This window comes from Micromonospora sp. CPCC 205561, assembly GCF_036906775.1.
Taxonomy (GTDB): domain Bacteria; phylum Actinomycetota; class Actinomycetes; order Mycobacteriales; family Micromonosporaceae; genus Micromonospora.
On the sequence record NZ_JBAKHV010000008.1, the window covers coordinates 1 to 55,492 of the forward strand.

Genomic DNA, 55,492 nt, shown 5'->3' on the forward strand with positions numbered 1-55,492 from the left:
GCCTGCCGGGGCGTCGCCGGAGCCGGGCCGGCGACGCCGGCGGCCCCCGGGGCGGCGGCGGGCGGCGCGGCGGCGCCCAGCACCGTCCCCGCCGTGGCCACCGTGCCCAACCCCAACGCGGTCCTGCGGTTCAGCCGGATAGTCAATCGTCTCTCCCGTCGTGGCGCTGCGGAGCCTTCTCCGGCCCACCACCCTAGGCGAGAGGATCGACGTCGGTGGTCCCGCGAGGAGGTCACCGCAGCCGGCGCCGCACGGCCGCGACGACCGGGCCGGGGAGCTCGCCGACGGCCCGCGCCACCCTGCCGAGGTCGGGCACCCAGCCGCCGCGTACCGCCGTGCTGGCCGGGTCGGGGGCGAACACCACGCCGTCGTGCGGCGCGACGGCGCGGCCGGTCAGCGCGGCCAGCCGCATCAGCGGCCCGACGAGGGCGTCGTAGACGCCCGGCAGCACGGTGAAGCCGACGCGCATGACCAGGTTCACCCGGCCGACCGACACCTCGCGGCGGGGCCGCTCGGCGCAGTCCACGATGGCCCGCGCCACCCGCTGCGGCGTGGTGACCGGTGGCGGCGGCCGGCCGGTTCGGCCGAGGTAGTTCGCGGCCCGCTGGTAGACCGGGGTGTCCACGCTGCCCGGATTCACGATGCAGACGTGCACGCCGGGCGTCTCCCGGGCCTCCTGCTGCAACGTGCGGACCAGCCCCTGCAACCCCCACTTGCTCGCCACGTAGCCGCTCAGGTAGGGCGCCGTGATGTGCCCCAGCACCGAGCCGGCGAAGATGAGGGTCCCGGCGCCGTCGGCCCGGAAGCGACGCAGCGCGACCCGGGCCACCGCGGCGGCGGCGAGCAGGTCGGTGCGGAGCACCTGGTCGAAGACCCGCTCCGGAATCTCCTCGAACCGGCCGTACACCATCACCGCCGCCGTGTGCACCCAGACGTCGATGCCGCCGAACCGGTCCCGGGCCGCCTCGGCGAGCGCGGCCGGGGCGCCCTCGGCGGTGACGTCGGTGGGCACGTCCAGCACCTCGGCGCCGGCGGCCCGGCACTCGTCGGCGATCGCGGCGAGGGGGCCGGCGGAGCGGGCGGCGAGGACGAGACGGTCGCCGCGCTCCGCGAAGGCGCGGGCCGCCGCCCGGCCGATCCCGCTGCTCGCGCCGGTCACGACCACCGTCCGGGTCACGGCGCGAGCACGACCTTGACGCAGCCGTCCTCCTTCTTCTGGAACATCTCGTACGCCTGCGGCGCCTGCGCGAGCGGCATCCGGTGGGTACGCAGGTCCTCCACGCCCAGCGGGTCGTCGTCGCCGGCGAGCAGCGGGATGATCTCGTCGGTCCACCGGCGCACGTGGCACTGCCCCATCCGCAGCTGGACGCCCCGGTCGAACATCTCCATCAGCGGCATCGGGTCGACCTCGCCGCCGTACACGCCGGAGATGGAGACGGTGCCGCCGCGCCGCACGGCCTTGAGCGCGGCCTTGAGCACGACCAGCCGGTCGACGCCGACCTTGTCGGTCATCGTCCGGGCGAGCCGGTCGGGCAGCAGCCCGGCGGCGGTCTGGGCGAGCTTCCCGGCGGGGGCGCCGTGGGCCTCCATGCCCACCGCGTCGATGACCGCGTCCGGGCCACGCCCGTCGACGAGGTCGATCAGGGCGGTCGGTACGTCGTCCAGCTCGCTGACGTCGAGCACCTCGACGCCGTGCCGGCGGGCCATCGCCAGCCGCTCCGGAACCAGGTCCAGCCCGATCACCCGGTCGGCGCCGAGGTGTCGGCCGATGCGGGCGCAGAGCTGGCCGACCGGCCCGAGCCCGAAGACGGCGAGGGTGCCGCCGCGCGGGGTGTCGGCGTACCTCACCGCCTGCCAGGCGGTCGGCAGGATGTCGGACAGGTAGAGCCAGCGCTCGTCGGGCCCGGTCTGCGGCACCTTGACGGGGCCGAACTGGGCGTGCGGCACGCGCAGGTACTCGGCCTGCCCGCCGGGCACCGAGCCGTAGAGCGAGGTGTAGCCGAACAGGGCGGCGCCCTTGCCCTCGGCGGTGACCTGGGTGGTCTCGCACTGCGCGTACAGCTGGCGGTCACACATCCAGCAGGAGCCGCAGGAGATGTTGAACGGCACCACCACCCGGTCGCCCGGCTTGAGGCGGGTCACCCCCGGGCCCACCTCCTCGACGACGCCCATCGGCTCGTGGCCGAGGACGTCGCCCGGCTTCAGGAACGGCCCGAGCACCTCGTACAGGTGCAGGTCGGAGCCGCAGATCGCGGTCGAGGTGATCCGGACGATCGCGTCCGTCGGCTCCTCGATCCGCGGATCGGGCACCTCTTCCACCCGTACGTCCCGTTTGCCCTGCCAGGTCAGTGCCTTCATGTCCGGTCGCCCCTCCTCGTCACCGTCCCCGACTGCTACCCGCGCTGGACGGGTTGAACCGGTCCCGGCCGTGGCGACGCCGCGGGCGGCGGCCGGTCGAGAACCCACCCCGGGACCGCCGGGTCCGCCTGCCGTCGACCCGACCCCGACAGGGCAACGGGTTGCCCGACGTCGCCTTTCGAGCTGATGTCGCAGACGACTCACTGCCCGGAGAGCGTGCCCCGGCGGGGTGTCGGGCGCCGGCCGGCGGCGGTACCGCCGCCGGGCGTCCCGGTCCTCGGCGCGCGCCCCGGGCGGGCTGCCCGGTGGTCGACGCCGGTGACGCGCCGATGGCGATGTCGCAGACGACTCAGCTCGAAAGGGCCGCCGGGGGAGTACCCCGGCGGGATCCGGCGGGCCTCCGGTGCGACCCCGCGGCGGGCGCGCGTGGGCGGGTTCGGGGACACAAGGGCCGCCGCACCCGGGACCGGGTGCGGCGGCCCTTTGCGGCTTCTCGCCCGCGAGGTGCCCCGGAGGGTCAGGTTCCGGGGGTGTTGTCGCCCCGCTTCGAGGTGGCCATCAGGTAGTCGCGGTTGAGCCGGCCGATGGTGTTCAGCGGGATGCCCTTGGGGCAGACCACGGTGCACTCGCCGGCGTTGGTGCAGCCGCCGAAGCCGGCCTCGTCGTGCGCGTCGACCATGCCGACCACCCGGGTGTAGCGCTCCGGCTGGCCCTGCGGCAGCAGCGAGAGCTGGGTGACCTTCGCCGCCGTGAAGAGCATGCCGGAGCCGTTCGGGCAGGCGGCCACGCAGGCGCCGCAGGCGATGCACTCCGCCGCCTCGAAGGCGGCCTCCGCGTTGGCCTTGGCGACCGGGGTGGAGTGCGCCTCGGGGGCGCTGCCGGTCGGCGCGGTGATGTAGCCGCCGGCCGCGATGATCTTGTCGAAGGCGCCCCGGTTGACCACCAGGTCCTTGATCACCGGGAAGGCCCGGGCCCGCCACGGTTCGATGTCGATCGTCTCGCCGTCGGAGAACTGCCGCATGTGCAGCTGGCAGGCGGTGGTGCCGCGCTGCGGCCCGTGCGCGTCCCCGTTGATCATCAGGCCGCACATGCCGCAGATGCCCTCGCGGCAGTCGTGGTCGAAGGCCACCGGCTCCTCGCCGGCGAGGATCAGCCGCTCGTTGAGTACGTCGAGCATCTCCAGGAACGACATGTCCGGGGAGACGTCGTCGACCTTGTAGGTCACCATCCGACCCTTGTCCTCGGGGCCGGACTGGCGCCAGATGCGCAGGGTCAGGTTCACTTGTAGCTCCGCTGCGTGGGGTGGACGTATTCGAAGTTCAGGTCTTCCTTGTGCAGCACCGAGGGCTCGCCGGTGGCGGTGAACTCCCAGGCCGCCACGTACGCGAAGCGGTCGTCGTCGCGCTCGGCCTCACCGTCGGGCGTCTGGTGCTCGGCCCGGAAGTGACCGCCGCAGGACTCCTCGCGGTGCAGGGCGTCGATGCACATCAGCTCCGCCAGCTCGAAGAAGTCGGCCACCCGGCCGGCCTTCTCCAGCGACTGGTTGAGCCCCTCGCCGCTGCCCGGCACCCGGACGCGCTGCCAGAACTGCTCGCGCAGCGCGCGGATCTCGTCGATCGCCTTGCGCAGCCCGGCCTCGCTGCGCTCCATGCCGCAGTGCTCCCACATGATCTGGCCCAGCTCACGGTGGAAGGAGTCCACCGTCCGGTCGCCGTCGACGGCCAGCAGCCGCTGGATCCGGTCCTCGACGTCGGCGCGGGCCTGCACGGCCGCCGGGTGCGTGGCGTCGACCTTCTCGAACGGGCCGGCCGCCAGGTAGTGGGCGATGGTGTTCGGCAGCACGAAGTAGCCGTCGGCGAGTCCCTGCATCAGCGCCGAGGCGCCGAGCCGGTTCGCGCCGTGGTCGGAGAAGTTCGCCTCGCCGATCACGAAGAGGCCCGGGATGGAGGACTGGAGGTCGTAGTCGACCCAGAGCCCGCCCATCGTGTAGTGCACGGCGGGGTAGATCCGCATCGGCACCTCGTACGGGTCCTCACCGGTGATCCGCTCGTACATCTCGAAGAGGTTGCCGTACTTGGCCTCGATGGCCTTGCGGCCGAGCCGGTCGATCGCGTCGGCGAAGTCCAGGTAGACGCCGAGCCCGGTCTGGCCGACGCCGCGTCCCTCGTCGCAGACGTTCTTGGCGGCGCGCGACGCGATGTCGCGGGGGACCAGGTTGCCGAAGGAGGGGTAGATCCGCTCCAGGTAGTAGTCGCGCTCGTCCTCGGGGATGTCCTGCGGGCTGCGGGTGTCGCCCTTGGCCCTGGGCACCCAGACCCGGCCGTCGTTGCGCAGCGACTCGCTCATCAGGGTCAGCTTCGACTGGTGGTCGCCGGAGACCGGGATGCAGGTCGGGTGGATCTGCGTGTAGCAGGGGTTGGCGAAGTAGGCGCCCTTGCGGTGGGCCCGCCAGGTGGCGGTGACGTTGCAGCCCTTGGCGTTGGTGGAGAGGTAGAAGACGTTGCCGTAGCCGCCGGAGGCGAGCACGACCGCGTCCGCGAACTCGGTGGTGATCTCGCCGGTGACCATGTCCCGGACCACGATGCCCCGGGCCTTGCCGTCGACGACGATCAGCTCCAGCATCTCGTGCCGGGTGTTCATCTCCACGTTGCCGAGGCCGATCTGCCGCTCCAGCGCCTGGTACGCGCCGAGCAGCAGCTGCTGGCCCGTCTGGCCCCGGGCGTAGAAGGTGCGCTGTACCTGCGCGCCGCCGAAGGAGCGGGTGTCCAGCAGGCCGCCGTACTCCCGGGCGAACGGGACGCCCTGGGCGACACACTGGTCGATGATGTTGACCGAGACCTCGGCCAGCCGGTGCACGTTCGACTCGCGGGAGCGGAAGTCGCCGCCCTTGACGGTGTCGTAGAAGAGCCGGTGCACCGAGTCGCCGTCGTTGCGGTAGTTCTTGGCGGCGTTGATGCCGCCCTGCGCGGCGATGGAGTGCGCCCGGCGCGGGCTGTCCTGGTAGCAGTAGGTCTTGACCCGGTAGCCCTGCTCGCCGAGCGTGGCGGCGGCCGAGCCGCCGGCCAGGCCGGTGCCGACCACGATCACCGTCATCTTGCGGCGGTTGGCGGGGTTGACCAGCTTGGCCTCGAAGCGGCGGCGTTCCCAGCGGGTCTCGATCGGGCCGTCGGGAGCCTTGGTGTCGGCGATCGGGTCGCCCTCGGTGTAGAGATCCATGTCAGGACACCAATCCGGTGAGTACGGCGAACGGGACCACCAGGTAGCCGGCGCAGAGCGCGACCGAGAAGCCCAGGGCCACGGCCCGGGCCCGCCGCTCGCCGCGCGGGCTCTGCTGGCCGAGGCTGCGCAGCGCGCTGAACACGCCGTGCCGCAGGTGGAAGCCGAGGGTGACGACCGCCAGGGTGTAGAAGAGCGTGACGTACCAGCGCTCCGGGGCGAAGTCGGCCACCACGTTGGCGTACGGCCGGCCGGGGTCGCCGACCGGGTTCAGCGTGCCCGTGGTGAGGTCGAGGATGTGGTAGATCACGAAGAGCAGGATGATCACACCACCCCAGCGCATGGTGCGGGCCGCGTAGCTGCCCTTGACCTTCTTGCGGTGCGCGTAGCGCACCGGGCGGGCGGCGCGGGCGCGCACGGCGAGGGTGGTCGCGGCCCAGATGTGGCCGAGCACCGACACCAGCAGCGCGATCCGCAGGATCCACAGGAACCAGGCGCCGGGCAGCAGCGGGGCGCCGATCTCGCGCAGCCAGTGCGCGTAGTGGTCGAACGAGGTCGCCCCCGTGAAGATCTTCAGGTTGCCGAACATGTGCGCGATGAGGAAAAGCACCAGGATGATGCCCGTCACCGCCATGACGGCCTTCAGGCCGACGGTGGAACGGATGGGCGACCGAGTTCTCGTGACTACCACGCGATCGACGCTAAGAGCACTCGGTCCAGTCGTCCAATGCATCGACCTCGCAGTCTTGATAGCCGTAGGCTATGTAGATGCAGCTACATCAGCTGAAGTACTTCGTAGCGGTGGCGGAAGTACGACATTTCACCCAAGCCGCCGACGTCGTAGGCATCACCCAGCCCTCCCTGAGTAAGCAAATTCACGCGCTCGAGGAGGGCCTGGGCGCGCCCCTGTTCGAGCGGGTCAGGGGCAACATCGCCCTCACCGCGGCGGGCGAGGTGCTGCTGCCGCTGGCGAAACGGATCCTCGCCGACGTGGACACCGCGACCCGCGAGGTGCAGGAGCTGGTCGGCCTGCGCCGCGGCCGGGTCCGGCTCGGGGCGACTCCCAGCCTCGCCACCTCGCTGGCGCCGCCGGTGCTGCGCCGGTTCCGCGACGCGCACCCCGCCGTCGACCTGCGGGTGGAGGAGAGCGGCTCGCAGGACCTGGTCCGTGGTCTGCTCCGCGGCGACCTGGACCTGGCTCTGATCATCATGCCGGCGCAGGGCACCGATCCCGGGCTGCGCGCGGACCCCATCCTGCGCGAGAGCCTGGTGGTCGCCTCGGTCGAGGAGCTGCCCGCGGCCCGGGCCACCGGCGAGCTGCACGTCACCGACCTGCGCGACCAGCCGATGGTGATGTTCCGCGAGGGCTACGACCTGCGCGACGCCACCCTGCAGGCCTGCCGGGAGGCCGGCTTCGAGCCGACCATCGCCGTCGACGGCGGTGAGATGGACGCGGTGCTCAGCTTCGTCGAGGCCGGGCTGGGCGTGGCGCTGGTGCCCGGCATCGTGGTGGCCCGCCGTCCGGGCGTACGCGTCACCCGGTTGGCGCCGCCCGGCGTCCGGCGGACCATCGCCGTCGCCCGGCGCCGGGACGTGGTGCCCACCCACGCCGGCCGGGAGCTGCGCCGGATACTGCTCGACTACGTCCGCGACGCCACCGGCCAGGGGGACCTGCCGCCGGGCGTGGAGCCGCTCTGAGGCGGCCGGGCGGAGCACGGGGCGCGAGAGCGGTCTCCGGCCACGCCGCCGACGCGCCGCGGGTGCGCACGACGGAAGACGCCCGGCCCCCACCGGCGGGCCTACGCTGCCCGCATGGCAACGGGCAGCGCCGTGGTGATCGGCGCCAGCATGGGTGGCCTGCTGGCCGCCCGCGCACTCACCGAGGCGTACGACCGGGTGACACTCGTCGACCGCGACCTGCTGCCCGAGCGCGCGGACAGCCGACGCGGCGTGCCGCAGGGGCGGCAGCTGCACGTCCTGCTGACCCGGGGCCGGCAGGCGCTGGAGGCGCTGCTGCCGGGCATCTCGGCCGAGCTGACCGCGTGCGGCGTGCCGACGGTGGACCTGCACGAACAGGTGCACTGGTACAACAACGGCCACCGGATGCGGCGCGCCCCGTCGCCGCTGCTCGCCTTCGGGGTGAGCCGGCCGCTGCTGGAGCAGGTCGTCCGGGACAGGGTGGCCGCGCTGCCGGGGGTGCGGATCGTGTCGGGCTGCGAGGTGGAGGGGCTGACGACCACCCTCGACCGGGGGCGGGTCACCGGCGTACGGCTGCGGCCCCGCGACGGGGAGCCCGGCACCCTCGCGGCCGACCTCGTGGTCGACGCCGGCGGCCGGGGCACCCGCAGCCCGGTCTGGCTGGCCGAGCTGGGCTACCTGCCGGCGCCGGAGGAACGCGTCAAGGTCGGCGTCACCTACCTCACCCGCACCTACCGGCGCGAACCGCACCACCTGGAGGGGCTGCTCGGCGCGCTCACCAACGCCGTGCCCGGCCAGCCCCGCGGCGGCATCGTGGCCGTGCAGGAGCACGGCCGGTTCGCGGTGGCGCTCAGCGGCATGCTCGGCGAGGAGCCGCCGGTCGACGACGAGGGGATGGCGGCCTTCGCCGAGACCCTCGCCGCCCCGCAGATCGCCGACCTGCTGCGTACGGCGCGGCCGGAGAGCCCGCCGGCGACCATGAAGTTCCCGGCCAGCGTGCGGCGTCGCTACGAGCGGCTGCGCCACTTCCCGGCCGGCTACCTGGTGGTCGGGGACGCTGTGTGCAGCTTCAACCCCGTCTACGGGCAGGGGATGACGGTGGCCGCGCTGGAGGCGCTGCTGCTGCGCCGGCTGCTCCGGCGCCCGTCGGGGCGGCTCGCCCGGCGGTTCTTCCGGGGCGCCGCCCGGCTGATCGACGGGCCGTGGTCCATCGCGGTCGGCACCGACCTGCGCTTCCCCGAGGTGCCCGGCCGGCGCTCGCCGCGGGTGCGGCTGGTCAACGCGTACGTCGGGCGGCTGCACGCCGCGGCGACCCGGGACCCGGCGCTGGGCGCGGCCTTCCTGCGGGTGGTGAACCTCGTCGACCCGCCGGCGCGGCTGCTCTCCCCGCCGGTGCTGCTGCGGGTGCTGCGCGGGGCACCGGCGTCGGCGCCCTGACCGGGGCGGGCCCGGCGCGGCGCCGGCCGGGGGCGACCTACCTGCCCTCGGCCTCGTCCATCGCCCGGTAGATCCGCTGCTCCGACACCGGGTACGGGGTGCCCAGCGCCTGGGCGAACACGTTCACCCGCAGCTCCTCGATCATCCAGCGGATCTGCCGCACCGCCGGGGACTGCCGGCGACCCGGTGGCAGCGCGGCGAGCATCTCCTGGTACTCCTTCTGCACCACCGCGACCCGGTCCTGCTGCTGCTTGTCGCGCTGCGGGTTGCCGGTCAGCCGGTCCAGCCGCCGCTCGACGGCGGTGAGGTAGCGCAGCAGGTCGGGCAGGCGGGCGTAGCCGGTCTCGGTGACGAAACCGGCGTGGACCAGGGCGTTGAGCTGGGCCCGGATGTCGGCCAGCGCCGCCACCACCGCCAGGTTCCGCGTGGCGCCGAGTCGCTGCTCGACCGCGTACGCGGCGGCGAGCACCCGGCGGACCCGGTCCATCACCTCGACCACGGTGTCCACCAGCTCGGCGCGGACCCTCTCCCGCAGGGCGGCGAAGCCCTCGGCGTCCCAGGCCGGCCCGCCGGCGTCGCCGACCAGCTTGTCGATCGCCGCCCCGGCCGCGTCGGAGATCAGCTCCTGCACGCCCCCGTGCGGGTTGCGGCTCAGCGCCAGCTTCGCCTCGTTGCTCAGCCGCCCCTGGAGGAACTTCGCCGGCGACGGCACGGTCAGCCGCAGCAGCCGCCGCGTGCCCGCCCAGTGTGCGGCCTCCTGCTCGGCCGGCGAGTCGAGGACCTTCACCCCGACCGTGGCGCCCTCGTCGACCAGGGCCGGGTACGCCGTCACCGCGTAGCCGGAGCGGACCTGCTCGATGGTGCGTGGCAGCGTGCCGATGCTCCACTCGCGCAGCCCCGTGCGGGCCACGTCCGGCGCGGCGGCCGCCACGACCTGGCGTACCTCCGCCCTGAGCTGGCGTTGCAGTGTCGGCAGGTCCTTGCCCTCGGCGACCGGCCTGTTGTCCTCGTCGAGCACCCGGAAGCGGACGCGCAGGTGCGGCGGCAGCTTCTTCGGTTCCCACGCGTCCCGGGGCACGGTCACCCCGGTCATCCGGCGCAGCTGCCGGGTCAAGGCGTCCAGCAGCGGCTCCTCGCCCGCGGGCATCGCGGCGAGCGCCGCGCGGGCGAAGTCCGGCACCGGGACGAAGTTGCGGCGCACCGCCTTGGGCAGCGAACGGATCAGCGCGACGACCAACTCCTCGCGCAGCCCCGGCACCTGCCAGTCGAAGCTCTCGGCCGGCACCTGGTTGAGCAGCGGCAGCGGGATGTCGACGGTCACGCCGTCGGTGGGCGTGCCCGGCTCGAACCGGTACGTCAGCGGCAGGCTCACCCCGTCGGCGGTCCACTCGTCCGGGTAGTCGGCCTCGTCGACCCCGCCCCGCTCGGCGTTGACGAGCAGCTCGCGGGTGAAGGTGAGCAGGTCGGGCCGCTCCCGGCGGGCCTGCTTCCACCAGGCGTCGAAGTGCCGCCCGGAGACCACGTCGGCCGGGATCCGCGCGTCGTAGAAGTCGAAGACGGTCTGGTCGTCGACGAGGATGTCGCGGCGCCGGACCCGGTGCTCCAGCTCCTCGATCTCCGTGAGCAGCCGCCGGTTCTCCGCCCAGAACCGGTGGTGGGTCTGCCAGTCCCCCTCCACGAGGGCGTGCCGGATGAACAGCTCCCGGGAGAGCGCCGGGTCGATCCGGCCGAAGTTGACCTTGCGCGAGGTGACCAGCGGGACGCCGTAGAGGGTCACCTTCTCGTAGGCCATCACGGCCGCCTGCTTCTTCTCCCAGTGCGGCTCGCTGTAGCTGCGCTTGACCAGGTGCGCCGCGAGCGGCTCGACCCACTCGGGCTCCACCCGGCCGGCCACCCGGCCCCAGAGCCGGGAGGTCTCCACCAGCTCGGCCGCCATCACCCAGCGCGGTGGCTTGCGGAACAGCGCCGAGCCGGGGAAGAGCGCGAACTTCGCGCCCCGGGCGCCCAGATACTCGTGCTTCTGCGCGTCCTTGAGCCCGACGTGCGACAGCAGGCCGGCCAGCAGCGACTGGTGCACCTTCGGGGTGTCGATCTCCTCGGGGAGGTCCGCGCCGCCCCGCCGCCGGCCGCCGCCGTCGCCGTCGCCGTCGCGCGCCGGTCGCCCTTCTTCGGGGGTACGCAGCACCTGGCGCAGCTGGCTGACGATGTCCTGCCACTCGCGCACCCGCAGGTAGTTGAGGTACTCGGCCTTGCACATCCGGCGGAACGCGCTGGAGGACAGCTCGCGCTGCTGCTCACGCAGGTGCCGCCACAGGTTGAGCAGCGTCACGAAGTCCGACTCCCGGTCGGTGAACCGGGCGTGCGCCTGGTCGGCCTGGGCCTGCTTCTCGGCGGGCCGCTCCCGGGGATCCTGGATCGACAGCGCGGCGGCGATCACCATCACCTCGGTGGCGCAGCCGTTGCGCTCGCCCTCGACGACCATCCGGGCCAGCCGGGGGTCGACGGGGAGCTGGGCCAGCCGGCGGCCCAGCGGGGTGAGCCGCTTCGCCGGGTCGGCCTCGCCCGGGTCCAGCGCGCCCAGCTCGTGCAGCAGGTTGACGCCGTCGGCGACGTTGCGCCGGTCCGGCGGGTCGATGAACGGGAACGCGGCGATGTCGCCCAGGCCGATCGAGGTCATCTGGAGGATGACCGAGGCGAGGTTGGTGCGCAGGATCTCCGGGTCGGTGAACTCCGGGCGGGACAGGAAGTCCTGCTCGTCGTAGAGGCGGACACAGATGCCGTCCGAGGTGCGCCCGCAGCGCCCCTTGCGCTGGTTGGCCGACGCCTGCGAGACCGGCTCGATCGGCAGCCGCTGCACCTTGAGCCGGCTGCTGTAGCGGGAGACGCGGGCCGTGCCCGGGTCCACCACGTACTTGATGCCGGGCACGGTGAGCGATGTCTCCGCGACGTTGGTGGCGAGCACCACCCGGCGCCCGGCGTGCGGGGCGAAGACCCGGTGCTGCTCGGCGGTGGAGAGCCGCGCGTAGAGCGGCAGGATCTCGGTGCCGCGCAGCGCCGGCTTCTTCTCCACCAGCTTGCCCAGCGCGTCGGCGGTGTCCCGGATCTCCCGCTCGCCGCTGAGGAAGACCAGGACGTCACCGGGGCCCTCGGCGGCGAGTTCCTCGACGGCGTCGCCGATGGCCTGGATCTGGTCCCGGACGTTCTCCTCGTCCTCGCCGTCGTCCTCGCCCTCGGCCACCTCGACCAGCGGCCGGTAGCGCACCTCGACCGGGTACGTCCGCCCGGAGACCTCGACCACCGGCGCCGGTACGCCCTCCGGCTCGTCCTCGGTGGGTGGCCCGGCGAAGTGCCGGGCGAAGCGCTCGGTCTCGATGGTGGCCGAGGTGATGACGACCTTCAGGTCGGGCCGGCGGGGGAGGAGCTGCCGCAGGTAACCGAGGATGAAGTCGATGTTGAGGCTGCGCTCGTGCGCCTCGTCGATGATCAGCGTGTCGTACTGGCGCAGCATCCGGTCGGTCTGCAACTCGGCGAGCAGGATGCCGTCGGTCATCAGCTTGACCAGGCTCCGGTCGCTCACCTGGTCGTTGAAGCGCACCTTGTAGCCGACCACGTCGCCCAGCTCGGTGCCGAGCTCCTCGGCGATCCGGTCCGCCACCGTACGCGCCGCCAGCCGGCGGGGCTGGGTGTGCCCGATCAGCCCGTTGATCCCACGCCCCAGCTCCAGACAGATCTTCGGCAGCTGGGTGGTCTTGCCCGAGCCGGTCTCGCCGGCCACGATCACCACCTGGTGGTCGCGGATCGCGGCGGCGATGTCGTCCTTGCGCTCGCTCACCGGCAGCTGGGCGGGGTAGGTGACCACCGGAACGGCGGCGCGCCGGCGCTCCAGCAGCGCCTCGGCCCGGGCCACGTCGGCGGCGATCTCGTCGAGCGCCGACTCCCGGCGCTGCGGGTCGCGCAGCCTGCGCACCCCGTCGAGCCGCCGTTGCAGGCGGCGCTGGTCGCGGAACATCAGGGGGCGGAGGCGGCGGTGCAGCTCGCGGACGGGATCGGTCGCGGCGGGTGCGGCTGGATTCTGCATGTCGTCGCCAAGGATAGGCAGCCGGCGGCCGGACCGCCCCCGGGTTACCGCCGCCCCGTTCCCGCCCCGCCCCGGTCACGCCCGTCGACGGTCGCGGGCGGGGCGAGCGCGGCGCGGGGTAGCCGGTCTAGAGTTGACCGCCGACCGACCTTGGCCACGGGGGATGGGATGACGATGCGGGACACCGACCGGGCCCTGGTGCAGGCCGCCACGGCGGTCGCCAAGCTGCGCTGCCGCAGCGGGAACCACACGGTCGCCGCCGCCGCGCGGACCACCGACGGCCGGGTCTTCACCGGGGTCAACGTCTACCACTTCACCGGCGGCCCCTGCGCCGAGGTGGTCGCGGTCGGCGCCGCCGCCACCCAGGGCGTCACCGAGCTGGAGACGATCGTCGCGGTGGGCGACCGGGGCCGCGGGGTGATCCCGCCCTGCGGGCGCTGCCGGCAGGTGCTGCGCGACTACTTCCCCACCGTCCGGGTCATCGTCGGGCCGATGGACGCGCTGCGTGTGGTGCACGTCGCCGAGCTGCTGCCGGAGACGTACGTCTGGGCCGAGCACCAGCTCGACGGGCCGGCCGGCCCGGTCCCCGCGCCGCGACCCGCCGACTGACGGCCCGGCCCGCCGGCCCGGTCGTCACCCGACCGACTCCGCGCCCCCACCGGCCGGTCGGTCCGGGGCTTCGGAGCCGGGTTGCCGGTCCTCCGGCGCCGCCGCCTCGGCGGCGCGCCGCCGCCGCAGGCCGACCAGCCCCGCGGCCACGAGCCCGAGCACCACCAGGGCGATCTTGAAGCCGACCTTGCCAAAGGCGAGGTGACCGACGCCGCTGGTGACGACGCCGACCCACCAGCCCGGGTCGAGGAACCGCCCCCGGTCGGCGCGATACTCCCCGTCGCGCAGCCACCAGCCCAATGCCACCAGCCCCAGCGCCACCGCGCCGGTCAGCAGGGCGGCGACGGTGTACCTGCGGCCGCTGCCTCTCCCATCCGCCATGACGCGACGGTAGCGGCCCCGCGCGACCTCGGCTCACCCCGGTGCCGGTCGGCGGCCCGACCGACACCGACGGGCCGCCGTCGGTAGCCGGCAGCGGCCTCCAGGACCGACGGGGCACCGGCACGCTCTCGAACCTGGGCGGCCAGGGCCGTCGCCCGCCCGGGTCCGGCGTCGTCCGCCCTGGTCAGCGCCACTTGGATCGACACCGGCGAGTTAGGCCCGGCCAGGGCGTTCCGCTACGGTAAGGCGACCCTAAGCGCAAACGTGCAGGAGCCTCGTGACCACCCTCGCCACCCGACCGGCGCCGGCCGGCACCCGGCCCCGGGCGCGTGGCGGTCGGCGGCTCACGGTCACCGCCGCCGCCGCGCTGGTGCTGATGCTGGCCGTGCTGGCGAGCTTCGCGCTCGGCAGCCGCGCGCTGGCCGTCGACGAGGTGTGGCGCGCGCTGGTGGCCTCCGACGGTGGCGAGGCCGCCACCATCGTGCGGGAGTTGCGGATGCCGCGTACCGCGCTGGGCCTCACCGTCGGGTTGGCGCTCGCCGTCGCCGGGGTCCTCTTCCAGGCCCTCACCCGCAACCCGCTGGCCGAACCGCGGATCCTCGGCATCAGCGCCGGCGCGTCCTTCGGCGTGGTGCTGGCCATCTCCGTCTTCGGCGTGAGCACGCTCGCCGGGTACGTCTGGTTCGGCATCGGCGGCGCGCTCGGCGCCGGCGTGCTGGTCTTCGCCGTCGCCGCCAAGGCCCGCGAGGGCGCCAGCCCGGTCACCCTCGCGCTGGTCGGCGCGGCCCTCGACGCCAGTCTCGCCTCCGTGGTGTACGCGCTGCTCAGCATGGACGCCCGCACCTTCGAGGAGTACCGCTTCTGGGTGGTCGGCGGGCTGACCGGCCGCGACCTCACGGTGGCCGTCCAGGTGCTGCCGTTCGTGCTGGCCGGGCTGTTCCTGGCCGCGCTGGTCGCCCGGGGCCTGGACGCGCTGGCCCTCGGCGACGACGTGGCCCGGGGCCTCGGGCACCGGATCGGGCTGGTCCGCGTCGGCGGCGGTGTCGCCGCGGTCCTGCTCACCGGGGCGGCCGTCGCCGCCGCCGGCCCCATCGCGTTCGTCGGGCTCGCGGTGCCGCACCTGGCCCGCGCCCTGGTCGGCGCCGACCACCGCTGGACCCTCGTGGTGTCCGCGCTGCTCGGTCCCGCGCTGCTGCTGGGTGCCGACGTCGTCGGCCGGCTCGTCGCGCCACCCGGGGAGGTGCCCGCGGGCATCGTCACCGCCCTGGTCGGCGCCCCGCTGCTGGCCTTCCTGGTGCGCCGCGCGAAGGTCGTGACGGCGTGACCGCCCCCACCGCCCCGGCCGCCGGTCGGCCGGCGGGCCGCCCCCGGGTGGGCGTCACCGCGCTGCCCGGGCGTTCGCTGGTGCGGATCGGTCCGGTCGCCGTGCAGGTCCGCCGCCGCTCGGTGCTGGTCGCCGCCGCACTGGTCGTGCTGCTGCTCGCCGCGGGATTGCTCAGCCTCTCCCTGGGCACCCCGTACGTCGCCCCGGCCGACGTGCTGCGCGCCCTCTCCGGCGCCGGCACCCCGTACGACCTGGTGGTCCTCGACCTGCGGCTGCCCCGGCTGGTGCTGGCCGCGGTGGCCGGCGCGGCCTTCGGGGTGGCGGGCACGCTGATCCAGAGCGTGGCGCGCAACCCGCTCGCCAGCCCCGACGTCGTCGGCATCACCCAGGGCGCCGGTCTCGCCGCGACGGTGGCCCTGACCGGCGGTCTCGCCGCCGTGCTCGTGGCGCCGGCCGCGTTGCTCGGCGGGCTGGTCGCCGCCGTGCTGCTGTTCGTCCTCGGCGCCCGGCACGGCCTGGCCGCCCAGCGGTTCGTGCTCGCCGGCGTGGCGGTCGCCTTCGCGCTGCGGGCCCTGACCGAGGTGGTCATGCTCACCGCCGACCCGATCGACGGGCTGCGCGCGCAGATCTGGCTGATCGGCACGCTCGCCGGCAAGGGCTGGACCGAGAGCCTGTGGATCGCCCTCACCCTGGCCGCGCTCCTGCCGGTGCTGGCCTGGGCCGGCTGGGCGCTGAACAGCACCGCCCTGGACGACGACACCGCCCGGGGGATCGGCCTGCGCCCGGTGGCCCGGCGGGTCGGCCTCGCCGGCACCGGGGTGCTGGCCGCCGCGATGGTCACCGCCCAGGTGGGCGCGGTGGACTTCGTCGCCCTGGTCGCCCCGCAGTTGGCCCGCCGGCTGGTCCGCGCCGAGCGTCCGCCGCTGGTCGGCGCCGCGTTGCTCGGTGCGCTGCTGCTGGTCCTGGCCGACCTGGGCGGCCGGCGGCTGTTCGCCCCCACCCAACTGCCGGCCGGCGTGCTGACCGCCGCCATCGGCGGCCCGTACCTGATCTTCCTGCTGCTCCGCGGCCGGCGGCGGTCCTCGTGAAGTCCCACCCTGGCAAGGAGGCGTGATGCTCTCCACCCGCGACCTGGTCGCCGGCTACGACGAGCGGACGGTGCTGGACGGGCTCGACCTGGAGCTGCCCGGCGACGCGTTCACGGTGATCGTCGGGCCGAACGCCTGTGGCAAGTCCACCCTGCTGCGCACCATGGCCCGCCTGCTCACGCCCCGGCGCGGCGCCGTGCTGCTGGACGGCACCGCCATCCGGGACCTGCCGACCCGCGAGGTCGCCCGCCGCCTCGGCGTGCTGCCGCAGAGCCCGCTGGTGCCGGAGGGCGTCACCGTGGCGGACCTGGTCGGCCGGGGCCGGCAGCCGTACCAGCGGTGGTGGCGGCAGTGGTCGGAGTCCGACGGCGTCGCCGTCGACCGGGCCATGGCGCTCGCCGACGTGACCGGGCTGGCCGACCGGCCGGTGGACACCCTCTCCGGCGGTCAGCGGCAGCGCGTCTGGATCGCCATGACCCTCGCCCAGGACACCGAGGCGCTGCTGCTGGACGAGCCCACCACCTTCCTCGACCTCGCCCACCAGGTGGAGGTGCTGGACCTGCTGCACCGGCTGCGCGTCGAGCGGGGCCGCACGGTCGTCGCCGTGCTGCACGACCTCAACCAGGCCGCCCGGTACGCCGACCACCTGATCGCGATGCGCTCCGGCGCCGTGGTGGCCGCCGGGCCGCCCCGGGAGATCCTCACCGCCGACCTGGTCCGGGACGTCTTCGGCCTGGACTGCGTGGTCGTGCCCTGCCCGGTGACCGGGGCGCCCCTGGTGGTGCCCGCGCTCACCGGTGCTTCCCTGGCTCGCCCCTCCGCCGGGGACGCGGCGACGCCGCGGACCGGCTCGTACCTGTCGAAAGGAATCTGATGCGTCGTCTCGCCGCCGCCCTCACCACGGTCCTGGCCCTCGGCATCGGTCTCACCGCCTGCGGTGAGAGCGACCCGGTCGCCGACACCACCACCGGGGCGACCCAGGAGATCACTCACGCCATGGGCACCACCAAGGTGCCGGCGGAGCCCAAGCGGGTCGTCGTGCTCGACACTGACAAGATCGACACCGCCCTGACCCTCGGCGTCACGCCGGTCGGCGCCGCCACCGCCGGCGAGGCGAGGAGCTGGCCGACCTACTTCGGCGAGGAGAAGCTCGCCGGCATCAAGGAGGTCGGGGTGCTGACCGAGCCCGACCTGGAGGCCATCAACGCCCTCAAGCCGGACCTCATCCTGGGCAGCAAGTTCCGCCAGGAGAAGTTCTACGACGAGCTGGCCGCCATCGCGCCGACCGTCTTCACCGAGAAGGTGGGCGTCACCTGGAAGGAGAACTTCCTCTTCGACGGCAAGGCGCTCGGCAAGGAGCAGCAGGCCAAGGACCTGCTGGCCACGTACGAGACGCGGGCCAGAAAGTTCGGCGGCGAGCTCGGCGACGCCGGCACCCGCGAGGTCTCCATCGTCCGCTTCATGCCGACCGAGATCCGGGTGTACGGGCCGGACTCGTTCTCCGGCATCGTCATCGGCGACACCGGCCTGGGCCGCCCCGAGCGGCAGCAGCTCACCGGCAAGGAGGACCGGCGGATGGACCGGGTCAGCCCGGAGCGGATCGGCGAGGTCGACGGCGACGTCATCTTCGTGACGGCGTACGGCGAGAAGGCCGCCGCCGAGCAGGCCAAGGTCACCGGCGGGACGCTCTGGAAGGGGCTGTCGGCCGTCAAGGCGGGCAAGGCGCACGTCGTGTCCGACGAGATCTGGATGACCGGCATCGGCATCGGCGCGGCCAACAAGATCCTCGATGACCTGGAGAAGTACCTCCCCGCCTGACCCGTACGCGCGCGGCAGCCGCTACGGCTGCCGCGCGTCACCCGCCATGGACTCGCGGCGGCGCGCCGGAGCGAGCGGTGCCGGGGGAGGTCCTCGCGGGCCGGTCCACCCCGCCCGATCCCGCCCGTCATGTGGCTCCGCGCGGGTCCGCCGACGGTGATCCGCCGTGCGGCGGGGAGCCGCGTGACGGGGCGCCGCGCGTCGCGGGGCCGCCCGGCCCGGCCGTCGGGAGGCCGGACCGGGCGGCGCGTCGGGTGGTGGAACGGGGTCAGGCGGCGGTGGCCCAGATGGCCCGGAAGGCTGCCGCCTCGCCGGCCAGCCAACGCTCGATGTGCTCGGGGCGGACGTCGGCGGGCATGCGGTGGGCCTCGCCGCGACGCACGTCGACCAGGACGGGCTCGGCGTGCGGGAGCACCGCGTCCATGTGCCGGGCCATCAGGTGCAGGGTGGCGAGCGTCGCCTCCTCGCTGGGCGGCGCCTCGTCGAAGTGCAGTCGGACGGCCTCGACGCGGCCGTCGGCGTGGCGTACGCCGAACTGGGGATTGACCTTGACGGGGAGGTCGCCGAGCATCGCGAGCGCGTCGCGGGTCTGGGCGAGGTCGACGGACCTCGGCTCGCCGAGGGAGCGCAGCCAGGTCTTCGCGCCCGGGACGAGCGCCTCGTAGAGCGGACGCCAGCGCGGCTTGACCGCGTCGGCCACCTGTTCGAGGTGGGTGCCGCCGGTGTGGAAGGCGATGTCGGCCTTGAGCGCCTTGACGAACTGGCCGTGCGGGTTGAAGCCGGAGCGGCTGGCTCGCTGCTTGCGCAGGCCCCCGACGAAGGTGGCCTTCCTCGGGCCGGTGCGGTCGACGTAGCGGGTGAAGCCGAGCAGGGTGGCGTAGGGGGTGGGTGGGGCGGAGGCGGGCGTGGTCACGGTCGTCCTCCCAGGTCAGGACCTCGATTAGTACACACATTCTAATCGACGGGTGTGACATCTCCCAGGGTCTGCGGAGCGTTCCTGGGGCGTCCTCGCGAGGCGGGCACGCTGGAAGGTCACCCCTGCGGCCCGGAAGATCCACACCGCCTCGGCGGACGCCGAGGCGCGCCGCGGTGCCTCGCACGTGCCGGGCCGGGGCATGTCCGCCCGGCCGTCACGGCGTCGTGTGCGGCGTCCATTCCCGAAGGGTTTTCCGGCCCGGGCGGAAAAAAGGGAAAGGGGGAGTGTCCGCCCCTTTCCCTTTACAACATATATCGCACCGGGGGGCTTGCGGCAAGACCCGGTCCGTGCCGCAGAATCACCGGCCGAGGCCGCGAGCTGCGGAAACGGAAACCAACGAAACACACGAGTCGTCGTACGGCCGCGGCAACGTCGGCCGATGGTGGCACGCCCGGAGTGCGTGCCCGCGTGGACCGCGCGGCATCGCGGGTCGGGACCATGAACGAGATCGGAGTTGCCGTGAATCCCCTGACGACCAGCGCGTTCGACCTTCCCGACCACCTCGCCGCCAAGGCCGACCCGACGCTCGTCGCCGCCGACGAGCAGCACTTCGCGGCCGTCGCGGAGAGCCTCGAGCAGTTGATCACCGAGCTGTCCGACCGTCTCGACGCCGAGCGCAGGTCCCCCGGTGGCAAGGGCCGGCAGGCGGTGGACCGGGACATGGAGATCCGCCGGCTGGCCGCCCGCCTGCGCACACTGCGCCGCTTCGGCGTGGACCTGTGCCTCGGACGCATGGTCGGCGCCGACGACCCCGAGCCCGTGTACGTCGGACGACGTGGCCTCACCGGCGGCGCGGGCGGTCGGCTGCTGCTGGACTGGCGTTCCCCCGCGGCCGAGCCGTTCTTCGCGGCGACCCACGCCCTCCCGATGGGCCTGGCGAGCCGCCGCAGGTACCGCTGGACGCGCGGCCGGATCACCGACTACTGGGACGAGGTGTTCACCCCGGACGGGTTCGCGGGGCACGCCGTCACGCTCGACGACCAGTCAGCCTTCATCGCCAGCCTGGGCGCCAGCAGGTCGTCGCGGATGCGCGACGTGCTCGGCACGATCCAGGCCGACCAGGACGCCATCATCCGCGCGGGATCGAGCGGCGCGCTCGTCGTCGATGGCGGTCCCGGTACGGGGAAGACCGTCGTCGCCCTGCACCGCACCGCGTACCTCCTCTACGCCGACCCGCGCCTCGGTCACCGCCGCGGCGGCGTGCTGTTCGTCGGTCCGCACCAGCCCTACCTGGCCTACGTCTCCGACGTCCTGCCCAGCCTGGGGGAGGAGGACGTGCAGACCTGCACCCTGCGGGATCTCGTCCCCGAGGGCGCCGCCGCGACCGTCGAGACCGACCCGGAGGTGGCCCGGCTGAAGTCGTCGGCGGACCTGGTGAAGGCCATCGAGGCGGCCGTCAGGTTCTACGAGGAGCCGCCGGTCGCACCGATGACGGTCACCACCGACGAGGCGGAGATCCGGCTGGACACCGACGACTGGGCCGAGGCGTTCGAGGCGCCGGGGCCCGGTACGCCGCACAACGAGGCGCGTGACGAGGTCTGGGAGGAACTGCTCACGATCCTGGTGGAGAAGTACGACGGCGACGAGTCGGACGACCTGGTCCGCGGGTCGCTGCTGCGGAACAGGGAACTGCGTACGGCGTTCACCCGGGCCTGGCCGCTGATCGAGGCGACCGACCTCGTCGGCGACCTGTGGTCGGTGCCCGCCTATCTGCGCAGGTGCGCCCCCTGGCTCAGTCCCGACGAGGTCCGCAAGCTGCAGCGCCGCCACGCCCAGGCCTGGACGGTGTCCGACCTGCCGCTCCTGGACGCGGCCCGGCAGCGGCTCGGGGACCCGGAGGCGTCCGGGCGTAGGCGCCGGCAGGAGGCCACCGTCGCCGTCGAACGCGCGCGCATGGCGACGGTCGTCGACGACCTCATCGAGGCCGACGCCTACGACGACGGTGAAGGCGTGCTGTCGAGCCTGCGTCAACTGGACCTCCAGGACGCCCTGGTCGACGAGGCCGCACTGCCCGACGTCGAGCCGGACCTGCTCGCCGGACCGTTCGCCCACATCGTCGTGGACGAGGCTCAGGAACTGACCGACGCCGAGTGGCAGATGCTGCTGCGCCGCTGCCCGTCGCGGAGCTTCACCATCGTCGGGGACCGCGCCCAGGCCCGGCACGGGTTCACGGAGTCGTGGCAGGAACGGCTCGAGCGGATCGGGCTGGACCGGATCGCCCTGGCCTCCCTGACCGTCAACTACCGGACGCCGGAAGAGGTCATGGCGGAGGCCGAGCCCGTGATCCGGGCCGTGCTCCCGGACGCCAACGTGCCGACCTCCATCCGCAGCGGCGGCCTTCCCGTCGTACGCGGATCCGTCGCCGACCTGGGCTCGATTCTCGACGCCTGGCTCGCCGAACACGCCGAGGGGACCGCCTGCGTGATCGGCGATGCGACGTTCTCGCCGAGCCCTCGCGTCCGGTCGCTGACCCCCGAGCTGTCGAAGGGGCTCGAGTTCGACCTGGTCGTCCTCGTCGACCCCGAGGCGTTCGGCGACGGCATCGAGGCGGCGGTCGACCGCTATGTCGCGATGACCCGGGCGACCCGGCAACTCGTCATCCTCACCACGTCCTGAGGCGCGAGCGCCGCGGCCCCTTCCGCACCGGCCGAGCGCCGTGACGAGCGGCGTCGGCGGTGTCACGACACCGGCCGTCCGGCATCTCGTCGTCGCAGGAGGAGGCCCACGGCGACGGCGGAGACGGCGCCGAAGCACCCGAGCGCCATCGCGACGACGCGCAGGGCGGCGGTGAAGCCGTCGCCGGCGAGCTGCCCGCCGCTGACGACGGCGAGGGTGGAACCCACGAGCGCGAGCGCGATGGTCTCGGTGACGAGCCGGCCGGTGTTGAACAGCCCCGCCACGGTACCGGCCTGTCCCAGGGGCGCGCTGGAGATGGCGAGTCCGTCGACCACGCCCGTGGTGGCGCCGACACCAGCCCCGATCAGCAGCAGCGGCAGGAGCAGGGAACCCGGTGTGCTGGCGGGCCCGATGGTGACGAGGGCGAACACGCCGACCGTGCCGAGGGCGATCGCCCCGACGCAGAGCAGGCGGGGCGAGCGACGCGCGAGCGCCGCTCCGGCAGGGGGCAGGGCGACCGAGGGCAGGGTGAGCATGAGCATCCACAGCCCGGCTCGCCCCGCGTCCAGGCCGGCGACGTCGATGAGATAGGAGGGCAGGTAGACCAGCAGGGGGACGAGCAGGCCCATCATGGTCGCGGCGACCAGCGAGTAACCGACGAAGCGCGCGTCGCGCAGGAGGCCGAGGTCGAACATCGGGTCGGCACGGCGCCTCTCGACCCGTACGAACCCGATCCCGCTGGCCGCGAGGGCGAGCAGCGCGACGGTCACCCACGGGTGCGCGGCCCCCAGGACGGGTGCCTCGACGAAGAGCCAGATGAGGAGCGCGAGCGCGGCGGTGAACAGGACGCCGCCGCCCCAGTCGACGCCCTTCCCTGCGCCGGGGAGGGCGGGGAGGGAGGGGCACAGCAGCAACACGACTCCGGCCAGCGCGGCGGGGGCCGCGAAGACGGCCCGCCACCCGAGCACGTCCACGAGCAGGCCGGAGACCGTGGGCCCGAACGCGAGGCCAGCACCGAGGACCGTGCCGAGCGCGCCGAACACCCGGGTCCGCGCCGCTCCGCCGAAGGTCGCGGCGAGGATCGACTGACCTGTCGCCGTCGCCGCTGCCGCACCGATGCCGGCGAGGACGCGGGCGAGGTTCAGGACCGTGGCGTCCGGGGCGAGCCCGCAGAGCACGCTGCCGGCGAAGAACACCGTGACCCCGGCGGCGAAGAGGCGGCGCCTGCCGAGCAGGTCCGCGAGCGAGCCGCCGAGGGCCAGGAACGCGGCGAAGCAGAGGTTGTAGCCGTTGACCACCCACTGCGCCGCGGTGAGTGACGCGTCGAGGTCGTGCTGGATTCCGGGAAGAGCGACGGACGCCCCGGTGATCGTCAGCGGAAACGACACCGACGACAGCAGCACCGCGGTCAGGGTGAGGGCGCGCGCGTTCACCGCGACCACCGACCCGGGACGGCAACGGTCGGGAGGAGACGAGGGCAGGGGGCGTCACAGGGGACGGGACAGATGGATGGGGACCTGTGCACGAAGGGCTCCGGAGATCGCATGCGGAGCCGGGCAGCTCGGACGGCCACACCGGCGAAGGGTCGCTGATGCGGCGGAGCGGAAACGCAGAGCGTTCGGGAGTCTGGGGTTTCGCGCCGCCGCTACGGGCGGCGCACCCTGTCCGAGGCGGGCACGGGGTCAACCTAGTCCAGGGCGGTACGCCCCGGCAACGCGATACCTGGGTGCGGGCACCCGGAGCAGCGCGGCGGGGCCGGCCGCAGCCGGCCCCGCACGGTCGTGGCGGTGGCTAGAGCTGGCCGACGGAGGTGATCCGGACGACCGCCGCGCCCGCCTCGTCGGAGGCGGCGAGGTCGATCTCGGCGCTGATGCCCCAGTCGTGGTCGCCCTCGGGGTCGTCCAGGATCTGCCGCACCGTCCAGCGTTCCCGCCCCTGCTCGATCATGAGCAGCGCGGGGCCCCGCGCGTCCGGCCCCACCCCGATGGAGTCGAACGCCTCGAAGTACGGCTCCAGCGCGTCGGCCCACGCGTCCGCGTCCCAGCCCGACGCCGCGTCCAGCTCGCCGAGGTCGTACCAGCGGCGCAGGGCGGCCAGCTCGACCCGGCGGAACAGGGCGTTGCGCACCAGCACCCGGAAGGCGCGGGCGTTGCGGGTGACCGCCGGCACGCGCTCGTCCAGCGCCTCGGCGGCCTCGGCCGCGTCGGTGGGGTTGCGCAGCCGCTCCCACTCGTCGATGAGGCTGGAGTCGACCTGGCGGACCAGCTCGCCCAGCCACTCGATGAGGTCGACCAGCTCCTCGGTCTTCGCGTCCTCGGGCACCGTCTGCCGCAGCGTCTTGTACGCGTCGGCGAGGTAGCGCAGCACGAGTCCCTCGGAGCGGGTCAGCCCGTAGAACTGCACGAACTCGGTGAAGGTCATCGCCCGCTCGTACATGTCCCGCACGACGGACTTGGGGGAGAGCTGGTGGTCGGCCACCCACGGGTGCCCCTGCCGGTACATCTCGTATGCCGAGTCCAGCAGCTCCGCGAGGGGCTTGGGCCAGGTCACCTCGTCGAGGAGTTCGAGGCGCGCCTCGTACTCGATGCCCTCGGCCTTCATCGCGGCGACCGCCTCGCCGCGGGCCTTGAACTGCTGCGCGGAGAGCACCTGGCGCGGGTCGTCCAGGATCGACTCGATCACGGAGAGCACGTCGAGGGCGTACGCCGGGGAGTCGACGTCGAGCAGCTCGATGGTGGCCAGCGCCAGCGGGGAGAGCGGCTGGTTGAGGGCGAAGTCGAGCTGGAGGTCGACGGTGAGGCGGACCCGCCGCCCGGTCTCGTCGGGCTCCGCCAACTGCTCGACGACGCCGCCGGCGAGCAGCGCCCGGTAGATGGCGACGGCCCGCCGGACGTGCCGGCGCTGGGCGGCGCGGTCCTCGTGGTTGTCGGTGAGCAGGTGGCGCATCGCGGCGAACGCGTCGCCGGGCCGGCCGATGACGTTGAGCAGCATCGAGTGGCTGACCTGGAAGCTGGAGGTGAGCGGCTCCGGCTCGGCCTCCACCAGGCGGTCGAAGGTGGGTCGGCCCCAGCCGATCGAGCCCTCCGGCGGCTTCTTGCGCACCACCTTGCGCCGCTTCTTCGGGTCGTCGCCGGCCTTGGCCAGCGCCTTCTCGTTGTCGATGACGTGCTCGGGGGCCTGTACGACGACCCGGCCGACGGTGTCGAACCCGGCCCGCCCGGCCCGGCCGGCGATCTGGTGGAACTCGCGGGCCTTGAGCAGCCGGGTGCGCACCCCGTCGTACTTCGACAGGCCGGTGAAGAGCACGGTCCGGATCGGCACGTTGATCCCGACGCCGAGGGTGTCCGTGCCGCAGATGACCTTGAGTAGGCCGGCCTGGGCCAGGGTCTCGACCAGCCGGCGGTACTTGGGCAGCATCCCGGCGTGGTGCACCCCGATGCCGTGTCGCACCAGGCGGGAGAGGGTCTTGCCGAACCCGGAGGTGAACCGGAAGTTGCCGATCGCGGTGGCGATCAGGTCCTTCTCGGCGCGGGTGCAGACGTTGACGCTCATCAGGGCCTGGGCGCGCTCCAGTGCGGCGGCCTGGGTGAAGTGCACGACGTAGACGGGCGCCTGCTTCGTCTCCAGCAGCTCCTCCAGGGTCTCGTGCAGCGGCGTCATCGCGTACGAGAAGAGGAGCGGGACCGGCCGCTCGGCCGAGCGGACGACGGCGGTGGGCCGCCCGGTGCGCCGGGCCAGGTCGTCGACGAAGCGGGCGGTGTCGCCGAGCGTGGCGGACATCAGGACGAACTGCGCCTGCGGCAGCTCGATCAGCGGCACCTGCCAGGCCCAACCGCGGTCCGGCTCGGCGTAGAAGTGGAACTCGTCCATGACCACCTGGCCGACGTCGGCGCGCCCGCCCTCGCGCAGCGCCAGGTTGGCCAGGATCTCGGCGGTGCAGCATATGATCGGCGCGTCGGCGTTGACGCTGGCGTCGCCGGTCAGCATGCCGACGTTGTCGGCCCCGAAGACCTCGCAGAGGGCGAAGAACTTCTCCGACACCAGCGCCTTGATCGGGGCCGTGTAGAAGGTGGTCCGGTCGTCGGCCAGGGCCGCGAAGTGCGCCGCGACGGCGACCAGGCTCTTGCCGGAGCCGGTCGGCGTATTCATGATCACATTGGCGCCGGAGACGATCTCGATGACCGCCTCCTCCTGGTGGGGGTAGAGGTCGAGGCCGCGCTCCTTCGCCCAGCCGGCGAACGCGTCGAAGAGGGTGTCGGGGTCGGCGCTTGTCGGCAGCGCGGCGGTGAGCGTCATAGCGGGTCCATGGTGCCTGGATCATGCCCCCGAGCGCCAACCGGCCCGACCGCGCCAGGCGTCGGGAAGGCCCTCTCGGGTGACGGGCCACCCCGACGGGATGCCCTCGCTCTCACGACCGGCGGTGGATCAGATCGAAGATCGGTCGGCCCGCGCGCAGGGCCCGCCGCTCGAACTTGGTGACCGGGCGGTGCGCCGGGCGGGGCGCGAAGCCGTCGTAAGCGTCGACCAACCCCGGGTCGGCGTCGAGCGTCCGGCGCATCGCCTCGGCGTACTCGGCCCAGTCGGTGGCGCAGTGCAGGGTGCCGCCGGTCGCCAACCGCGAGCGCAGCAGCGCGACGTGGGCCGGCTGGATGATCCGCCGCTTGTGGTGCCGGGACTTGGGCCAGGGGTCGGGGAAGAAGACGTGCACCGCGTCCAGCGACCCCGCCGGGAGGCCCGCGACGAGGTCCAGGGCGTCGCCCTCGGCGACCCGTACGTTGCGCAGCCCGTGCCGCTCGACCAGGTCCAGCAGGTTGGCGATTCCGGGCGTGTGCACCTCGACCGCCAGATAGTCTCGATCCGGGTCGGCGGCGGCCATCGCGGCCGTGGTGTCGCCCATCCCGGACCCGATCTCCAGCACCAGCGGGGCCCGGCGACCGAAGAGGCCGGCCAGGTCCACCGGCGTGCCGGGGCGGTCCGGGACGCGCAGGCCGTAGACCGGCCAGAGCCGGTCGAGGGCCTCCGTCTGACGGCTGCTCATCCGGCCCCGGCGTGGGTGGAAGGTCCGGATGCTCCGGGCGGCCGGGGCCGCGGGGACGGCGGCGGGAGAGTCGGTGAAGGTCACAACGACCTGAGCGTACGCGACGATCGCGCCGGATCGGATGTGATGTTCGCCCGGGGATGAGAGGATCCATCCCGTACGGCAGACCGGGTGTCTGGTGTGGCCCGGCAGCTGCCCCAACGCGCCGGGAGGGGGCGTCGTGTCGGTGCACCGCGGCGGTGTCGCGCTGGCGATCGCGACCGTGGTCGTCGGGCCCCTGCTCGCGACCGCGCCGGCCGCCGCCGGCCTGGCCGTCGCCCCCGGGTGGCGGGCGGAGCCCGCGCCGGTGGGTGCGCCCCAGCCGGCGCCACCCGGGCCGAACGTCTTCGTCGAGGTCAGCCCGAGCACCGTGGAACCCGGCTTCCTGGTCGGCATCCGGGCCGGCTGCCGGGACAACTCGCTCCCCGCCACCGTGGTGTCCGACGCCTTCGGCCGGGTGCAGGTGCAGCCGCAGCGCGGCCTGCTGACCGCCACGCCGATGGTGCGGGAGCGCACCCGACCCGGCAACTACCGGATCAAGCTGGAGTGCCGCGACGGCGAGACGGCCTCGACCATGCTCCAGGTCGTCAAGGCCGTGAAGCCCAGCCGTGGGCCCGCGACCGGATTCGGCGGGAGCGCCGGCGACTTCACCGGCGGGCTGCTGCTCCCCGGTGGCGTCGCGGTGACTGTGGCCGGCCTCGTGCTCGCGGTACGGGCGGCGCGCCGCCCGCGTACCGTCCGCGGCGCCGCCGGACGCTGAGCGCGGTCATGGCCCCCTCGCCCGCCCCGCAGCCGGTCGCCACGTCGGCCCGGGGCGCCCGGCCGCCCGGGCGCCGCCCCTGGTCGGTCCCGCTGGCCGTGGTGCTGGTGCTGGTCGGGGTCTTCGCCACCGGCGCGGGGCTGGGCCGCACCGCCGGGCCGCTCGACTGGGCCGCCGGCGAGGGCCGGGAGCAGCCGGCCCGGGGCGGGAACGCGGGGCTGACGGCCTCCAGGCCGGTGCGGCTGTCGGTCCCGGCGATCAAGGTCTCCGCGCCGGTGGCGCCCGTGGGTCAGGCCCGGGACGGCTCGATAGCCGTCCCGCCGCTGGACCGGGCCGACGAGACCGGCTGGTACGACCGGGGCCCGACGCCCGGCGAGCCGGGCCCGTCGGTCATCGTCGGGCACGTGGACACCAAGCGGGGCCCGTCGGTCTTCTACGACCTGCACAAGCTGCGCCCGGGCGACACCGTCGAGGTGGCCCGGGCGGACGGCTCCGTGGTGGTGTTCCGGGTCGACTCGGTGGAGCACTTCCCCAAGGACCGGCTCCCGGCGGAGCGGGTCTACGGCGACGAGGGCCCCCCGGGGCTGCGCCTCATCACCTGCGGCGGCGACTGGCTCGGCGGCCGGGCCGGCTACGCCGACAACGTCATCGCCTTCGCCACCCTGCTCTCCTCCCGCCCGTCCTGACGCCGGAGCCGGGTCAGGCGCGGGGCGGCACCTGCTGGACCACCTCGAACTCCAGCAGGGTGGCGCCGGACGCCACCGGGGGACGCTTCTCGCCCGTCCCGGCATGGGCGGCGCGCGACGGGCCGGCGGCCCAGGCGTCATAGGCCTCCTGGCTCTCCCAGCGGGTGTAGACGAAGTAGCGGCTCTCGCCGGCGACCGGGCGCAGCAGCTCGAAGCCGAGGAAACCGGGGGAGTTCTCGACCGCCCCGGCCCGGGCGGCGAACCGCTTCTCCAGTTCCTCGCCGGCGCCGGGCGGAACGTCGATCGCGTTGATCTTCACGACTGCCATGGCTCCACCCTAGCGACGGCGCCGGGGTTCAGAACGACTCGACCGCCGGAACCAGGTCGGCGTCGACCACGATCGGCGCGTGGTCGGAGGGGCCCTTGCCCTTGCGCGCCTCCCGGTCCACGTACGCCGAGCGGACCGCCCGGGCGAAGGGGGCCGAGGCGTACACGAGGTCGATCCGCATGCCCTTGTTCTGGTGGAACATCCCCGCCCGGTAGTCCCAGTAGGTGAACGGGTGCGGCCCCTTCATCGGCGTGGGCACCACGTCGGAGAGGCCGAGGTCGCGAAGCGCCGCCAGGGCCGCCCGCTCCGCCGGGGTGACGTGCGTGGAGTGGGCGAACACCGTCGCGTCCCACACGTCGGCGTCGGTGGGCGCGACGTTGAAGTCGCCGCAGACCGCCAGCGGCGTGCCGCCGGCCAGCTCGGCCTCCACCGCGTCGCGCAGCGCCGCGAACCAGGACAGCTTGTACGCGTAGTGCGGATCGTCCGGGGCCCGGCCGTTCGGCACGTAGACCGACCAGACCCGGACCCCGCCGCAGGTGGCCGAGATGGCGCGGGCCTCCGGCTCGGGGAAGCCCGGTTCGTCGGGGAATCCCAGCACCACGTCGGCCAGGCCCACCCGGGACAGGATGGCCACCCCGTTCCACCGGCCGTCGCTGTGGCTGGCCACCGCGTAGCCCAGCTCGCCCACCTCGGCGACCGGGAAGGCGCCGTCCGGGCACTTCGTCTCCTGGAGGCAGACGACGTCGGGCCCGGTGCCGGCCAGCCACTCCAGCAGCCGGGGCAGGCGGGCCTTCACCGAGTTCACGTTCCAGGTCGCCAGGCGCATGTGACCAGCCTGCCCCATCCGCGCCCGCGTCGCCGGGTCAGCTGCCCGGGGTGTCGCCCGGGCGGGTCTGCTCGGCCAGGAACCGCTCCAGCTCGGCGCCGAGTTCGTCGGCGGTCGGCAGCGGCCCGGCCTCGGCGGCGAGCAGGTTCTTCTCGCCCCGGCCGCGCGCGAACGCGTCGTACTGCTCCTCCAGGGCCTGCACCAGCTGCGCGGCGTCCTCGGTCTGGGCGACCTGTCGGTCGATCTCCACGCGGACCACCTCCGCCGCCGTGCGCAGCCCGTCGCGGGGCAGCAGCAGCCCGGTGCTGCGCGACACGGAGGCGAGCAGCACCTCGGCGGCGGCCGGGTACTCGGTCTGCGCCACGTAGTGCGGCACGTGGGCGGCGAAGCCGAGGGCGTCGCGGCCCAGCTCGCCGAGGCGGTATTCCAGCAGGTGCCCGACGCTGCCCGGCACCTGCACCCGCTGTAGCCACGGCTCGTAGCCGGCGATCAGCTCGCGGCGGGTGGCGTGCGCGGTGACCCCGGCGGGCCGGGTGTGCGGCACCGCCATCGGGATCGAGTTGAGCCCGACGGTCAGCCGGACGTCCAGCCGCGCGGAGAGCGCGGCCAGCGCGGCCACGAAGCGCTCCCACTGAAGGTCCGGCTCCGGGCCGGTGAGCAGCAGGAAGGGGGTCTCGTCGTCGTCGCGCAGCAGGTGCAGTTCCAGCGCCGGGGCGTCGTACGCCTCCCAGTGGTCCTCGACGAAGGTCATCACCGGGCGCCGCGAGCGGTAGTCGAAGAGCTGGTCGACGTCGAAGCGGGCGATCTGGCGGACGTCGAGCGAGGTGAGCAGCTGCTCCTTGGCGAGTCGGGTCGCGCTGCCGGCGTCGACGAAGCCGGTCAGGGCCTGGATCAGGACCGGCTGACCGAGGTCGGGCAGATCGTCGGTGAGCTCGTAGAGCTCGTGTGGGTCGAGCACCGGTGCGGACCTCCCTGGTCGTGCGTACGGGTCGCCGTGCGGACGGCACCCCGTTCGGGGAACGTACCCGCCATCCTCGTGCATTCCTCGTCCCGCCCCGCCGGGGGCCGGCAGCTGACCGGTAATCGGGCGTATGCCCGCAAGTCCGCCGTCGGGCGGCCAGGGATGTCCGTCCGGGTGAACGGACCCTCGACCGAACGTACGAGTTTGGCGATCATGGGCGCGGTCCGGGAGTTTGTCCGCGTCCGGGCCAACCCGGCGCGGTCCGGGGCGAGCCCGAGGTCTGCCCGGTCCGCGAGGTCCGTCCCGTCGGATGTGCCCGACGGCCGGTGCGTCCGGGGGAGTGGGGCGATTTCGTGACCAATGCCACCAGGTCACCCCAGGTCATCGGGGTTTCTGCCTGCCTAGCCTCGGCTGATGCCTGACGACCGCACCCTCGACAACCAGGACACCCCCGGTGCCCTGCTCGACCGTTCGGACGATACCCCCTCGTGCGATCGGCCGACCAGCCCGCGTTCCGCCGGGGCGAACGCCCGCCTGCTGGCCGCCGGGCCCGCCCGGGCCAGGATCGCCCTCGCCGCCGGCGTGCTGTGCTGCCTCGGGCTGACCGCCGCCGCCCAGGGGGCGCGGGAGGGCTCCGCCGACACGGTCCCGGCCGCCGCACCCTCCGCGCTCGCCGAGCGCGCCGAGCCGGCCCCGGCCTCCCGCGAGATGCAGCGCGTCGCCGCCTCCGCCGACCCCACCCGCGCGCCCGACCCCGACACCACCACCCCCGCGCCGAAGCGGACCACGCCCAGGGCGGCCGACCCGGCGCCGGTCGCCGGGCTCGACGAGGCCCAGATGGAGAACGCCGAGGCGATCGTGCGCACCGGGCGGAAGATGGGGATGCCCCGGCGTGCCCTGGTGATCGCGGTCGCCACCGCGATGCAGGAGAGCAACCTCTACAACGTCGCCAGCGGGGTGCTCCCGGAGTCCCGCGACTACCCGCACCAGGGCATCGGCTGGGACCACGACTCGGTCGGGCTGTTCCAGCAGCGCTCCAGCAGCGGCTGGGGCGAGGTCGGGCAGCTCATGGACCCGGAGTTCGCCACCCGGCAGTTCCTCTCCGCGCTCGCGCAGGTGCCCGGCTGGCAGCGGATGCGGCTGACCGAGGCCGCCCAGGCGGTGCAGATCTCCGCCTACCCGGAGCACTATGCCAAGCACGAGTGGCGCGCCGCGAAGGTGGTCGAGGCGGTCGTGACCGCCGGGCAGTAGACTTGATCAACCACTGTGGACGGTTGCGATTCGGCCATCCGGGGTACATGGGTTGTGGTGCCGGGGTACACATGGATGAGGCACCACCGACAAGGAGGACGACATGTCCCTGATGCAGCGGATCAGCACCTTCCTGCGCTCGCCCAAGGGTCAGCAGCTGGTCGATCGTGGCCGGCGTGAAGTGAGCAAGCCCGGCACCCAGCAGAAGCTGAAGGGCCTGGCGGCCAAGCTCCAGAACCGCCGCTGACCCTCGTCACCGACCGACTCTCCGACCCCCGGGAGACCCTGTGACCGATTCCGCGCCCGTCGACGGCCAGCCCGCCACCGGAGACCCGCAGCCACCGGTGGCGGCTCCGGTGCCGACGCAGGACGCCCCGGAGGCGCCCCCGCTGAAGCTCTGGGACCGGATGCGGGAGGACCCGCAGTACGCTCCCGAGCACCTCGCGTTGGAGGCTGTCCGCCGGCTGGGGCCGGAGGCGGCGCAGTGGGCGGCACGGGCCCGGGCGGAGCAGCCCGGGGCCTCCGCCGACGCCCTGGCCGAGCAGGCGGTACGCAGGTTCGTCAACCACGCCCGGTTCTCCGGCGCGGTCTCGGGCGCGGCCGGGCTGCCCGGGGCCGTCATTGACGTGGGGGTGCTGGCCTGGACCCAGGCCCGGATGGTGCTGCACGTCGCCGCCGCGTACGGCGTCGACCCGCTGCACGGCGACCGGGCCACCGATTTGCTGGTGTTGCAGAAGGTGCACAAGGTCGCCGAGAGCGCCCGGCTCGCGCTCGGGGTGGCCGCCGGCCGGGAGCGCGCCGGCGCCCTGTTCGGCGGCGGCGGCCAGAACCCCCTCGGCAAGGTGATGTTGCGCCTCGGGGTGCGGCTGGCCCAGATGGCCGGGGTGCGCGCGGCGAAGCGGGTCTTCGCCAAGGTGGTGCCCGGCGCGGCGATCGTCCTCGGCACCTGGGCCAACTCGTCGGCCACCAAGGACCTCGCGGAGCGCACCCGTGCGCTCTACCGCCAGCACGGCACCCCGGGCGTCCCCGAACCTCGCCGGCCCTGACTCCGCCGGCCCGACCGGCCGCTCCGGCTGACAGCCGGAGCGGCCGGCGGCGTGTCGGGGTGCGACCCGGTGGGGTGCGGCGCCGGGCTGCCGGCCCCGGACGTCGGTCAGGCGCTCAGGCGGAAGGCGCGCCACGCGACGTCGGCCAGCCGGTCCTGCCCGGCCGCGTTGGGGTGGAACCAGTCCAGCGGGTTGACCAGGTCCAGGTTGAACCGGACCCGGTGCGCCGCGCCGCCGTCGTGCCGGCAGCGCGAGCCGTATGCCTTGCAGGCCGCGGCCAGTTGGGTGTTGTAGTCGTCGATCCGCTCGCGGACGGCCGCCCGGCGGGCCCGGGCGAGCGGATCCGTCGAGGTCGGGTCGGCCAGCAGCGCCGGGCAGACCCCCCGCTTCCAGGCCCGCACGGCCCGCGCGTCGGTGTGCCCGACCTCCCAGAGCCGGTAGAGGTCCGGGACGCTCACCACCAGCACCCGGGCCTTCGGGCGGCCCTGGCGCAGGACCCGCAGGCCCCGGTCGACCTCGGCGCGGAACTGCTTGACCGGCGTCATCGCCTCGATGCCGCCCCGGCAGGCGTCGTTGGCGCCGATCAGCACCGTGACGTGGTCGACGCGGTCGCGTACGGCCCGCTGGGCCTGCCCCTCCAACGACGCCGCTCGGGCGCCCGGACTGGCGTGGTTGTGCGCCCGGCCGCGGACGGCCGGGTCGCGGTCGAGCAGCCGTCGGTAGACGCTGTCGACGCGAAGCCCGTCCCCCGTTGACCAGGAGTTGCGCTCGCAGGAGACGAGCACCAGGCAGGAGCCGAAACCGGTGCTGATCGAGTCGCCGAGGGCCGCGATGCCGCCCGGCGAACCGGGCGACGGAGTCTCCCGGGGCGGGCGGGAGCCGGTCTCCCCGCCCCCCTCGCAGGCGAGCGCGACCAGCGCCAGCAGGCAGGCGGCCACGGTGACCCAGCGTCGAGGCGGCATACCATCCCCAGTCACGCAGCGGAGAGCGACAGCGCGGTAACTCTAAGCGTGGAGGCGGCGGGTCGGGCCGCTGCTGTCGGGTATGCGGCAGACGGCTGTCCCGACATGAACGGGCGTGCTATGCGGAGGCGGTACGCCATGGTGGGCGCTGGCCGTGCAGCCACCAGTGCAGGGCGCGGGTGATCCGTGGCAGCACCAGGTAGGTCATCAGCGGGGTCAGCGTGAGGGTCATCAGCAGCACCCGGGCGGGCAGCGGCAGACCCGGCAGGAACCGGCTGGTGAGCAGCGTCGCGGTCAGGCTGAGCGGAAAGAAGGCCAGCCAGATCGTGACCGCCTGCTTCCAGCGCGGCGGGGACGGCGGCGCCGCCTCGGCACCGGCCGGCACGCTCTGCGCGCCGTGCTCCCGCGGCGGGTCGAACCAGCCCTCGATGCCGGTGCGCCGCTCCACCCGGGTGTGCTCGACGATGCCCTGCGCCGAGGAGAGCCACCAGTGCCGCTGCGGGGACTCCTCCCAGCGTCGCAGCGTCTCCTGGTCGGCGAAGCGGTAGAGGACGTGCCACTCGCCGGAGCCGGGCGCGCTGCGCACCCAGCCGGAGCCGAGGAACCCCGGGAACGCCTCGGCCAGCGCGGTGCCGGCCCGCATCCAGGCCACCATCTCGCTGGTCCGGGCGGGGTCGGTGCGCCGCGCGACGGCGACGGTCACCGGCAGCGCGTGAGTGGTCGTCATGACGACCATCCTCCCCGCCCGGGCCCGCTCCGACCGGCTCGCGGGGCCCCGGTGTAACGCACCCCACCGGCATCGTGACGCGGCACACCCGGGGCCCGGCGGACAGCCGCCCCCGCCCGCCGGGCGGGGGCCGGGGCGGGCCGCCCGGGAGCACCGCCGGGGCGCTCCCGGACGGGTTAACCGGGCGGATCGGGGGTAGCTCGGTGCAATGACGAGATCGCAGCCCCGACGCGCCCGTGGCACCGTCGGCCACGCCTACAGCGCGCTCAACCTGCGGCTCCTGCTCGCCGGCTTCGGGCTGGTCACCATGGTCGTGTTCGCGGTCCTCGCGTTCCGCGCCGACCTGGCCTGGCTGGGGGTCGCCTGCGCGGTCCTCGCCGTCGTCGCCGTGGTCGACCTGGTCGTCATCCAGCGCCGCCGCGCCGCCCGCCGCCGGGAGGAGCCGGGCGCCCGCCACTCACTGTTCGAGTGACAGGAGTACGAGATGCCCATCGCGACCACCAACCCCGCCACCGGAGAACTGCTCAGGAGCTTCGAGCCGATGACGGAGGAGCAGATCGACGCCGCCATCGGGCGCGCCGACCTGGCGTACCGTCAGCTGCGTGACATCCCGGTCGAGCGGCGCGGGCGGTGGCTGACCGCGGCGGCCGACCTGCTGGAGGCGGAGCGCGACGAGATCGCCCGGCTGATGACCACCGAGATGGGCAAGACGTACGCGGCGGCGAAGGCCGAGGTCACCAAGTGCGCCACGGCCTGCCGCTTCTACGCGGCCGAGGCGCCCGGGTTCCTCGCCGACGAGCCCGCCGACGCGCAGGCCGTCAAGGCCACCCGGGCGTACGTCCGCTACCAGCCGATCGGGCCGGTGCTCGCGGTGATGCCGTGGAACTTCCCGCTGTGGCAGGTGCTGCGCTTCGCCGCGCCGGCCCTGATGGCCGGCAACACCGGCCTGCTCAAGCACGCCTCCAACGTGCCGCAGACCGCGCTGCTGCTGGAGGACCTGTTCCGCCGCGCCGGTTTCCCGGAGGGGGCGTTCACCACCCTGCTGGTCGGCTCGGCCGAGGTCGACCGGGTGCTCAGTGACCCCCGGGTACGCGCGGCGACGCTGACCGGCAGCGAGGGCGCCGGCCGGTCCATCGCCCAGATCGCCGGTCGGGAGCTGAAGAAGACGGTGCTGGAGCTGGGCGGCAGCGACCCGTTCGTGGTGATGCCGTCGGCCGACCTGGACCGGGCCGCCGAGGCCGCCACCACCGCCCGCTGCCAGAACAACGGCCAGTCCTGCATCGCCGCGAAGCGGTTCGTCGTGCACACCGACGTCTTCGACGCCTTCGCCGAGAGGTTCGCCGCGAACATGTCGGCGCTGCGGGTCGGCGACCCGATGGACCCCGACACCGACGTCGGCCCGCTGGCCAGCGAGGGCGGGCGCGACGAGGTGCACGCCCAGGTGCGCGACGCGGTCGACCGGGGCGCCACCGTGCTCTGCGGCGGCGAGCCGCCCGCCGGCCCCGGCTGGTTCTACCCGCCGACCGTGGTCACCGACCTGGGACCGGAGATGCGGATGTGGTCCGAGGAGGTCTTCGGCCCCGTCGCGGGCCTCTACCGGGTGTCGTCGTACGAGGAGGCGATCGAGGTGGCCAACGGCACCTGCTTCGGCCTGGGCTCCAACGCCTGGACGCGGGACCCCGAGGAGCAGGAGCGCTTCGCCACCGACCTGGACGCCGGGAACGTCTTCGTCAACGGGATCACCACGTCCTACCCGGAACTGCCCTTCGGCGGGGTGAAGAACTCCGGCTACGGCCGCGAGCTCTCCGCACTCGGGATGCGGGAGTTCTGCAACACCAAGACCGTCTGGGTGGGCGAGGGGGCGGCCTCGGCCGGCGCCGGTGCGCACGCGGAGTAACGCGCGTCCGGCTTCCGTCGGCGTAGCCGGACGCCATCATGGGTAGGGAGTGACGCCATGACGGTGTTCGGCTTCCACGCGTCCCACGAGCAGATCCATCCCCGCGCCCTGCTGGAGGCGGTGGTGCACGCCGAGCGGGCCGGCTTCGACGCCGCCATGTCCTCGGACCACTTCGCGCCGTGGAGCGAGCGGCAGGGCCAGTCCGGCTTCGCCTGGTCCTGGCTCGGTGCCGCGCTCCAGGCCACCAACCTGCCGTTCGGGGTGGTCAACGCCCCCGGGCAGCGCTACCACCCGGCGATCATCGCCCAGGCCATCGGCACCCTCGGGGCGATGTACCCGGGCCGGTTCTGGGCCGCGCTGGGCACCGGCGAGGCGGGCAACGAGCACATCACCGGCGACCGCTGGCCGCGCAAGGACGTCCGCGCCGCCCGGCTGCGCGAGTGCGTGGACGTGATCCGCGCGCTGCTGGCCGGCGAGGAGGTCAGCCACGACGGCCTGGTCCGGGTGGACCGGGCGAAGCTGTGGACCCGGCCGGAGGAGCCGCCGGCGCTGATCGGGGCGGCGGTCAGCGTCGCCACCGCCCGCTGGTGCGCCGAGTGGGCGGACGGGCTGATCACCGTGAACGCCGCGCCCGCGCACCTGCGGGAGATGATCGACGCGTACCGGGGCGCCGGCGGGCGCGGGCCGCTGCACCTCCAGGTGCACGTGAGCTGGGCACCGGAGCAGGCCGAGGCGGAACGGCTGGCGTACGACCAGTGGCGCAGCAACGTCTTCGCGCCGCCGGTCTGCTGGGACCTGGAGACGCCGGAGCACTTCGACGTGGTCTCCCAGGACGTGCCGATGGAGAAGGTCCACGACGTCGTGAACGTCTCCGCCGACCTCGGCCGGCACGTCGGCTGGCTGGAGGAGTACCTGGAGCTCGGCTTCGACCAGATCGCCCTGCACCACGTCGGGCAGGAGCAGCGGGCCTTCATCGACGCCTTCGGCGCCGAGGTGCTGCCGAAGCTGCGCGGCACCAGCTGAGCGGCGCGGCTCAGGGCAGGCGGCGGACGAGCACCTGCCCGGGCCACGGGCCGCGGCCCGGGCGCTCGACGGTGAACGGGTCGGTGGGGGTGAAGCCCTGCCGCTCGTACCACCGCGCCAGCGCGCCGTCGCCGCCCGCGTAGCAGTCCACCCGGAGCAGCCGGAGCCCGCGCTCGCGGGCCAGCTCCGCGGCGTGCGCCAGCAGCCGGCCGCCGAGGCCGGCGCCGGCGTGCGCCCGGTCGGTGACCAGCAGGTTCACGTACAACTCGGGCTCGACGGCGGGCGGAACGTGTTCGTTCGCCGCCCCCACCACCAGCGCGCCGACCGGCCGGTCGGCCAGCGTCGCGAGCCAGAGCCCGCCGCCGCGGGCCCACGCGTCGGCCTGCGCGATCCGCCGCGCGTCGGTCGAGGCCGGTCCGGTGCCCCACTGGCCGGTGCGGCCCCGCGCCACCAACCAGGCGGTGGCGTCGTCGAGCAGCCGCAGCACGGCGGGCGCGTCGGCGGGGCCGCCGGGACGCAGGCTCGGGCTCTGCTGGCCGGTCATGACGGACATGCTGCTACAACCAGGCGCCTCGATGGTAGGCCGGGCTGGGCAGCGGCCCTCGGCGCCGCGAGCCGGCCCGCTCGCCGAGGTCTCGCCAGGGTGGCGCTCTCCGCGCGCCCGCGCTGCTGATCGTGGTCAGGGCGCTGCCGGCAACCGGGTCCCAGGTCCGCCGGGTCGGGCCGGCCAGGGCGGCGCGGGTGCCCTCCGGCAGCCGCCGCCACACCCGCCGCTCCGCGTCGTCCATGCCGGGCACCCTGTAGTACGTCCCGGGAGGCCGCCGAGAACCGGGCGGTTGCCGGCCGCGCGGCCCGTCCCGCGCGACGGGGCCCGACCGAGGTGGTGGCCTCCCCCGGGCCCGGAGGAGGCCACCACACGAGCGGCGTGAGCGTCACCCGACGGTCGGGCCGGCGCGGTCGAGGCGACCGGTCGCCGGAGGGCGACGGACGCGGTCGGTCAGGACAGCGTGCAGGCCGCGCCGTTGAGGGTGATCAGTCCGGGCGCCGGATTGGCGCCGCCGCCGGTTACCGCGTTGAAGCCGAAGGTGACCGAGCCGCCCGGGGCGATCCGGGCGTTGTGCGACTCGTTGCGGGCGGTGACCGTGGCCCCGGCCTGGGTCGTCTTCGCCAGCCACGCCTCGCGCACCTTCTGGTCGCCGGTGAAGGCGAAGCGGGCCGCCCAACCGTCGACGGCGGCGGTGCCGGTGTTGCGGATGGTCACCTGGGAGGTGAACCCGCTGCCGCCGTGCCAGGTGCCGTAGTTGGTGTAGGTGGCCGCGCAGGTCGGCGCGGGCACCGCGGCCGAGTCGCCCTGGTCGGCCAGGAACGAGGCGATCCAGGCGAGCGCCGAGTTCCAGTTGATCGCCACCTCGTTGGTCGCGTACGAGTTGATGTCGTCGACGTAGCAGAACATCGGCTTGCAGCCGGCGAGCAGCTTCGCGGCGAACGGGTCCTGCAGGGCGGCGTTCGGGCCGCCGGCCAGCGAGCCGGCCGGGGGCTTCGGCAGGTCCGGGTCGAGCTGGTGGCCGAAGATCCGGCTGTGCTGGTTCTCCGCCGCGTGCTCGCCCCACCCGGTCACGTACGAGATGTTCAGCGCGTTGCGGCCCAGGACGTAGTCCATCGCCTGCACGGCGCCGTCGCGGTACTTCGCGTCCCGGGTCAGGTCGAAGGCGGTGGCCAGCACGATCGCGTTGTTGATGACGTTGCTGTTGCCGCCCCAGAAGTAGCTGCCCGCGTCTCCGGGCATCGGCAGCCCGTACGCCTGCCGGTTCAGCTCGGCGAGGTGGGCGTCGGCGGCGGCGGTCACCGAGGCCCGCACGCGGGCCAGGTCGGCGGCCGGCAGCCCGTTGGGCACCGTGGCCAGGTCGAGCCGGCCCAGCGCGGCGACGCCCTGCCAGCCGAAGCCGCGCGGGTCGAAGACGTCCGCGGTGTGCTGCGGCGACGCGGTCAGGTCCGCCAGGTACGCCTGCTCCCCGGTGCTCAGGTAGAGCTCGACGGCCGCCCAGTAGAACTCGTCGCTGACGTTGGTGTCGTCGTACGCGCCGCCGCCGGTGCTGTCGGCCGGGCTGGCGTACCGCGTCGGGTTGGCCTCGGCGGCGGCGTAGGCCGTCTTCGCCGCCGTGCCGCAGCGCGTCGCGAAGGCCGCGTCGTAGGGGGCGAAGAGCCGCGCGCACTGGGCGGCGACTGCGGCCAGGTTGAGGGTGGCGGCGGTGGACGGCGGGTGCAGCTCGCGCTGCTCCGGGTCGTCGTGCGGGGCGAGCGGCAGCCCGGTCCAGTTCCGGTCGTGGATCTTGTGGTGGGCCATCCCGGCGAGCGGCTTGCCGGCCGGCACCTGCATGCGCAGCAGGAACTCCAGCTCCCAGCGGGCCTCGTCGAGCACGTCCGGCACGCCGTTGCCGCGCTCGGGCACCCGCAGCGTGTTGTCGCCGAGGGCCGCGCCGTGTCCGGCGGTGGCGGCCGTGCGGGTCCGCTCGAAGGTGTTCAGCAGCTGGTAGGTGGCGATGCCGCCGTTGACCACGTACTTGCCGTGGTCGCCGGCGTCGTACCAGCCGCCGCGCACGTCCAGCGAGTAGTCGCAGACGCCCGGCTGGCAGGGCACGGAGGTGTCGCCCTTGTTGGGCGCCACGCCGAGGTGCCCTGCGGGGCGGGCGTACTCGGCGCCGATCAGGTCGCCGTCGATGGCGATGCCGCTGCGCTGGGCGTAGAAGAACTGGAGCGAGTCGGAGCGCAGCCGGTCGTAGAGGGTGCCGGAGATGTCGAACGGGTGGCTGGTCTCGCCGTCGACGGTCAGGGTCAGCCCCGCCCCCGGGCTCCGGTACGACGAGAAGTCGAGGGTCTGCACGTTCTGCCCGGAGGCGGCGTCGACGCCGCGCGGGGTGGTGGTGCCGCTGGCCAGGACCGCGCCGGCGGCCGAGCGGAGCTGCCAGGGCAGGGCCTCGGTCGCCGATGTCACCACGGTGGCGTTCTTCGGCCCGCCGGGCAGGTAGCCGACCTGGTTGACCCGCACCCGCGGCCCGGTGTCGGGCACGTACGGCTCGGGCGGCTCGCCGCCGCGCAGCGAGACGTCGTCCAGGCAGATGGTCTGCTCGGCGGCGGCGCCGCCGACCTGGAAGATCAGTTGGGCGGCCGGGTTCCCCTCCGCGACCGTGAACGTCTTCTCGAAGCGCTGTGCGGTGCCGCCGGCGGTGGCGTCCACGCTGGCGTACGTGGTGTAGGGGGCGCTGCCCAGTTGCAGGACGGCCTTGACGGCGGTGCCGGGGGTGGCGGAGACGTCGAAGCCGAGGGTGTACTCGGCCCCGGCGATCAGCGGCACGCCGTCCTGGCCGATGCCGGCGTCCCACGGGCTCGCCAGGCCGCCGGGCACGGTGGTGCAGAGCCGGCCGTCGGTGATTCCGAGCGCGCCGGTGCCGTAGGAGAACCAGGGGGACACGCCGGCGCTGAAGTCGCCGTTGTCGATCTGTTCGGGGGCGTCGGGGGGCGGTTCGGCGTGGGCCGCGCCGGCGGCCCCGCCGGTCAGGGCGAGGGTGGTCGCGGCCGCGAGCAGCGCGAGGCGGCGTCGGGATGGCGTCACGGGTGGTCCTTCCGGACGACTGGGGGACGGAAGAGGTGGTGGCCACCTGGGAGCGCTCCCAGGTTGAGTTGATGCTTCCAGTGCCCCCGGGCACCTGTCAATCGATCCGGCTGGATGGTGTGCGGTCGTCCGGGAGGGCCCGCCGACAGTGAGATTCGCCGCGCGACGCGCCGAGTACCTGATCTCCTAGAGACAACTGCGCCCTCCGCCTGGCAGGCTGCCACCCATGACCCTGAAGCTGCGTTCCGTGGGAACGAGCGACCGTGGGCTGATCCGCAGTGGGAACCAGGACGCCCTGCACGCCGGCACCTGGCTCGTCGCCGTCGCCGACGGCATGGGCGGGATGGCGGCCGGCGACCTGGCCAGCGCGATCGCCATCGACGCCGTCGCTCCGCTGGACGTGGAGACCCCCGAGCACGCGCTGGTGGCCGCGCTCCAGGGCGGCATCGAGCTGGCCACCACGCGGATCCGCCAGGCGGTCGCCGAGGATCCGGAGCGGCAGGGCATGGGCACCACGCTCACCGCCCTGCTCTTCGCCCGTACGGGCAGTTGCCTGGCCCTCGCCCACGTCGGGGACTCCCGCGCCTACCTGTTCCGCGAGGGGGTGCTCAAGCAGATCACCCGGGACGACACGTTCGTGCAGATGCTAGTCGACCAGGGGGTGATCACCGCCGACGAGGCCAGCAGCCATCCCCGCCGGGCCGTGGTCACCCAGGCGTTGCAGGGCGACGAGGTCTCCCCGGCGTACGCGACGATGGTGCCCTGGGCCGGGGACCGCTGGCTGCTGTGCAGCGACGGCCTCTCCAACGTCGTCCGGCCGGACACCCTCGCCGAGGTGCTCGCCGGGCACCCGGACCGCACGGAGTGCGCCCGCCGGCTGATCGACCTGGCGCTGCGCGCCGGCGGGCCGGACAACGTCACGGTGCTCGTCGCCGACGTCGTGCAGGAGTGAGCCGGCGGCACGGGCGGGCCAGCCGGTCAGCGCCGTGCGACCGCGCGGCGTCGCCGGTGACGACCAGAGGGCCGCTCAGCGGCGGCGCGGGGCGGCGTGCCGGGTGGGCGCGGCCGTGGTCGGGTCCTCGGGCCACGGGTGGCGCGGGTAGCGGCCGCGCAGCTCAGCCCGCACCCGCGGATAGCCCGTACGCCAGAAGGAGGCCAGGTCGGCGGTGACCGCCACCGGCCGCCCGGCCGGGGAGAGCAGGTGCAGCAGCACCGGCACCCGCCCGTCGGCGACGCGGGGCGCGTCCCGCCAGCCGAAGGTCTCCTGGAGCTTCACGGCGAGCACCGGCGCCGCCGGATCGGCGTAGCCGAGCCGCACCCGCGACCCGCTGGGCACGGTGATCCGCTCCGGCGCCACCTCGTCGAGCCGGGCCGCCAGCGTCCACGGCAGCAGCCGGCGCAGCGCGCCGGCGACGTCCACCCGGGCCAGGTCGGCCCGGCGGCGGGCGCGGGCCAGCTCCGGGCCCAGCCAGGCGGGCGCGTCGGCGAGCAGCGCCTCGTCGTCCACGTCCGGCCAGTCGCCGCCCAGCGCGTGCCGGCAGAACGCCAGCCGCTCGCGCAACGCCAACGCCGCCGGGGTCCAGGTCAGCAGCCCGAGGCCGGTACGGCGCAGCCCGGTCAGCAGGGCCCGCGTCAGCTCCGCCGGGTCGGGTCGGGCGAGCGGCCGCTCGACCAGCTCGATCGCGCCCAGCCGCACCACCTCCCGGGCCACCACGTCCGCGCCGCTCCAGCCGACCTCCCGCTCGGTGCGCAGCAGCGGCCCGCCGGCCTCCCGGGCGGTCGCCTCGTCCAGCGGGGTGGCCAGCCGGACCCGGGCGGTCGGCGCGCCGGGGGACCGGTCCGCCACCGCGACCGCCAGCCAGTCGGCGCCGGCCAGCCCGGACCCGGGCGCCAGCTCCGCCGCGGTTCCGCCGCTCATCAGGTACGCCGAGCCGCCCGGGCGCCGCGCCCGGGCCAGCCGCTCCGGGTGGGCCAGCCCGACCAGCAGCCCGGCGGCCAGGTCGTCGGTCAACCGGCCGGGGCCGCGCCGCCCCGCCGGCGCGGCGGGCGCCTCGGGCAGGGCGGCGCGCAGCCGGCGTACCTCCGCGCGCCAGCGGGCGGTGGCTCCCGGGTCCGCACCCGCGCGCAGCCGCCGCCAGGCCGCCGTCAGGTCGTCGCCCGGCCCGGCGGCGGTCTCCTCGGCGAGCACGGCCACGACCTCCGCGGCCCGGTCGGGACCCACCCGGCGGGCCCCGTCGAGCAGCGCGCGGGCGAGCCGGGGGTGGGCGCCGACCGCGGCGATCGACCGCCCCCGGTCGGTGATCCGGCCGTCGACGTCCACCGCGCCCAGGGCGGTGAGGGTCTCCCGGGCCACCGTCATCGCCGCCGTCGGGGGCGGATCCGGCAGGGCCAGCCCGGTCCCGTCCGGCGACCCCCAGGCGGCCAGCTCCAGCGCGAAGCCCGTCAGGTCGGCGGTGGCGATCTCCGGCTCCGGCTGTGCGGCCAGCCGCTCGTGGGTCGCCGCCGACCAGCAGCGGTACACGTACCCGGGCGCCTCCCGGCCCGCCCGGCCGGCCCGCTGGGTCGCCGCCGCCCGGGACACCGGCACGGTGACCAGTGCGCCCAGCCCGCGGGACAGGTCCATCCGGGCGACCCGCGCCAGCCCCGCGTCCACCACCACCCGGACGCCGGGGACGGTGAGGCTGCTCTCCGCCACCGACGTCGCCAGCACCACCCGCCGCCGGTCGGCCGGCCGCAGCGCCGCGTCCTGGTCGGCGCCGCGCTGCCGGCCGTGCAGCGGGAGGACGGCGACCGTGTCGCGCAGTCCGGCCAGCCGGCCGGAGACGGCGGCGATCTCGCCGGCCCCCGGCAGGAAGACCAGCACGTCCCCGTCGCGCTCGCGCAGCGCCCGGTGCACGGTCGCCGCGACGTGGTCGAGCAGGCCCCGGTCGACCGGGCCGGCGCCGGGCGCGGTCACCGGCCGGGGCGGCGGTGCCCAGATCCGGGCCACCGGGTGCAGCGCCGCCGAGGCGCGGACGATCGGCGCGGGTTCGTCGCCGCCGAGCAGCGCGGCGAACCGGTCCGCCTCGGGGGTGGCCGACATCGCCAGCAGCCAGAGGTCGGGGCGCAGCGCGGTGCGGGCCTCCACGGCGAACGCGAGCGCCAGGTCGGCGTCGAGCTGCCGCTCGTGGCACTCGTCGAGCAGCACGGCGCCGGTCCCGGCCAACTCGGGATCGCGGTGCAGGCGGCGGAGCAGCAGCCCGGTGGTGACCACCTCGACGCGGGTCCGCGGGCCGCCGCGGCGCTCGCCGCGCACGGCGTACCCGACCCGCTCGCCGAGCGGCTCGCCGAGCAGCGCGGCCATCCGGCGCGCCGCCGCGCGGGCGGCCACCCGGCGCGGCTGGGCGACCAGCACCCGACCGGTCACCTCGGCGGCCACGGCCAGCGGGGCGAGCGAGGTCTTGCCGGTGCCCGGCGGGGCGACCAGCACCCCCGTGCCGGTCCTGCGCAGCGCCGCGACCAGCTCCGGCAGCACCGGCCGTACGGGCAGGTCGAGGGAGACGTCGGAGAGCACGGCCAAGTCTCGCACCGGCCGGCGCTGGCTCAGGCGCGGCGTACCCCGGCGACGCCGCCGACGAAGGCGCGCCAGGCCGGCGCGGGGAAGGCCAGCACCGGTCCCTGCCGGTCCTTGCTGTCGCGCACGGCGACCCGGTCCGGTCCGACGGCGACCTCCACGCAGTTGCCGTTGCCGACGCTGCGGGTGCTCGTGCGCCACTGGGCCCGGGTGAGGTCGAACGCGGTCATCGGCGGTACCCCCGTTTGTGCCAGCGTGCCGCGCCAGCGGTCACGCAAAGTGACGAGAAGCTTCCGCCAGGCGCGTCAGCGACGCCTCCGGACCGAGTGCCATCCGGCACAGCTCCTCGTGCACAAGGCTATACCCGCGCACCTGGACGGCCTCCTCCAGAGCCAGTCCCATGGTGAGATTTTCCAGGTAAACCACGGTCGCGTCGGCGGCATCGGCGAATGTCAGCACGACGTACGGGGCGTTCATCGCCGGGTGCCCGCCGGCCGAGAAGGGAAGTACCTGAAGAGTTACGTTCGGTAGCTGAGCGACCTTCGCGAGATGTGCCATCTGATCGGACATGACGGCCCCACCGCCCACCGGCCGGCAGAGCGCCGCCTCGTTCAGCACCACCGACAGCTCGACCGGGTTCTCGCGGTGCAGCACGTTCTGCCGGTGCAGCCGCGCGGCCACCTTGCGTTCGATCCCGTCCTCGCCCGCGGTGCGCCGGAAGACCTCCCGGGCGTACGCCTCGGTCTGCAGGAGCCCGGGCACCGCCTCGACCTCGTACGTCCGCAGGGTCGCCGCCTCCGCCTCCAGCCCGACGTAGAACTCGAACCACTCGGGCAGCACGTCGCTGTAGCTCTGCCACCAGCCGCGCTGCTGCGCCCCGCGGGCGATCTCGATCAGCGCCTCGGCGTCGGCCCCGGTCACCTCGTACAGGGCCAGCGCGGCCCGGACGTCGCGCGGCTTGATGCCGATCTGGGCGTTCTCGATGCGGGAGAGGTTGCTCTTCGACATGTCCAACTGGCGGGCCGCGACGTCCAGGGTCATCCCGGCACGCTCGCGCAACTGGCGGAGTTCCCGGGCGATACGGCGGCGGCGGACGGTGGGGCTGGCGGTCACCCTCCGAGTCTGTCACGACAAGATCCCCAGGTGGCATAAGCACGGAGTGCAACTACCAGAAACGGGAGTTGCGTTGCAGTCACGGCCGGTGCATCCTTGCCCGGTTGCGATCACTGTGGACGACCCGCGGGAGGACCGGTTGCTCATCGCCGACGAGTTCTTCCTGATCACGCACAACGACAGCCGGGGCAAGGCGAAGCTGCACCCGTCAGCGACCGGCCTCGGTCTCGCCGGCGGGCTGCTCGGTGAGCTGCTCCTTCGTGGACACGTCACCATCTCCTCCGGACTGGTCGCCGTCGTCGACCGTCGCCCGCCGGCGGACGCGCTGGCGCACACCGTGCTCGACCAGGTCGTGGGCGAGACGCAGCAACACCCGGTGCGCACCTGGCTCAGCTTCCTGGCGCCGACCGCCACCGCCTCGGTGGGGGAGCGGCTGGTCAGGGCGGGAGTGCTGCGTCGGCGCGAGAACCGGCGGCTGCTGCGCACCACCGTCAGCTACCTGCCGATCGACCTGAACGCGGTGGCCTGGCCGGCCACCCGGCTGCGCGCCCTGCTCGACCGGCCGGAGCCGCCGAGCGTGCCCGACGGGCTGCTGCTGGGCCTGGTCGTGGCCGCCGGGCTGAGCCGCGAGGTGCTGTGGAGCGCCGGTCCCCGGGCGCACCACCGGCTGAACGTGCTCCTGCCCGCGCTCCCCCCGCCGCTGCGGGACCTCGTGGCGCACACCGAGGCCGCGGTCGGCGCCGCCGTGCTGCGCGGCGTCGGCTGACCGGCACCCCTCCACCCTCCCCTCGAACCGGAGTCCGCCCATGTCGACACCAACGCTCGACCGACCGAGCAACGTCTCCGAGGCCCTGGCCCGTGGCCGGCTCGGTGTCCCGTCGGTGATCTTCTTCGTCCTCTCCGCCGCCGCCCCGCTGACCGTGGTGGCCGGCGTCGTCACCACCGGCTACGGGGTCGTCGGCGTGCTCGGCATCCCGGTGGCCTTCCTGACGGTCGCCGCGGTGCTGGCCCTCTTCTCCATCGGGTACGTGGCGATGGCCCGGCGGATGACCAACGCCGGCGCGTTCTACGCGTACGTCGCCCGGGGGCTGGGCCGCCCGGCCGGCGTCGGCGCCGCCTGGGTGGCGCTGATCGCGTACAACGCGCTCCAGGTGGGCCTCTACGGCACCATCGGCGCCGCCGCGGAGCCGGTGCTGGGTCGCCTGTTCGGGGCGGCCCCGGCGTGGTGGATCGTGGCGCTGGTCGCCTGGGCGACGGTCGGGGTGCTCGGCCTGCTCCGGATCGACCTCAACGGCCTGGTGCTGGCGGCGCTCCTGGTCGCCGAGATGGTGGTGATCGTTGTCTTCGACCTCGGGCAGCTGTCCCACCCGGCCGGCGGGGAGGTCAGCTTCGCCGCCCTGTCGCCGGAGAACCTCGTCGGGCCCGGCGCCGGTGCGGTGCTGGTGCTGGCCATCCTGGGCTTCGTCGGCTTCGAGTCCGCCGTGGTGTTCAGCGAGGAGAGCAAGGACCCGCGGCGGACGGTGCCGCTGGCCACCTACCTCTCGATCGCGATCATCGCGGGCGTCTACGCGCTGTCGTCGTGGAGCATGACCGTCGCCGTCGGCCCGGACCGGATCGCCGCCGAGGCGGGCGAGCAGAGCATCGGGCTGATCTTCAACCTCGCCGGGGCGCACCTCGGGGAGACGGCCGTGACCATCGGCCAGGCGCTCTTCCTGACCTCGGTGCTCGCCGCGATGATCTCCTTCCACAACACCACCGCCCGGTACGCATTCGCGCTCGGCCGGGAGCGCGTGCTGCCGGCGGTGTTCGGGCAGACCTCGCCGCGTACCGGGTCGCCGCAGGCGGCCTCCCTCGCGCAGAGCGCGCTCGGGCTGGCGGTGATCGTGTGCTACGCGGTCAACGGCTGGGACCCGGTGGTGCAGCTCTTCTACTGGGTCGGCACGGCCGGCGGCTTCGGCGTACTGCTGCTGATCGCCACCACCTCGGTCGCGGTGATCGCCTTCTTCGCCCGGCGCCGGGGGTCCGAGGGGGTGTGGCGGGCCGCGTTGGCTCCCGGCCTCGCCGCCGTCGCCCTCGCCGTGATCGTCGCGCTGGCGGTGGCGAACTTCGCCGACCTGCTCGGGGTCGCACCGGACTCGCCCCTGCGCTGGGCGGTGCCGGCGGTCTACCCGGTCGCCGCGCTGCTCGGCGTGCTCTGGGCGCTGGTGCTGCGCGGCGGCCGTCCCGACACGTACGCCCGCATCGGTCTGGGCGCGGAGAGCGTGACGGCCACGGTGGCGCCGTCCGGGCGGGTGGACGGTCCGGTGCCGAGCGCGACGGCGGCGCGGCGATGAGCGGGATGCGGATCGAGCGGCTCGGGCCCGGGGAGACGGCCCTGGTCGCCGACCGGATCGCCGAGGCCTTCATGGCGCTCGACGCGCCCCGGTGGCTGGTGCCCGACCCCGGACGGCGGCAGTCCGTGCTGGCCGGCAACTTCGCGATCCTGGTGGAGCACGCGATGCGGTACGGCCTGGTCCACGCGACCGCGGACCGGGCGGGGGTGGCGGTCTGGTTCCCGTCGGTGGGTGAGCCCGCCCCGCCCCCGCAGGACTACGACGCCCGGCTGGCCGCGGCGTGCGGGGAGTGGACGGACCGGTTCGTGCACCTGGACAAGCTCTTCGCCGCCCACCACCCGCACCCGGACCACCACCACCTGGCGTTCCTCGCCGTCGCGCCGGGCCGGCAGGGGCAGGGGCTGGGCAGCGCGCTGCTGCGGCACCACCACGCGGTCCTGGACACCGAGGGGGTGCCGGGTTACCTGGAGGCGGCCAGCGAGGCCGGCCGGGATCTGTACGCGCGGCACGGCTACCGGGTCGACGAGCCGTTCCACCTGCCCGACGGCACGCCTTTCTGGCCGATGTGGCGGGAACCCGCGCGCTGAACGACGACGCCCGGGCCGCCCCGCGAGGGGTGACCCGGGCGTCGGTGCGCCGGTGGTGGTGCGTGGGCGACGGCGGGGGCCGTCGCCCACGTCTCTCAGTACGTGCCGTCGAGCTGCCCGCGCAGCTTGGTCAGCGCCCGGGCCAGCAGCCGGGAGACGTGCATCTGGGACACGCCGATCTGCTCCGCGATCTGCGACTGCGTCAGGTTGCCGTAGAACCGCAGCGTCAGGATCTTCTGCTCGCGCTCGTCGAGCGTGGCCAGCGCCGGGCCGAGGGCGACCCGCAGCTCGGCCAGCTCGAACTCGCCGTCCTCACCGCCGAGCATGTCGCCCAGCTCCGTGGCCCGGTCGCCGTCGCCCGTGGGGGTGGAGAGCGAGACCGCGTTGTAGGCGCGGGCGCCCTCCAGGCCCTCCAGCACCTCTTCCTCGGTGAGCTTGAGGTGGGCGGCGATGTCGGCGACCGTCGGCGAGCGGCCGAGGGTCTGCAGCAGCGAGCTGTTGGCGTCGGAGATGGCCAGCCGCAGCTCCTGGAGCCGGCGCGGCACCCGGATGTCCCAGGTGCGGTCGCGGAAGTGCCGCTTGAGCTCGCCGATGATGGTGGGGATCGCGTAGCCGGCGAAGTCGACGCCGCGGGACGGGTCGAACTTGTCGATCGCCTTGATCAGGCCGACGGCGGCGGTCTGGGCCAGGTCGTCGGTGGGCTCGCCCCGACCGCTGTAGCGGTGGGCGAGGTGGTTGGCGAGCGGCAGCCAGGCCTCGATCGCCCGGTCACGCAGGGCGGCGCGCGACGGGTGGTTCGCCGGCAGCGCGGCCATCGCGTTGAGCAGGTCGGCGGCGCTGTCGGTGAGCGCCCTCGGGTCCAGCTTCTCGGTGGTGCTCGGTGTTGTTTTCGCCTGCTCGCTCATCGTTGGCGCGGTCATGGGTGGTCCTCCCTGCACCTCGTCCGCGGACAAAAAGACGTGACGCTTTGGTTTAGCTTCAGATGTCCGTTCGGGAGTCACCTTAGCCCGATCGGTCCGAAGAAATCTAGCCGAAAGTACGATGTCCTTAAGTAATTTTCGACCGTGAAAGCCCTGAAGGGGACGAAAGCTCCTCGGTCTGTGAGCCGGCTTACCCGGGCGGACGGCGGACCCGCCCGGCCGGACATCGACGACCGTGCCTCCGGACGGCCGCAGCGGCCGGCCGAGCGGGCCACGAAGCCGGGATGGGCGGCCCGCCCAATGTCGGCTTTCCGTCGTTGTCCCGTCGACGGGACGGGCCGTAGCGTGCGGGTACGTGAACCGCCCCGGAGGTGCCGTGCTCGACCCCGCCGCTCCCCAGCTCGTCGTGAACAGCCGCGCGCTCCACTTCGGCTGGCTGCCGGCGGACGCGGACGCGGTCGCGGCGCTGCCGCCGCCCGGGCTGCGGCCGTCCCCCGACCGACTGGTCTTCCTCAACCAGTACGTGGTCGACGACGAGAGCCAGACCTCCGGCTTCGGCGCGTACTCGCTGACCTACCTCGGGGTGGCGCTGGCCGGGGTGGACGCGCCCGGCGGGGTCAGCCCCGGCGGTTGGTGGACGCACTACGTGACCTGTAGCGATCGGGTCCGCGCCTACGCCGCCGCGCGCGGCGCGCCGGTCAGCGCCGGTCGCACCCGCATCGAGCACCACGACGGGCAGATCACCGCCGAGACGGAGATCGACGGCGTGCCGTTGATCCGTGCCCGCTGCCAGGTCGGCGACACCGGCCAGAGCGTCAGCAGCGGCCACCACCGCTACTTCACCGCCCGCGACGGGCAGCTGCTCAGCTCCGTGTACCCGTACGTCGCCGAACCGGTGAGCCCGTTCGTGATCGAGTCGGTCGAGTTCCTGGAGCCGGAGCACCCGATCTACGCGCTGCGTCCCGAGAACCCGCTGACGATCGGCTTCGGCTTCTACTCCCCGCGGGCCTCGTTCGCCTACCCGGGCGGGCTGACCGTGCACGACGCCGGGCCCGACCCCGAGCGGCCCGTACCCGCCCGCAACCGGGTCGACGCCCTCTCCGTGCCCGCCTGAGCGCGGGTCGGGAGGTGGAGCCGGGGCACGGAGACGATCACCAGGTGCCGGCGCGCCGGTCCCGCAGCGGGCGGCCGTCGGGGTCGTAGACCAGCCGGTACGCCGGCACCGCCCAGGCCCGCGTGTACCAGGGCAGCCGCTCCGGCCGGTGCGGCAACAGCCGGCCCGGCGGCCGGGGGCCGACCCGCCCGGCGTCGTACCACCGTTGCAGCGCGTCGGCGGCGGCGGTGACCGCCGCCACGGCGTCGGCCGGGTCGATCAGGTCGGCGTCCCCGCCGCCCGCCGGGTCGCGGTCCAGGTGCTCGCGCCACAGCCGCAACCGCAGCTCCCGGGCGAAGACCCGGGCCCCGTCGCCCTGGCCGGCCGGGTCGGTCGGAGCCCGCTCGTCCCGCGTCTCGTCCAGCACCGCGCAGGAGAGCTCGCTGTCGTGGGTCCAGGAGCGGCGGTTGAAGTTGTCGCTGCCGACGCTGGCCCACACGTCGTCGACGACGCACACCTTGGCGTGCACGTACACGGGGGTGCCGGAGTGGTTCTCCACGTCGAGCACGTGCACGCGTTCCGGCGCCGCCCGTTCGCAGAGCGACAGCGCCTGCTCCCGGCCGACCGTGTTCGGCGGCAGCGCCAGCCGGCCGTCCACGTCCGGGTAGCGGGGGACCACCGCCACCAGGTGCAGGTCGGGGCTGTCCCGCAGCGCCCGGGCGAAGAGGTCGGCCACCTCGGTGGACCAGAGGTACTGGTCCTCCAGATAGATCAGCCGCCGGGCCCGCCGGACCGCCTTGGTGTAGCCGCGGGCCACGGTGCGCTCGCCGTCGGGGGCGAAGGAGTAGCGGGGCCGCACGGCCGGGTAGGTCCGCAGCACCTGGATGTGGTGGGTCCCGCAGGGCGGCGGGTCGGGGGGCTGCTCCGGCAGCGGGTCGGGCCGCAGGTCCGCGCCGCGCAGCCGGTCCCGCAGGTACGCGAGGGGGTTCTCCGAGTCCAGCGGCATCGGGTCGGTCCACCGCTCGCGGAAGGTGGTGTCGAGCGCCCCCACCGCCGGCCCGCGCACCGCGAGCTGCACGTCGTGCCAGGGCGGGTGCTCGCCGTAGCGGGGGGACATCTGCACGGCCTGCGGGTCGCCCCGGTGCTCCGCGTCGTCGCGCCGGCTGTGGCACAGGTCGATCCCGCCGGCGAAGGCGACGTCCCGTTCCGGCGCGCGGGGATGTCGCAGCACCACCAGCTTCTGGTGGTGCGAGCCGCCCCGGCGGACCCGCTGGTCGAGCAGCACCTCACCGCCGGCGGCGGAGACCGTCTCGCTGAGGGTGCGGTTCTCCGCCTCGCTGTAGGAGAGGGCGTCGAGGTGGGAGCGCCAGACCAGCCCCTTGACCACCACGCCCCGCTGCGCGGCCCGGGCGAAGAGCTGGGCCACGGTCGGCCCGTCCGGGCGCAGCCGCTGGTCCGGGTCGCCCCGCCAGTCGGTGAAGAAGAGGTGGTCGCCCGCGTCCAGCGCCTCCACCTCGCGGACCAGCCGGTCGAAGTACTCGGCACCGTGAATTAACGGCTCGGCAAGGTTTCCGCTGGTCCAGACGGGTAACTCCGACACCGGGTTGGCGCGTTCGCGTGCGCTGAGCAACCAGTCGTGCGGTGCCATCGTTCCAGCCCCCCGAGGTCGACAACGTCCTCACGGTAGGACCCCCGTCGCGGGGGCGCATCCCGGCCGGAGCCAGGTGCCCCGGTCGGACGAACCCCGCGACGCCCACCCGAGCACGACGCGAACACCGAGGAGGCAACACCATGCCCGGCGAGACGACGAACTCCGTGACCGAGTACCGCGAGCAGGCGGTCGAGAGCGAGCGGGGTGCGCTGGTGGCGGTGTTGCTCATGGTGATCCTGGGCGTCGCGGGCATCTTCGCCGTCTCCTGACCCCACGCCCGGCGCGCCGGTGGGCGCCTCCGGTCGTGCCGGAGGCGCCCACCCGCCGGGCGCGTCAGGGCCGCCGGGCCTGCCCGTCGGTGTGCGGGAGCCGCTCGGCGGGGACGACGCCCAGCCGGCCGGCCTTGAAGTCCTCGAACGCCTGGAGCAGCTCGTCGCGGGTGTTCATCACGAACGGGCCGTAGTGCGCCACCGGTTCCCGGATCGGCTCCCCGCCCATGATGTAGAGCTCCAGCGCCGGGGTGTGGCTGTCCTGGCTCGCGTCGGCGGCGAAGGTCAGCGCGTCGCCCGGGCCGTGCACGGCCAGCTGCCCGGTGTGCACGGGCCGCCCGTCGGTGCCCACCGTGCCCCGCCCGCCCAGCACGTAGACCAGGGCGTTGAAGTCGGGCCGCCACGGCAGGTCGACGCGGGCGCCGGGCTGCACGGTGACGTGGGTGATGGTGATCGGGGTGTGGGTGGAACCCGGCCCCCGGTGCCCGGCGACCTCGCCGGCGATCACCCGGATCAGCGCGCCCCCGTCGGGCGTGGTCAGCAGCGCCGCCTCCCGGCCGCGGATGTCCTGGTAGCGGGGCGGGTTCATCTTCGCCGCGCGGGGCAGGTTGACCCAGAGCTGGGTGCCGTGGAACAACCCGCCGCTGCGGACTAGGTGCTCCGGCGGCGCCTCGATGTGCAGCAGGCCGCTCGCGGCGGTCATCCACTGGGTGTCGCCGTTGGTGATCGTGCCCCCGCCGCCCTGCGAGTCCTGGTGGTCCATGATCCCGTCGATCATGTAGGTCACGGTCTCGAAGCCGCGGTGCGGGTGCCAGGCGGTGCCCCGTGGCTCGCCCGGGGCGTAGTCCACCTCGCCCATCTGGTCCAGGTGGATGAACGGGTCCAGCTCGCCCACCGGCACGCCGGCGAACGCCCGGCGGACCGGGAAGCCCTCGCCCTCGTAGCCGCTGGGCGCGGTGGTCAGCCGGCGGACCGGCCGGAACGCGGTGGACCCGTCGAGCTCGGGCAGGCGGGGCAGGACGAGCACGTCGTCGACGGTGATGGCGGGCATCGGGGACTCCTCAGCTGTGGGGGTGGGCGGTCGACGCGTCGCGGTCCGCGCGCAGGCGCCGGCCGAGTCGCTCGAAGATCCGGGTGAGGCAGGCGACCTCGGCGTCGTCGAGGTCGTCCATCAGGTGGGCGCGCACCGAGCGCAGGTGGTGCGGGGCGGCCTCGCGCAGGGCCAGCAGGCCGGCGGCGGTGAGCACGGCCTCGCTGCCACGGCGGTCGTCGGGACAGGACTCCCGGGCCACCAGGCCGCGCCGCCGCATGGCCGAGATCTGGTACGTCAGCCGGCTCGGCGAGAAGACCAGGCGGCTCGCCAGCTCGCCCATCCGCAGCCGCTGCCCCGGGGCCTCGGAGAGCAGGACGAGCACGTGGTAGTCGGCGAAGCTGAGCGCGCTCTCGGCACGCAGATCCTCCTCCAGCTGCGTGTAGAGCCGCTGGCTGGCCTCGATGTAGGCCCGCCAGGCGGCCAGTCGGGCGCTGTCCAGGCTCTCGGTCATGCCCACACGATAACACTATTTCAAATTTTTACTACCGCCCCAGAGGCGTGCTGGTGGATTTATTCGGAGCTTGCTTCAGCTTTGAAGCAACCGGTCGACGGCCGCCCGTCCGGCCGATCCTCCGCCGAGGGCCGGGCTCCCGGCGACGGGTCACCGGGAGGGCGGTGGCGCCGGGGCGTGCATCCGGCCGAGCAGCTGACGGGCCTGCTCGGCGAGTTGCTGCTCGACGATGACGGCGTACCGGCCGGCGCGCAGCGAGCTGGCCGAGGTGAAGTCGCGCCGCCCGCCGGTCATCGCGTGCGCGACCGCGCCGAAGACGGCTCCCCAGAGGGCGCCGACGAGCAGCCCGACCAGGATCACCGCGATCCAGTTGCCGGCGGAGAAGATGCCGAACAGCAGGCCGATGAAGAGCCCGAACCAGGCGCCCGTGCCCGCGCCCGCCAGCGCCGCCCGTCCGGTGGTCATCCGGCCGAGCACGGTCTCCACCAGCGTGAGGTTCGTGCCGACGATGGCGCTGTGCTCCACCGGGAACCGGTTGTCCGCCAGGTGGTCGACCACCCGCTGGGCGGACGGATAGTCCTCGTACGACCCGATCGTCACGGTGGGCGGGCCCGCCTGCGGGCCGTGCCCGTCGTGGCCGGCGGCGGTCGGCCGGCCGGCGGGACCGGACGGGAGGGTGTCGCCGCCCGGCATCCCGGGCCGCCAGGCCGAGGTGGGACTCGACGGTGTGGTCATGGGTTCCTCCTTCGTCGACCGCCCGCGTTCCCGCCGCCGCCGAGGGGTAACGCCGCCGCCCGCGCGGATGCCCGTCGAGCGGGGTGCCGAAGGTCGGGGACCGCGCCGCGCACCGGCCTGCCGGCGGGTGGTGCGCCGCACCGGTCAGGAATCGAGAAGCTCCGGTCGACCCGGCGCCACTAGCGTGGCCGGCACGGACGTTCCCCCAGGTCGCCGGGGGTCGGTAGGCCGCTTTCCCGAGGAGGTCCCAGTGCGCTGGAACAAGTGGATCAGGCAGGTGCACCGCTGGGTGTCGGTCGCCTTCACGGTGACCGTCGTCGTCGCCTTCGTCGCCCTGGCGCGGGAGGAGCCCGCCGTCTGGGTGTCCTACGTGCCGCTGCTTCCGCTCGCCCTGCTCCTCGCCACCGGCCTCTACCTGTTCGTGCTCCCCTACGCCGCCAGGTGGCGCGGTGCACGGGCCGGGGCTCGTGGCAGGTGACGCTCGCGCGCCCACCGGCCGCCGTCGCGCGAAGGCCGGTCGCGCCCCGCCCGGCCGGGTGGGCCGGGCGGGGCGCGGGGGTCAGGAGCAGGCGGTGCCGTTGAGCGTGAACCCGGTCGGGGCGGGCGGGGTGCTGCCGGTCGAGGTGCCCTGGAAGCCGAGGGAGAGGGTGCCGCCCGTGGGCAGGCCGGCGTTCCACGCGGCGTTGCGGACGGTGATCCGGTCGCCCGACTGGCTCCAGTCGCCGTTCCAGCCGTTGGTCAACCGGACGCCGGCGCCGGGGGCGAAGCTGAGGGTCCAGCCGGTGAGCGCCGCCCCGTGGTTGGTGACCCGCAGCTCTGCGGTGAAGCCGCCCGACCAGGCGTTGACGGTCTGGGTCACCGTGCAGCCGCCGGTCGGCGGGGGAGTGGTGGGCGGGGCCGTGGTCGGCGGCGCGGTGGTGGGCGGGGCCGTGGTCGGCGGC

At 74.3% G+C, this 55,492-nt stretch carries 51 protein-coding genes (1 of these 51 cut by a window edge); 23 read left to right on the plus strand and 28 right to left on the minus strand.

Features of this window, described 5'->3' with window-relative positions:
* Positions 1–232: 232 nt before the first annotated feature.
* From V6V16_RS07190 to V6V16_RS07210, 5 genes are all read right to left on the minus strand, one after another.
* A complete protein-coding gene (locus tag V6V16_RS07190) occupies positions 233–1,177 on the minus strand; it encodes an SDR family NAD(P)-dependent oxidoreductase (RefSeq protein WP_334560709.1) in 945 nt (314 codons plus the stop codon).
* Entirely contained in the window at positions 1,174–2,358 is a 1,185-nt protein-coding gene (locus tag V6V16_RS07195) for a zinc-dependent alcohol dehydrogenase (protein WP_334560710.1), read from the minus strand. Before V6V16_RS07195 ends, V6V16_RS07190 begins: the two co-directional genes overlap by 4 nt.
* Positions 2,359–2,875: 517 nt before the next feature.
* Positions 2,876–3,640 carry a succinate dehydrogenase/fumarate reductase iron-sulfur subunit gene (locus V6V16_RS07200; RefSeq protein WP_334560711.1) on the minus strand — a complete coding sequence of 255 codons (765 nt, stop codon included), beginning with the start codon at positions 3,638–3,640 and terminating at the stop codon, positions 2,876–2,878.
* On the minus strand, positions 3,637–5,574 hold the full coding sequence (locus tag V6V16_RS07205; protein ID WP_334560712.1) for a fumarate reductase/succinate dehydrogenase flavoprotein subunit: 1,938 nt from the start codon (positions 5,572–5,574) through the stop codon (positions 3,637–3,639). Before V6V16_RS07205 ends, V6V16_RS07200 begins: the two co-directional genes overlap by 4 nt.
* 1 nt (position 5,575) lies before the next feature.
* Positions 5,576–6,265, minus strand: coding sequence for a succinate dehydrogenase cytochrome b subunit (locus V6V16_RS07210; RefSeq protein ID WP_334560714.1), 690 nt, complete (start codon positions 6,263–6,265; stop codon positions 5,576–5,578).
* Positions 6,266–6,342: 77 nt separating this feature from the next.
* Here V6V16_RS07210 and V6V16_RS07215 point away from each other — a divergent pair, with 77 nt between their 5' ends.
* Both V6V16_RS07215 and V6V16_RS07220 read left to right on the plus strand, forming a co-directional pair.
* Positions 6,343–7,272: a LysR family transcriptional regulator gene (locus V6V16_RS07215; protein ID WP_334560716.1), complete on the plus strand. Its 930-nt coding sequence runs from the start codon at positions 6,343–6,345 to the stop codon at positions 7,270–7,272.
* A 114-nt stretch (positions 7,273–7,386) separates the two neighbouring features.
* Positions 7,387–8,709: an FAD-dependent oxidoreductase gene (locus tag V6V16_RS07220; protein ID WP_334560719.1), complete on the plus strand. Its 1,323-nt coding sequence runs from the start codon at positions 7,387–7,389 to the stop codon at positions 8,707–8,709.
* A gap of 37 nt (positions 8,710–8,746) precedes the next feature.
* Here the strand turns inward: V6V16_RS07220 and hrpA are convergent, their stop codons facing one another.
* Positions 8,747–12,787, minus strand: a complete 4,041-nt coding sequence (gene hrpA / locus V6V16_RS07225) for an ATP-dependent RNA helicase HrpA (protein ID WP_334560720.1) — start codon at positions 12,785–12,787, stop codon at positions 8,747–8,749.
* Positions 12,788–12,955: 168 nt separating this feature from the next.
* Here hrpA and V6V16_RS07230 point away from each other — a divergent pair, with 168 nt between their 5' ends.
* Complete coding sequence (locus V6V16_RS07230) at positions 12,956–13,396, plus strand: cytidine deaminase (RefSeq protein WP_334560721.1); 441 nt, start codon at positions 12,956–12,958, stop codon at positions 13,394–13,396.
* A 24-nt stretch (positions 13,397–13,420) separates the two neighbouring features.
* Here V6V16_RS07230 and V6V16_RS07235 read toward each other — a convergent pair whose 3' ends face one another.
* Complete coding sequence (locus V6V16_RS07235; protein ID WP_334560723.1) at positions 13,421–13,777, minus strand: hypothetical protein; 357 nt, start codon at positions 13,775–13,777, stop codon at positions 13,421–13,423.
* Between the two features lie 277 nt (positions 13,778–14,054).
* On the opposite strand from V6V16_RS07235, the gene V6V16_RS07240 reads away from it, so the two are divergent.
* From V6V16_RS07240 to V6V16_RS07255, 4 genes are read left to right on the plus strand one after another with little or no spacing between them, the layout of a single operon-like run.
* A complete protein-coding gene (locus V6V16_RS07240; RefSeq protein WP_334560725.1) occupies positions 14,055–15,101 on the plus strand; it encodes a FecCD family ABC transporter permease in 1,047 nt (348 codons plus the stop codon).
* Entirely contained in the window at positions 15,098–16,189 is a 1,092-nt protein-coding gene (locus V6V16_RS07245) for a FecCD family ABC transporter permease (protein WP_334560727.1), read from the plus strand. The genes V6V16_RS07240 and V6V16_RS07245 overlap by 4 nt, the downstream gene beginning before the upstream one ends.
* Before the next feature lie 25 nt (positions 16,190–16,214).
* Positions 16,215–17,063, plus strand: a complete 849-nt coding sequence (locus V6V16_RS07250; RefSeq protein WP_334560729.1) for an ABC transporter ATP-binding protein — start codon at positions 16,215–16,217, stop codon at positions 17,061–17,063.
* Positions 17,063–18,007, plus strand: coding sequence for an ABC transporter substrate-binding protein (locus V6V16_RS07255; RefSeq protein WP_334560732.1), 945 nt, complete (start codon positions 17,063–17,065; stop codon positions 18,005–18,007). Before V6V16_RS07250 ends, V6V16_RS07255 begins: the two co-directional genes overlap by 1 nt.
* A gap of 268 nt (positions 18,008–18,275) precedes the next feature.
* Here the strand turns inward: V6V16_RS07255 and V6V16_RS07260 are convergent, their stop codons facing one another.
* Positions 18,276–18,920 (minus strand): hypothetical protein, encoded by a 645-nt coding sequence (locus V6V16_RS07260; RefSeq protein ID WP_334560735.1) that lies wholly within the window; start codon positions 18,918–18,920, stop codon positions 18,276–18,278.
* A 501-nt stretch (positions 18,921–19,421) separates the two neighbouring features.
* Here V6V16_RS07260 and helR point away from each other — a divergent pair.
* Positions 19,422–21,599: an RNA polymerase recycling motor ATPase HelR gene (helR, locus tag V6V16_RS07265; protein WP_442934046.1), complete on the plus strand. Its 2,178-nt coding sequence runs from the start codon at positions 19,422–19,424 to the stop codon at positions 21,597–21,599.
* Positions 21,600–21,661: 62 nt separating this feature from the next.
* Here the strand turns inward: helR and V6V16_RS07270 are convergent, their stop codons facing one another.
* The 3 genes from V6V16_RS07270 to trmB all read right to left on the minus strand — a co-directional run bounded on the left by V6V16_RS07270 (position 21,662) and on the right by trmB (position 26,637).
* Positions 21,662–23,032 carry an MFS transporter gene (locus V6V16_RS07270; protein WP_334560737.1) on the minus strand — a complete coding sequence of 457 codons (1,371 nt, stop codon included), beginning with the start codon at positions 23,030–23,032 and terminating at the stop codon, positions 21,662–21,664.
* 358 nt (positions 23,033–23,390) lie between these two features.
* Positions 23,391–25,895 (minus strand): DEAD/DEAH box helicase, encoded by a 2,505-nt coding sequence (locus tag V6V16_RS07275; protein WP_334560739.1) that lies wholly within the window; start codon positions 25,893–25,895, stop codon positions 23,391–23,393.
* Between the two features lie 112 nt (positions 25,896–26,007).
* Entirely contained in the window at positions 26,008–26,637 is a 630-nt protein-coding gene (gene trmB, locus V6V16_RS07280) for a tRNA (guanosine(46)-N7)-methyltransferase TrmB (RefSeq protein ID WP_334560741.1), read from the minus strand.
* 226 nt (positions 26,638–26,863) lie between these two features.
* Between trmB and V6V16_RS07285 the strand changes: the two genes are divergently transcribed.
* Positions 26,864–27,436 carry a hypothetical protein gene (locus V6V16_RS07285; protein WP_334560941.1) on the plus strand — a complete coding sequence of 191 codons (573 nt, stop codon included), beginning with the start codon at positions 26,864–26,866 and terminating at the stop codon, positions 27,434–27,436.
* An 8-nt stretch (positions 27,437–27,444) separates the two neighbouring features.
* Entirely contained in the window at positions 27,445–28,122 is a 678-nt protein-coding gene (locus tag V6V16_RS07290) for a class F sortase (RefSeq protein WP_334560743.1), read from the plus strand.
* Between the two features lie 13 nt (positions 28,123–28,135).
* Here V6V16_RS07290 and V6V16_RS07295 read toward each other — a convergent pair whose 3' ends face one another.
* The 3 genes from V6V16_RS07295 to V6V16_RS07305 are packed head-to-tail and all read right to left on the minus strand — an operon-like array spanning position 28,136 to position 30,234.
* Positions 28,136–28,450 (minus strand): antibiotic biosynthesis monooxygenase family protein, encoded by a 315-nt coding sequence (locus V6V16_RS07295; RefSeq protein WP_334560745.1) that lies wholly within the window; start codon positions 28,448–28,450, stop codon positions 28,136–28,138.
* Between the two features lie 28 nt (positions 28,451–28,478).
* On the minus strand, positions 28,479–29,276 hold the full coding sequence (locus V6V16_RS07300; RefSeq protein WP_334560748.1) for an exodeoxyribonuclease III: 798 nt from the start codon (positions 29,274–29,276) through the stop codon (positions 28,479–28,481).
* 37 nt (positions 29,277–29,313) lie between these two features.
* Positions 29,314–30,234 carry a proteasome assembly chaperone family protein gene (locus V6V16_RS07305; protein WP_334560750.1) on the minus strand — a complete coding sequence of 307 codons (921 nt, stop codon included), beginning with the start codon at positions 30,232–30,234 and terminating at the stop codon, positions 29,314–29,316.
* 417 nt (positions 30,235–30,651) lie between these two features.
* On the opposite strand from V6V16_RS07305, the gene V6V16_RS07310 reads away from it, so the two are divergent.
* The 3 genes from V6V16_RS07310 to V6V16_RS07320 all read left to right on the plus strand — a co-directional run bounded on the left by V6V16_RS07310 (position 30,652) and on the right by V6V16_RS07320 (position 32,534).
* On the plus strand, positions 30,652–31,488 hold the full coding sequence (locus V6V16_RS07310; protein ID WP_334560751.1) for a peptidase M23: 837 nt from the start codon (positions 30,652–30,654) through the stop codon (positions 31,486–31,488).
* Between the two features lie 103 nt (positions 31,489–31,591).
* Positions 31,592–31,735 (plus strand): hypothetical protein, encoded by a 144-nt coding sequence (locus tag V6V16_RS07315; protein ID WP_334560753.1) that lies wholly within the window; start codon positions 31,592–31,594, stop codon positions 31,733–31,735.
* Between the two features lie 40 nt (positions 31,736–31,775).
* Positions 31,776–32,534 carry an EcsC family protein gene (locus tag V6V16_RS07320; RefSeq protein WP_334560755.1) on the plus strand — a complete coding sequence of 253 codons (759 nt, stop codon included), beginning with the start codon at positions 31,776–31,778 and terminating at the stop codon, positions 32,532–32,534.
* A gap of 107 nt (positions 32,535–32,641) precedes the next feature.
* Here the strand turns inward: V6V16_RS07320 and V6V16_RS07325 are convergent, their stop codons facing one another.
* Positions 32,642–33,496 (minus strand): GDSL-type esterase/lipase family protein, encoded by an 855-nt coding sequence (locus tag V6V16_RS07325; RefSeq protein WP_334560757.1) that lies wholly within the window; start codon positions 33,494–33,496, stop codon positions 32,642–32,644.
* Positions 33,497–33,614: 118 nt separating this feature from the next.
* Entirely contained in the window at positions 33,615–34,223 is a 609-nt protein-coding gene (locus V6V16_RS07330) for an antibiotic biosynthesis monooxygenase (protein WP_334560759.1), read from the minus strand.
* Between the two features lie 208 nt (positions 34,224–34,431).
* Between V6V16_RS07330 and V6V16_RS07335 the strand changes: the two genes are divergently transcribed.
* The 3 genes from V6V16_RS07335 to V6V16_RS07345 are packed head-to-tail and all read left to right on the plus strand — an operon-like array spanning position 34,432 to position 37,143.
* Entirely contained in the window at positions 34,432–34,695 is a 264-nt protein-coding gene (locus tag V6V16_RS07335) for a DUF6343 family protein (RefSeq protein ID WP_334560761.1), read from the plus strand.
* A 12-nt stretch (positions 34,696–34,707) separates the two neighbouring features.
* Positions 34,708–36,120 carry an NADP-dependent succinic semialdehyde dehydrogenase gene (locus V6V16_RS07340; protein WP_334560763.1) on the plus strand — a complete coding sequence of 471 codons (1,413 nt, stop codon included), beginning with the start codon at positions 34,708–34,710 and terminating at the stop codon, positions 36,118–36,120.
* A 57-nt stretch (positions 36,121–36,177) separates the two neighbouring features.
* Entirely contained in the window at positions 36,178–37,143 is a 966-nt protein-coding gene (locus V6V16_RS07345; RefSeq protein ID WP_334560766.1) for a TIGR03885 family FMN-dependent LLM class oxidoreductase, read from the plus strand.
* 10 nt (positions 37,144–37,153) lie between these two features.
* Here the strand turns inward: V6V16_RS07345 and V6V16_RS07350 are convergent, their stop codons facing one another.
* From V6V16_RS07350 to V6V16_RS07360, 3 genes are all read right to left on the minus strand, one after another.
* Positions 37,154–37,687, minus strand: coding sequence for a GNAT family N-acetyltransferase (locus V6V16_RS07350; protein WP_334560767.1), 534 nt, complete (start codon positions 37,685–37,687; stop codon positions 37,154–37,156).
* Between the two features lie 13 nt (positions 37,688–37,700).
* A complete protein-coding gene (locus V6V16_RS07355; RefSeq protein WP_334560768.1) occupies positions 37,701–37,931 on the minus strand; it encodes a hypothetical protein in 231 nt (76 codons plus the stop codon).
* A gap of 209 nt (positions 37,932–38,140) precedes the next feature.
* Complete coding sequence (locus V6V16_RS07360) at positions 38,141–40,753, minus strand: glycoside hydrolase family 9 protein (RefSeq protein WP_334560769.1); 2,613 nt, start codon at positions 40,751–40,753, stop codon at positions 38,141–38,143.
* 226 nt (positions 40,754–40,979) lie between these two features.
* Between V6V16_RS07360 and V6V16_RS07365 the strand changes: the two genes are divergently transcribed.
* On the plus strand, positions 40,980–41,705 hold the full coding sequence (locus tag V6V16_RS07365) for a PP2C family protein-serine/threonine phosphatase (protein ID WP_334560770.1): 726 nt from the start codon (positions 40,980–40,982) through the stop codon (positions 41,703–41,705).
* A gap of 75 nt (positions 41,706–41,780) precedes the next feature.
* Here V6V16_RS07365 and hrpB read toward each other — a convergent pair whose 3' ends face one another.
* Genes hrpB through V6V16_RS07380 form a run of 3 tightly spaced genes read right to left on the minus strand, consistent with a single transcriptional unit; the run spans position 41,781 to position 45,419 of the window.
* The gene (hrpB, locus tag V6V16_RS07370) at positions 41,781–44,306 is read right to left on the minus strand and encodes an ATP-dependent helicase HrpB (protein WP_334560942.1); all 2,526 of its coding nucleotides are present in this window, start codon (positions 44,304–44,306) and stop codon (positions 41,781–41,783) included.
* Positions 44,307–44,335: 29 nt separating this feature from the next.
* Positions 44,336–44,536 (minus strand): DUF397 domain-containing protein, encoded by a 201-nt coding sequence (locus V6V16_RS07375; RefSeq protein ID WP_334560772.1) that lies wholly within the window; start codon positions 44,534–44,536, stop codon positions 44,336–44,338.
* A gap of 40 nt (positions 44,537–44,576) precedes the next feature.
* Positions 44,577–45,419, minus strand: a complete 843-nt coding sequence (locus V6V16_RS07380) for a helix-turn-helix domain-containing protein (protein ID WP_334560774.1) — start codon at positions 45,417–45,419, stop codon at positions 44,577–44,579.
* A 139-nt stretch (positions 45,420–45,558) separates the two neighbouring features.
* Between V6V16_RS07380 and V6V16_RS07385 the strand changes: the two genes are divergently transcribed.
* From V6V16_RS07385 to V6V16_RS07395, 3 genes are read left to right on the plus strand one after another with little or no spacing between them, the layout of a single operon-like run.
* Entirely contained in the window at positions 45,559–46,185 is a 627-nt protein-coding gene (locus V6V16_RS07385; protein WP_334560944.1) for a GOLPH3/VPS74 family protein, read from the plus strand.
* Positions 46,186–46,225: 40 nt separating this feature from the next.
* The gene (locus tag V6V16_RS07390) at positions 46,226–47,752 is read left to right on the plus strand and encodes an APC family permease (protein ID WP_334560775.1); all 1,527 of its coding nucleotides are present in this window, start codon (positions 46,226–46,228) and stop codon (positions 47,750–47,752) included.
* Positions 47,749–48,339 carry a GNAT family N-acetyltransferase gene (locus tag V6V16_RS07395; RefSeq protein ID WP_334560776.1) on the plus strand — a complete coding sequence of 197 codons (591 nt, stop codon included), beginning with the start codon at positions 47,749–47,751 and terminating at the stop codon, positions 48,337–48,339. The genes V6V16_RS07390 and V6V16_RS07395 overlap by 4 nt, the downstream gene beginning before the upstream one ends.
* Before the next feature lie 95 nt (positions 48,340–48,434).
* On the opposite strand, the gene V6V16_RS07400 is transcribed toward V6V16_RS07395, so the two are convergent.
* The gene (locus V6V16_RS07400; RefSeq protein WP_334560777.1) at positions 48,435–49,259 is read right to left on the minus strand and encodes a SigB/SigF/SigG family RNA polymerase sigma factor; all 825 of its coding nucleotides are present in this window, start codon (positions 49,257–49,259) and stop codon (positions 48,435–48,437) included.
* A gap of 355 nt (positions 49,260–49,614) precedes the next feature.
* Between V6V16_RS07400 and V6V16_RS07405 the strand changes: the two genes are divergently transcribed.
* Positions 49,615–50,373 (plus strand): hypothetical protein, encoded by a 759-nt coding sequence (locus V6V16_RS07405; RefSeq protein ID WP_334560779.1) that lies wholly within the window; start codon positions 49,615–49,617, stop codon positions 50,371–50,373.
* Positions 50,374–50,410: 37 nt separating this feature from the next.
* On the opposite strand, the gene V6V16_RS07410 is transcribed toward V6V16_RS07405, so the two are convergent.
* On the minus strand, positions 50,411–52,000 hold the full coding sequence (locus V6V16_RS07410; RefSeq protein WP_334560781.1) for a phospholipase D family protein: 1,590 nt from the start codon (positions 51,998–52,000) through the stop codon (positions 50,411–50,413).
* Positions 52,001–52,143: 143 nt separating this feature from the next.
* Between V6V16_RS07410 and V6V16_RS07415 the strand changes: the two genes are divergently transcribed.
* A complete protein-coding gene (locus tag V6V16_RS07415) occupies positions 52,144–52,272 on the plus strand; it encodes a hypothetical protein (protein ID WP_281190601.1) in 129 nt (42 codons plus the stop codon).
* Between the two features lie 64 nt (positions 52,273–52,336).
* On the opposite strand, the gene V6V16_RS07420 is transcribed toward V6V16_RS07415, so the two are convergent.
* The 3 genes from V6V16_RS07420 to V6V16_RS07430 all read right to left on the minus strand — a co-directional run bounded on the left by V6V16_RS07420 (position 52,337) and on the right by V6V16_RS07430 (position 54,551).
* A complete protein-coding gene (locus tag V6V16_RS07420; protein WP_334560786.1) occupies positions 52,337–53,323 on the minus strand; it encodes a pirin family protein in 987 nt (328 codons plus the stop codon).
* A gap of 10 nt (positions 53,324–53,333) precedes the next feature.
* Entirely contained in the window at positions 53,334–53,816 is a 483-nt protein-coding gene (locus V6V16_RS07425; protein ID WP_334560789.1) for a MarR family winged helix-turn-helix transcriptional regulator, read from the minus strand.
* A 150-nt stretch (positions 53,817–53,966) separates the two neighbouring features.
* Complete coding sequence (locus V6V16_RS07430; RefSeq protein WP_334560791.1) at positions 53,967–54,551, minus strand: general stress protein; 585 nt, start codon at positions 54,549–54,551, stop codon at positions 53,967–53,969.
* A 250-nt stretch (positions 54,552–54,801) separates the two neighbouring features.
* On the opposite strand from V6V16_RS07430, the gene V6V16_RS07435 reads away from it, so the two are divergent.
* Positions 54,802–55,029, plus strand: coding sequence for a hypothetical protein (locus tag V6V16_RS07435; RefSeq protein WP_334560793.1), 228 nt, complete (start codon positions 54,802–54,804; stop codon positions 55,027–55,029).
* Between the two features lie 81 nt (positions 55,030–55,110).
* On the opposite strand, the gene V6V16_RS07440 is transcribed toward V6V16_RS07435, so the two are convergent.
* A protein-coding gene (locus V6V16_RS07440) for a glycoside hydrolase family 6 protein (protein ID WP_334560795.1) crosses the window boundary here: on the minus strand, positions 55,111–55,492 show its 3' portion. Its footprint extends 998 nt past the window's final position; only the last 382 of its 1,380 coding nucleotides appear in the window; its start codon lies off the right edge, out of view; it ends in the stop codon at positions 55,111–55,113.

Excerpts from the sequence above, each read along its gene's own strand:
- V6V16_RS07205 (WP_334560712.1), bottom strand. The coding sequence starts at position 5,574 with ATGGATCTCTACACCGAGGGCGACCCGATCGCCGACACCAAGGCTCCC.
- V6V16_RS07220 (WP_334560719.1), top strand. The coding sequence starts at position 7,387 with ATGGCAACGGGCAGCGCCGTGGTGATCGGCGCCAGCATGGGTGGCCTG.
- V6V16_RS07300 (WP_334560748.1), bottom strand. The coding sequence starts at position 29,276 with ATGCGCCTGGCGACCTGGAACGTGAACTCGGTGAAGGCCCGCCTGCCC.
- V6V16_RS07230 (WP_334560721.1), top strand. The coding sequence starts at position 12,956 with ATGACGATGCGGGACACCGACCGGGCCCTGGTGCAGGCCGCCACGGCG.
- V6V16_RS07395 (WP_334560776.1), top strand. The coding sequence starts at position 47,749 with ATGAGCGGGATGCGGATCGAGCGGCTCGGGCCCGGGGAGACGGCCCTG.
- V6V16_RS07290 (WP_334560743.1), top strand. The coding sequence starts at position 27,445 with ATGGCCCCCTCGCCCGCCCCGCAGCCGGTCGCCACGTCGGCCCGGGGC.
- V6V16_RS07295 (WP_334560745.1), bottom strand. The coding sequence starts at position 28,450 with ATGGCAGTCGTGAAGATCAACGCGATCGACGTTCCGCCCGGCGCCGGC.
- V6V16_RS07255 (WP_334560732.1), top strand. The coding sequence starts at position 17,063 with ATGCGTCGTCTCGCCGCCGCCCTCACCACGGTCCTGGCCCTCGGCATC.
- trmB (WP_334560741.1), bottom strand. The coding sequence starts at position 26,637 with ATGAGCAGCCGTCAGACGGAGGCCCTCGACCGGCTCTGGCCGGTCTAC.
- V6V16_RS07420 (WP_334560786.1), bottom strand. The coding sequence starts at position 53,323 with ATGCCCGCCATCACCGTCGACGACGTGCTCGTCCTGCCCCGCCTGCCC.
- V6V16_RS07325 (WP_334560757.1), bottom strand. The coding sequence starts at position 33,496 with ATGCCGCCTCGACGCTGGGTCACCGTGGCCGCCTGCCTGCTGGCGCTG.
- V6V16_RS07415 (WP_281190601.1), top strand. The coding sequence starts at position 52,144 with ATGCCCGGCGAGACGACGAACTCCGTGACCGAGTACCGCGAGCAGGCG.
- V6V16_RS07365 (WP_334560770.1), top strand. The coding sequence starts at position 40,980 with ATGACCCTGAAGCTGCGTTCCGTGGGAACGAGCGACCGTGGGCTGATC.
- V6V16_RS07390 (WP_334560775.1), top strand. The coding sequence starts at position 46,226 with ATGTCGACACCAACGCTCGACCGACCGAGCAACGTCTCCGAGGCCCTG.
- V6V16_RS07410 (WP_334560781.1), bottom strand. The coding sequence starts at position 52,000 with ATGGCACCGCACGACTGGTTGCTCAGCGCACGCGAACGCGCCAACCCG.
- helR (WP_442934046.1), top strand. The coding sequence starts at position 19,422 with ATGAACGAGATCGGAGTTGCCGTGAATCCCCTGACGACCAGCGCGTTC.
- V6V16_RS07340 (WP_334560763.1), top strand. The coding sequence starts at position 34,708 with ATGCCCATCGCGACCACCAACCCCGCCACCGGAGAACTGCTCAGGAGC.
- V6V16_RS07310 (WP_334560751.1), top strand. The coding sequence starts at position 30,652 with ATGCCTGACGACCGCACCCTCGACAACCAGGACACCCCCGGTGCCCTG.
- V6V16_RS07235 (WP_334560723.1), bottom strand. The coding sequence starts at position 13,777 with ATGGCGGATGGGAGAGGCAGCGGCCGCAGGTACACCGTCGCCGCCCTG.
- V6V16_RS07215 (WP_334560716.1), top strand. The coding sequence starts at position 6,343 with ATGCAGCTACATCAGCTGAAGTACTTCGTAGCGGTGGCGGAAGTACGA.
- V6V16_RS07195 (WP_334560710.1), bottom strand. The coding sequence starts at position 2,358 with ATGAAGGCACTGACCTGGCAGGGCAAACGGGACGTACGGGTGGAAGAG.
- V6V16_RS07350 (WP_334560767.1), bottom strand. The coding sequence starts at position 37,687 with ATGACCGGCCAGCAGAGCCCGAGCCTGCGTCCCGGCGGCCCCGCCGAC.
- hrpA (WP_334560720.1), bottom strand. The coding sequence starts at position 12,787 with ATGCAGAATCCAGCCGCACCCGCCGCGACCGATCCCGTCCGCGAGCTG.
- V6V16_RS07400 (WP_334560777.1), bottom strand. The coding sequence starts at position 49,259 with ATGACCGCGCCAACGATGAGCGAGCAGGCGAAAACAACACCGAGCACC.
- V6V16_RS07355 (WP_334560768.1), bottom strand. The coding sequence starts at position 37,931 with ATGGACGACGCGGAGCGGCGGGTGTGGCGGCGGCTGCCGGAGGGCACC.
- V6V16_RS07375 (WP_334560772.1), bottom strand. The coding sequence starts at position 44,536 with ATGACCGCGTTCGACCTCACCCGGGCCCAGTGGCGCACGAGCACCCGC.
- V6V16_RS07345 (WP_334560766.1), top strand. The coding sequence starts at position 36,178 with ATGACGGTGTTCGGCTTCCACGCGTCCCACGAGCAGATCCATCCCCGC.
- V6V16_RS07425 (WP_334560789.1), bottom strand. The coding sequence starts at position 53,816 with ATGACCGAGAGCCTGGACAGCGCCCGACTGGCCGCCTGGCGGGCCTAC.
- V6V16_RS07275 (WP_334560739.1), bottom strand. The coding sequence starts at position 25,895 with ATGACGCTCACCGCCGCGCTGCCGACAAGCGCCGACCCCGACACCCTC.
- V6V16_RS07250 (WP_334560729.1), top strand. The coding sequence starts at position 16,215 with ATGCTCTCCACCCGCGACCTGGTCGCCGGCTACGACGAGCGGACGGTG.
- V6V16_RS07430 (WP_334560791.1), bottom strand. The coding sequence starts at position 54,551 with ATGACCACACCGTCGAGTCCCACCTCGGCCTGGCGGCCCGGGATGCCG.
- V6V16_RS07315 (WP_334560753.1), top strand. The coding sequence starts at position 31,592 with ATGTCCCTGATGCAGCGGATCAGCACCTTCCTGCGCTCGCCCAAGGGT.
- V6V16_RS07335 (WP_334560761.1), top strand. The coding sequence starts at position 34,432 with ATGACGAGATCGCAGCCCCGACGCGCCCGTGGCACCGTCGGCCACGCC.
- V6V16_RS07330 (WP_334560759.1), bottom strand. The coding sequence starts at position 34,223 with ATGACGACCACTCACGCGCTGCCGGTGACCGTCGCCGTCGCGCGGCGC.